This is a genomic window from Algoriphagus antarcticus (genome assembly GCF_002150685.1).
Lineage (GTDB): Bacteria > Bacteroidota > Bacteroidia > Cytophagales > Cyclobacteriaceae > Algoriphagus > Algoriphagus antarcticus.
This window is the reverse complement of sequence record NZ_MSSW01000012.1, coordinates 1-57,671: the sequence shown is the minus strand read 5'-3', so window position 1 is coordinate 57,671 and position 57,671 is coordinate 1. Positions and strand designations below refer to the sequence as shown.

Annotated in this window: 38 protein-coding genes (1 of these 38 running past the window's edge); 29 read left to right on the top strand and 9 right to left on the bottom strand. The window is 40.0% G+C overall.

Annotation, left to right across the window (positions count from 1 at the left end; all coding sequences use genetic code 11):
• A protein-coding gene (locus tag BVH04_RS07340; protein WP_086540830.1) for a toll/interleukin-1 receptor domain-containing protein crosses the window boundary here: on the bottom strand, nt 1-126 show its 5' portion. Its footprint begins 1,200 nt before the window's first position; only the first 126 of its 1,326 coding nucleotides appear in the window; its start codon is at nt 124-126; the stop codon falls past the left edge of the window.
• 310 nt (nt 127-436) lie between these two features.
• Here BVH04_RS07340 and BVH04_RS07335 point away from each other — a divergent pair, with 310 nt between their 5' ends.
• On the top strand, nt 437-1,834 hold the full coding sequence (locus BVH04_RS07335; protein ID WP_086540829.1) for a sulfatase family protein: 1,398 nt from the start codon (nt 437-439) through the stop codon (nt 1,832-1,834).
• 131 nt (nt 1,835-1,965) lie between these two features.
• Here the strand turns inward: BVH04_RS07335 and BVH04_RS07330 are convergent, their stop codons facing one another.
• Both BVH04_RS07330 and BVH04_RS07325 read right to left on the bottom strand, forming a co-directional pair.
• Nucleotides 1,966-3,099, bottom strand: a complete 1,134-nt coding sequence (locus BVH04_RS07330) for an FG-GAP repeat domain-containing protein (RefSeq protein ID WP_086540828.1) — start codon at nt 3,097-3,099, stop codon at nt 1,966-1,968.
• 132 nt (nt 3,100-3,231) lie between these two features.
• Nucleotides 3,232-6,381 (bottom strand): PVC-type heme-binding CxxCH protein, encoded by a 3,150-nt coding sequence (locus BVH04_RS07325; RefSeq protein ID WP_086540827.1) that lies wholly within the window; start codon nt 6,379-6,381, stop codon nt 3,232-3,234.
• Nucleotides 6,382-6,700: 319 nt separating this feature from the next.
• On the opposite strand from BVH04_RS07325, the gene BVH04_RS07320 reads away from it, so the two are divergent.
• The 13 genes from BVH04_RS07320 (at nt 6,701) to BVH04_RS07260 (ending at nt 29,901) form a co-directional block, all read left to right on the top strand.
• On the top strand, nt 6,701-9,778 hold the full coding sequence (locus tag BVH04_RS07320; protein ID WP_086540826.1) for a SusC/RagA family TonB-linked outer membrane protein: 3,078 nt from the start codon (nt 6,701-6,703) through the stop codon (nt 9,776-9,778).
• Between the two features lie 21 nt (nt 9,779-9,799).
• Nucleotides 9,800-11,305 (top strand): RagB/SusD family nutrient uptake outer membrane protein, encoded by a 1,506-nt coding sequence (locus tag BVH04_RS07315; protein ID WP_086540825.1) that lies wholly within the window; start codon nt 9,800-9,802, stop codon nt 11,303-11,305.
• A gap of 56 nt (nt 11,306-11,361) precedes the next feature.
• Complete coding sequence (locus tag BVH04_RS07310; protein WP_240510864.1) at nt 11,362-12,132, top strand: 3-keto-disaccharide hydrolase; 771 nt, start codon at nt 11,362-11,364, stop codon at nt 12,130-12,132.
• A 23-nt stretch (nt 12,133-12,155) separates the two neighbouring features.
• Entirely contained in the window at nt 12,156-14,936 is a 2,781-nt protein-coding gene (locus BVH04_RS07305; RefSeq protein ID WP_086540823.1) for a PQQ-dependent sugar dehydrogenase, read from the top strand.
• Between the two features lie 224 nt (nt 14,937-15,160).
• On the top strand, nt 15,161-18,262 hold the full coding sequence (locus tag BVH04_RS07300; RefSeq protein ID WP_086540822.1) for a SusC/RagA family TonB-linked outer membrane protein: 3,102 nt from the start codon (nt 15,161-15,163) through the stop codon (nt 18,260-18,262).
• 45 nt (nt 18,263-18,307) lie between these two features.
• Nucleotides 18,308-19,816, top strand: coding sequence for a RagB/SusD family nutrient uptake outer membrane protein (locus tag BVH04_RS07295; RefSeq protein WP_086540821.1), 1,509 nt, complete (start codon nt 18,308-18,310; stop codon nt 19,814-19,816).
• A 197-nt stretch (nt 19,817-20,013) separates the two neighbouring features.
• Entirely contained in the window at nt 20,014-22,707 is a 2,694-nt protein-coding gene (locus BVH04_RS07290) for a c-type cytochrome (protein ID WP_086540820.1), read from the top strand.
• Nucleotides 22,704-23,507 (top strand): 3-keto-disaccharide hydrolase, encoded by an 804-nt coding sequence (locus BVH04_RS07285; RefSeq protein WP_086540819.1) that lies wholly within the window; start codon nt 22,704-22,706, stop codon nt 23,505-23,507. The genes BVH04_RS07290 and BVH04_RS07285 overlap by 4 nt, the downstream gene beginning before the upstream one ends.
• Before the next feature lie 347 nt (nt 23,508-23,854).
• Nucleotides 23,855-24,532: a hypothetical protein gene (locus tag BVH04_RS07280; protein ID WP_086540818.1), complete on the top strand. Its 678-nt coding sequence runs from the start codon at nt 23,855-23,857 to the stop codon at nt 24,530-24,532.
• Between the two features lie 523 nt (nt 24,533-25,055).
• On the top strand, nt 25,056-26,114 hold the full coding sequence (locus BVH04_RS07275; RefSeq protein ID WP_086540817.1) for an aldose 1-epimerase family protein: 1,059 nt from the start codon (nt 25,056-25,058) through the stop codon (nt 26,112-26,114).
• Nucleotides 26,115-26,243: 129 nt separating this feature from the next.
• The gene (locus BVH04_RS07270) at nt 26,244-27,455 is read left to right on the top strand and encodes a cupin domain-containing protein (RefSeq protein WP_086540816.1); all 1,212 of its coding nucleotides are present in this window, start codon (nt 26,244-26,246) and stop codon (nt 27,453-27,455) included.
• Nucleotides 27,456-27,594: 139 nt separating this feature from the next.
• Entirely contained in the window at nt 27,595-28,617 is a 1,023-nt protein-coding gene (locus BVH04_RS07265; RefSeq protein WP_086540815.1) for a sugar phosphate isomerase/epimerase family protein, read from the top strand.
• Between the two features lie 117 nt (nt 28,618-28,734).
• Complete coding sequence (locus BVH04_RS07260; RefSeq protein WP_086540814.1) at nt 28,735-29,901, top strand: Gfo/Idh/MocA family protein; 1,167 nt, start codon at nt 28,735-28,737, stop codon at nt 29,899-29,901.
• A gap of 941 nt (nt 29,902-30,842) precedes the next feature.
• Here BVH04_RS07260 and BVH04_RS07255 read toward each other — a convergent pair.
• Nucleotides 30,843-31,748 carry a sugar phosphate isomerase/epimerase family protein gene (locus BVH04_RS07255; protein ID WP_086540813.1) on the bottom strand — a complete coding sequence of 302 codons (906 nt, stop codon included), beginning with the start codon at nt 31,746-31,748 and terminating at the stop codon, nt 30,843-30,845.
• A 130-nt stretch (nt 31,749-31,878) separates the two neighbouring features.
• Between BVH04_RS07255 and BVH04_RS07250 the strand changes: the two genes are divergently transcribed.
• From BVH04_RS07250 to BVH04_RS07235, 4 genes are read left to right on the top strand one after another with little or no spacing between them, the layout of a single operon-like run.
• Nucleotides 31,879-32,601, top strand: a complete 723-nt coding sequence (locus BVH04_RS07250; RefSeq protein ID WP_140160541.1) for a hypothetical protein — start codon at nt 31,879-31,881, stop codon at nt 32,599-32,601.
• Nucleotides 32,598-35,333, top strand: coding sequence for a TonB-dependent receptor (locus BVH04_RS07245; RefSeq protein ID WP_086540811.1), 2,736 nt, complete (start codon nt 32,598-32,600; stop codon nt 35,331-35,333). The genes BVH04_RS07250 and BVH04_RS07245 overlap by 4 nt, the downstream gene beginning before the upstream one ends.
• Entirely contained in the window at nt 35,333-36,487 is a 1,155-nt protein-coding gene (locus BVH04_RS07240) for a DUF4249 domain-containing protein (RefSeq protein WP_086540810.1), read from the top strand. Before BVH04_RS07245 ends, BVH04_RS07240 begins: the two co-directional genes overlap by 1 nt.
• 1 nt (nt 36,488) lies before the next feature.
• Nucleotides 36,489-38,105 (top strand): hypothetical protein, encoded by a 1,617-nt coding sequence (locus tag BVH04_RS07235; protein ID WP_086540809.1) that lies wholly within the window; start codon nt 36,489-36,491, stop codon nt 38,103-38,105.
• 206 nt (nt 38,106-38,311) lie between these two features.
• Here the strand turns inward: BVH04_RS07235 and BVH04_RS07230 are convergent, their stop codons facing one another.
• The 5 genes from BVH04_RS07230 to tilS all read right to left on the bottom strand — a co-directional run bounded on the left by BVH04_RS07230 (nt 38,312) and on the right by tilS (nt 45,764).
• Nucleotides 38,312-39,967, bottom strand: coding sequence for a mechanosensitive ion channel family protein (locus BVH04_RS07230; protein WP_086540808.1), 1,656 nt, complete (start codon nt 39,965-39,967; stop codon nt 38,312-38,314).
• A gap of 69 nt (nt 39,968-40,036) precedes the next feature.
• On the bottom strand, nt 40,037-42,742 hold the full coding sequence (locus BVH04_RS07225; protein ID WP_086540807.1) for a hypothetical protein: 2,706 nt from the start codon (nt 42,740-42,742) through the stop codon (nt 40,037-40,039).
• A 100-nt stretch (nt 42,743-42,842) separates the two neighbouring features.
• The gene (mdh, locus tag BVH04_RS07220; protein WP_086540806.1) at nt 42,843-43,778 is read right to left on the bottom strand and encodes a malate dehydrogenase; all 936 of its coding nucleotides are present in this window, start codon (nt 43,776-43,778) and stop codon (nt 42,843-42,845) included.
• A gap of 147 nt (nt 43,779-43,925) precedes the next feature.
• Nucleotides 43,926-44,441: a Crp/Fnr family transcriptional regulator gene (locus tag BVH04_RS07215; RefSeq protein ID WP_086540805.1), complete on the bottom strand. Its 516-nt coding sequence runs from the start codon at nt 44,439-44,441 to the stop codon at nt 43,926-43,928.
• 3 nt (nt 44,442-44,444) lie between these two features.
• On the bottom strand, nt 44,445-45,764 hold the full coding sequence (gene tilS / locus BVH04_RS07210; protein WP_086540804.1) for a tRNA lysidine(34) synthetase TilS: 1,320 nt from the start codon (nt 45,762-45,764) through the stop codon (nt 44,445-44,447).
• Nucleotides 45,765-45,812: 48 nt separating this feature from the next.
• Between tilS and BVH04_RS07205 the strand changes: the two genes are divergently transcribed.
• The 11 genes from BVH04_RS07205 (at nt 45,813) to BVH04_RS07155 (ending at nt 57,608) form a co-directional block, all read left to right on the top strand.
• Nucleotides 45,813-47,459 carry an OstA-like protein gene (locus tag BVH04_RS07205; RefSeq protein WP_086540803.1) on the top strand — a complete coding sequence of 549 codons (1,647 nt, stop codon included), beginning with the start codon at nt 45,813-45,815 and terminating at the stop codon, nt 47,457-47,459.
• 169 nt (nt 47,460-47,628) lie between these two features.
• The gene (locus BVH04_RS07200; RefSeq protein WP_086540802.1) at nt 47,629-48,345 is read left to right on the top strand and encodes a T9SS type A sorting domain-containing protein; all 717 of its coding nucleotides are present in this window, start codon (nt 47,629-47,631) and stop codon (nt 48,343-48,345) included.
• A gap of 67 nt (nt 48,346-48,412) precedes the next feature.
• Nucleotides 48,413-49,321, top strand: a complete 909-nt coding sequence (locus BVH04_RS07195) for an outer membrane protein assembly factor BamD (RefSeq protein WP_169714380.1) — start codon at nt 48,413-48,415, stop codon at nt 49,319-49,321.
• Between the two features lie 20 nt (nt 49,322-49,341).
• Nucleotides 49,342-49,656: a DNA-directed RNA polymerase subunit omega gene (locus BVH04_RS07190; protein WP_086540801.1), complete on the top strand. Its 315-nt coding sequence runs from the start codon at nt 49,342-49,344 to the stop codon at nt 49,654-49,656.
• 4 nt (nt 49,657-49,660) lie between these two features.
• Nucleotides 49,661-50,869, top strand: a complete 1,209-nt coding sequence (coaBC, locus tag BVH04_RS07185; RefSeq protein WP_086540800.1) for a bifunctional phosphopantothenoylcysteine decarboxylase/phosphopantothenate--cysteine ligase CoaBC — start codon at nt 49,661-49,663, stop codon at nt 50,867-50,869.
• A 28-nt stretch (nt 50,870-50,897) separates the two neighbouring features.
• The gene (porD, locus tag BVH04_RS07180; protein ID WP_086540799.1) at nt 50,898-51,800 is read left to right on the top strand and encodes a type IX secretion system protein PorD; all 903 of its coding nucleotides are present in this window, start codon (nt 50,898-50,900) and stop codon (nt 51,798-51,800) included.
• Between the two features lie 39 nt (nt 51,801-51,839).
• Nucleotides 51,840-53,492 carry a DNA repair protein RecN gene (gene recN / locus BVH04_RS07175; protein WP_086540798.1) on the top strand — a complete coding sequence of 551 codons (1,653 nt, stop codon included), beginning with the start codon at nt 51,840-51,842 and terminating at the stop codon, nt 53,490-53,492.
• Between the two features lie 86 nt (nt 53,493-53,578).
• Nucleotides 53,579-54,394 carry an enoyl-ACP reductase FabI gene (locus BVH04_RS07170; protein ID WP_086540832.1) on the top strand — a complete coding sequence of 272 codons (816 nt, stop codon included), beginning with the start codon at nt 53,579-53,581 and terminating at the stop codon, nt 54,392-54,394.
• A 132-nt stretch (nt 54,395-54,526) separates the two neighbouring features.
• Nucleotides 54,527-56,116, top strand: coding sequence for an amidohydrolase family protein (locus BVH04_RS07165; protein WP_086540797.1), 1,590 nt, complete (start codon nt 54,527-54,529; stop codon nt 56,114-56,116).
• A gap of 79 nt (nt 56,117-56,195) precedes the next feature.
• Nucleotides 56,196-56,996 carry an alpha/beta fold hydrolase gene (locus BVH04_RS07160; protein ID WP_086540796.1) on the top strand — a complete coding sequence of 267 codons (801 nt, stop codon included), beginning with the start codon at nt 56,196-56,198 and terminating at the stop codon, nt 56,994-56,996.
• Between the two features lie 159 nt (nt 56,997-57,155).
• Complete coding sequence (locus BVH04_RS07155; protein WP_086540795.1) at nt 57,156-57,608, top strand: MarR family winged helix-turn-helix transcriptional regulator; 453 nt, start codon at nt 57,156-57,158, stop codon at nt 57,606-57,608.
• Nucleotides 57,609-57,671: the final 63 nt, after the last annotated feature.

Genomic DNA, 57,671 nt, shown 5'->3' with positions numbered 1-57,671 from the left:
AAGGAATTTAGCTAGTTTACTGTTGATACTCTCTCCGTTTTCATACAAGAGTTCAGGACCTAGTATGACCAGGCATTTATCTTCTGCAATTCGCTTAACAATACGGGATATGGTTTCTTTTTCCATTTAAAAATTTAATTGATGATCGACGGGTTTTCACTGGAAGAATTATGAATTGAAATAAAAAAAATACTCGTTCAATTTCGAAAATAGCAAAAGGAGATCTTTTTTAAATTTATGGTTTCTCAAATAAATAGACCTTTTTTCAATCCTACTTTAGTGAATATAAGTCAATTAGGCGGTTCTTACAATAGGACTGAAATGAAGTTTAGAAAAAGATTAGGTAATAATCTTTAGAGAGAAAGAATCAAATGAAAAAGGATATAAGGACTCCACAGGATACCTTCGTTGTACTTTTCTGACTATTTTGGAAACTATGAAGAATAACCTGCCCTCTCAAAAATTGCTTTTTTGCCTTTTGTTTCTTTTAAGTTCTACTGCTTTTGCACAGCAGAAAAAACCCAATATCCTCTTTATCCTCACGGATGATCAACGCTGGGATGCATTGGGCTATGCTGGAAATGATATCATACAAACACCGGAAATGGATAAGTTGGCCGAGCAGGGGATTTATTTCGAAAATGCTTTTGTCACCACACCGATTTGCGCGGCGAGTAGAGCGAGTATTCTCACTGGACTCTATGAGCGGACGCATGGCTACACTTTTGGACAGGATCAATTGTTGGAGACATACGCTGCAGAATCCTATCCTTTGCAACTGAAAAAAGCTGGCTACCATACTGGGTTCTTCGGGAAATTTGGGATTAAGTACCCTGAGCTAAGTGCCTTATTTGATGAGGTGGATAGCTATGATCGGGATGTTTCCTATCCTGATCGACGCGGTTATTTTTACAAAACTATAGATGGAGACTCGGTTCATTTGACAGAATATACTTCTTATCAGGCGCAGGAATTTATCAAAAATGCGCCTACTGATCATCCATTTTCTCTTTCACTGAGTTTCAGCGCACCGCATGCACATGATCCCGCTAAGGACCAGTTTTTCTGGACGGACGCTGTGGATGATTTGTATCAGGATGTGAAGATTCCCGGGCCTATTTTAGGACAGAAAAAGTACTTTGACGCGCAGCCTGAATATGTGAAGACTAGCGAAAGCCGTACACGTTGGTTTTGGAGATACGATACTCCTGAGCATTACCAGCAAAGTATGAAAGGCTATTATCGCATGATTTCGGAAGTGGATATGCAGATCGGTAAAATCAGGGCGCTTTTGGAAGAAAAGGGTATTGCTGATAATACAGTTATCATATTTATGGGTGATAATGGCTATTTCTATGGCGAGCGTCAGCTTGCGGGAAAATGGCTGATGTACGACAATTCCTTGCGGGTGCCGATGATCATTTACGATCCGAGAAATCCAGGACATCGGGATATTTCTGACTTTGCGCTGAACATCGATATTGCGCCTACAATACTGGAATTCGCAGGAGTTTCTGCTCCAGATTTGTGGCAAGGTGAAAGTTTAGCTGGTTATGTGAAAGGGGAGAATCCTGCTATCGCAAGAAAGGAATTTGTAGCAGAGCATCTCTGGAAAGTTAAGATTATTCCAGCAAGTGAAGGATTTCGAACTGAAGATTGGAAGTATTTCCGCTATCAGGAAGACTTAGCACATGAGGAGTTGTACTATCTGAAAAAGGATCCTTTGGAGAAAAAGAATCTGGCATACAAAAAGAAATATCAAGATATATTGAGCGAAATGCGGGATCGATTTGAGAAGAAAGCGGCGGAGTTAGTAGGGGATAAGGTGGATTGAGGATTTTATGTGGTGGTCTAATTTTGAGAAGAGTCTTTGCTCGAAATAGGTTCCGGTCTGAGCAAAAGCACTACGAAGCAGGCTAATTGCGGCTTCGAGCCTCCCGTACAGCATTATGGAGCAGGAGTCCTCTAATTATTAGGTCTGCCCAAATTCTCAAAAACCACCAACCCGTCTTTTCCTGCCACTACTATATCTTTCCAGCCATCATCGTTCAGGTCAGCAACAGAAAAGTAAAGCCCGCTGCCTTTGCCTTCGCCAAGTGGACCGTAGCTGATTACATTTTTGGTGAAGGATTCCCCATTCCATTTGAAATAGTAGAGACCAGCATAATCTTTTCCTCCAGGGTCTTTGCCGTTATGAGCTCGGTAGCGTTTTCCAGTGACCAATTCATTCTGTCCGTCATTGTCGATGTCCACCCATTCCATCGTATGATATTGCGATTGGTAGGGATCTATTTCATGCTTCACAAAGCTTATTTGGTTGCCTTCTTTTTTCTGTTCCATCCAAAACAACCCAAATTCATGTGCCTGTCCGACTATCAGATCTGCTAATCCGTCTGAATTCACATCTGTGACTATCATCGGAATGCTTGTATCACCTAAGTTGAAATCAGGGTGCAAAATCCATTTCCCTGTTTTCAGGTCACTTGGAGCTTCCAGCCATCCTTCGGAAATCACCAAGTCACCACGGCCATCTCCATTGATATCACCGAAGCCCAATCCATGCCCATGAATATCTGCTACTGGAAATTTCTCAAATTGATTTGACCCAGTCTTTTTGTAATAGGCTAGTGCTTTTCGAGGAGTATTTGGCACAATTTCCAAAATGCCATCTCCGTCAATGTCAAATCCTCTCGTAGTTTCAATATTTCCTGTTTTAGCGATTTCGTGGGTTTTCCATTCGCTGCCATCTCCTGGGTTTTCTTTCCACACCAAGGTGCCTTCAAACCAGCCTCCAGTCACAAAATCCATTTTCCCATCTTCATTCACATCCATGGGAATGGTCGAGAAATCCTCGTAATATTCGCCGAAGCGTTTGACTTGCCCGATGAGAAATCGATCCAAAAATGCTGGCCCTTTGTACCAAAAACTACCTGAAACCAAATCGAGTGTTCCGTCATTGTCCACATCAAAAACTCCCACAGATTCTGTGCTTTCATAAGCGATTACCAGCTTTTTGAACTTGACGGTAGTTTCCTGCGCAGCAGCGAATAATGGAAGAGATAGTAAAAGAAAAGGCAAAGACTGCTTAAGGATATTCATAGAATTGAAATTTTAACTGGTTAAATCAGAGTGAAAAAATTGGGTCACAAGGAACTCAAACCCTAGGACCCAATTTTCTTTATCCGACACCCGACACCCGACACCCGACACCCGACATCCGACATCCACCAACTACTTCTCCATCGGATGAGCTTTCAGCAGATCTGCAGGCTGGTAGAATCCCTTATGATCTTTGACTTCCGCTCTTACTTTTTTCACCAAATCAGGCGAAATAGACGAAGCTTGATTGCCAAAAGAGTTTCTTACATAGGTTAAGACAGCTGCAACTTCAGTATCGTTAAGCATTCCCTCAAAGGGTGTCATGGGAACTTGCCCAGGATATTCTCTGCCTAAAACTGTAATCGGTCCCATCATGCCTTTCAAGACTATTTTGATCAGGCGTTCTTCACTTCCAGTGACCCAAGGGGTACCTGCAAGTGGAGGGAACTGTGAAGCGGATAAGCCTTGACCATCATGCTGATGACAGGTGCTGCAGTAGCCTTCTCTAGCATAAATTTCTTTACCAAGTACAAAAAGTTCTCTATCCGAACCTGTCAAGGAGGACTTGATATCTTCTACTTTTTTGTCTTCCACTGATAAGCCTGAAAGATGAGCCACGGCAGTTTCATAAGCAGGAGTGATCCACTTGTCCATCTCGCTACCTTCAGCTGCCGAAAGAACCTCCAAGCCTTCCTCACGTGGCATCCAAGATGCCGCCACGATTGCTTCAAGTCTAACGCGACCATTTTCATCTTTTACTGCCTCTGTCATCAGCTCTTTCTGATTGGAAACCTGATGGCCGGTGTATCGAAGTACCCGTACTGCAGCAGCTCTTGCTCTATAATCTTTTGCTTTTAGCAATTGCTCAAGTAAGTCCTGGTTTACTTTATTGATTCCCCAGCTCACCCAAAGTGCTTCCAGGAGATTGTGCTCGTATTTAGAATCGTTCTTGTCCAACTTACTTGCCCAGTCAGCCACTGCCTCTGAAACTTCGGCTTGGTCTCTTCCCCGCAATTCTCTACGAGTTCTGTATCGCGATCTGTATTCAGGGAGTTTTAGATTTTCTAGTAGTGCAGGAATGCTTGCCCCATCGATTTTAGCTGGAGTGACCAAAGGTCTAGAAGGATAGGTGATTCTGTAGATCCTCCCGTGCTGGTGATCTCTAAGTGGGTCACGTGCATTATGCTGCATGTGACCGATTAGGATATTGTGCCAATCGACCACGTAAAGAGAACCGTCAGGAGCGATTTCCATATCTACCGGACGGAAATTTCTGTCAGTGGAGGTAAGTAAATCCTGTCTCCATTTGGTAGAAAAGCCAATTTCCTCATCGATCATCTGATGCTGCTTGGTTCCCAAAAACCCGATGGTGTTATTGATGATCATATCACCCTGCACATCATCCGGGAAATGTCTGCTGGAGATAAATTCAAGACCGGAAGTTGGGCGCACCATTTGATCTTTTTGGATCAGGTTTGCTCCTTTATTCGTGGCATTGCCATAGCGTGGAAGTACTGAAGCAGGCATCATGTAGTTAACATTAGGGCCAGAAGTCTCTGCATAGAAGTTTTGTCCCCATTCGTCAAAAGCAATTCCCCAAGGGTTCGGAATACTTACCTGAGCCACTCGCTCCAGCTTATGTCTGCTTGGAGTGTATCGGTAAAAACCACCATTTGTCGCACGAACAGGGCCATAAGATGTTTCCACATTCGTATGCAAGAAAACTCCCTCTGCCATGTAGATCGCACCGGACTCATCTGTGGTAAAAGCAGAAATCGCATGGTGAGTATCGTGATCGTCAAAGCCGCTTAGCAAGATTTCTTTGCGATCAGCTTTGTCGTCATTATTATCATCCTTTAATATGATAAGGTTGTTTCCCTGGGAAACGTAGACGCCTTCAGCTGCCAGTTCGAAGCCAACAGGAATATGCAGATCATCTGCAAATACAGTTTCCTTATCGGCTTTGCCATCATTATCTGTGTCTTCGTAGATCAAAAGCTTATCAGCGGGTCTTGAATCACCCGGCTTGTAATGAGGATAACTCGGCATGGTCGCCACCCAAAGTCTGCCTTTATTGTCAAAGGAAAGTTGAACAGGATTTGCAAGATTTGGCCATTCTTCTTCTGAAGCGAAAAGCTCGATTTTGTATCCTGGAGCTACTTTTAGTTTGGCGAGAGCGGCTTCACCATAGAGATATTCAAGACTTCCATTGGCTGCAGGATTGTAATTTGTCTCTACTTCTGGGAGCTTTTCAGTATCTGCATCGGCAGCTGCAAGATCTTTCTTTTCACCTTTATTTGCCATCCAGATCGCGGTATCTCTGATCGCAGTCATCTGGCGGATTTTTTCTAATTCAAAAGGATAATTGTCTGGACCAAAAGGATCGTATCTTCTCCCAAACACGTGAACGCCATTCGGGATTTTGTAGTCATTTCTCCAAAACCAATTTTTCTCCTGTACAGCTTCATGTACTAGTTCACGATTTGCTTCATTTTTGATTTTTTGCTCACCAAAAATTTCATCTGCCAAAAGCACCGCTAATTTTTTGTAGCCAGCTTCGTTCAGCTGTGAGCCATCGATTGTCAAATCTTCTTCCGTCTCCAAATACCATTGCTTGCTGGGAGTAAAAGCATCGACAAATATTACCTTGTTGTTTTCAGCAATCTCTTGCATGGCGACTGTGTAGAGATTCAAGCTTTCATTTTCAGTCTTCCCATCTGGGACATCGATTTTTTCTGATAAGTCTTCAAAAGCGATAGGAGAGACGATTGCCAATTTCGGGGAAAGCGTGTCATGATATTGCTGACGGAGTGTATGCTTTATAAAAGCGTCCAATTCTGCCTTATAGTTTTCAATGCCATCTACTCCCTGAAAAGATTCATTAGAGCCAAAAAATGCTATAATGATGTCAGTTTGAAGTCTGGTGAGCCATTCGTCAGGCTTTTCAAAATGACCTATGCTTCCTGAAGGAGTGGCGAACTCATCCTGGAAATCCCCAGCTCCTGGGAATGCCCACGGATCATTCGTCCCCGATCGAGGTCTAAAACCAGGTGTGTCTCCAGGGTCTGCAAGGTTTCTTATGAATAAATTCTTGTCAGGATTTCTGAGTTGCATCTCTGTCTCAAAACTTCCATAATCCATCATTCTAGAGCCCAAATTGTTTCCGATCAGGGCGATTCTAGTATTGGGTTGTAATATGAAAGTTTCTTTCTGAGTACATTGAAAAGTAAGGAGTCCCAATAAGATAAGGACAAAGAGGTTTTGGGGAGATTTATTAAGCATTTTTTGGGTATGAACTAGTGATAGCTAATATTAGGGATAAACGGCGGGATTATCAATTGAAGATTGGTATACAATGCTTTCTTGAATGATTAGGAGATCAATTGCCTAGGGTGAATTAATGCGTTCAAAGGAAATTTTTGTTGTACACTATATAGTTTATTTAAATGATTTAAATTTTATATCTATCCTGTAGTGTCCTGTTTTTAAATTTATAAAATAAATATTTAAGTATGTGATATTCAGGATGGTGCAGGATAGAACAAATCATCTTTAATGGTTAATTGGATAAGTTTTAAAATTACTACTTAAACCCATTCCAATGCTAAATAATTATCAATCATTTCTAAAAACCCGATTTGTAGGTTTTTTATTGGCGGTCTTTATTGTATCTGTGTCTTCATCGTTTTCACAGTCGATTACAGTAAAAGGTACTGTGGTATCCGAGGAGGACAACGAGCCCGTTCCAGGAGCATTAATTTCTGTCAAAGGTACACAGAAAGGGACTGTGACGGATATTGATGGTTCGTTTGAAATCCAAGCTTCTGTAGGCGAAACTTTAGTAGTGAGCTTTATTGGATTTACTACCAATGAGGTGGTAGTTACATCTGAAAGTACAAATATTCAGGTTGCGCTTGCATATTCCACCTCAGACTTGTCAGAAGTAGTTGTAGTGGGTTACGGTAGTCAAACTACCAGAGACATCTCTTCTGCCGTAGAAAGTATCAGTTTTGAAGACCTTACAAAAGCTCCAGTTCCTCAAATAGGTCAAATGCTCCAGGGAAAAATTCTTGGCGTTCGAGTCAATCAAACTACAGGTAGACCTGGTGAAGGCATGAGATTCCAAATTAGAGGATCGGCTTCAATCAGTGCAGGATCGGAACCATTATATGTGATTGATGGTATGCCAGTTTCTGGTGGATTGAATAATTTAAATCCAGCCGAAATTGAAACAATAAGTGTTTTAAAGGATGCTGCTGCTACTGCTTTATATGGGTCAAGAGGTGCAAATGGTGTTGTTTTGATTCAAACAAAATTAGCTAGAGCAGGTAAAATGCAAATCGAATTTGATTCATTTATTGGATTTGATAGAGTGCCTGAAAACCGAAATTTAAAAATGATGGACGCTGTTCAATATGCTCAATTTCAAAAAGAAACAGCAGAGTTGAATAAGAGGCCTGTAAATCCAATGTTTCAAGACCCTGCCTCATATGCTGATTCTGGCACAAATTGGATGGATGAGATTTCAAGAATTGGAACGATACAAAGTTATAATCTGACGCTCAGAGGCGGGTCAAAAAAATTTAGCTCTGCGGTGACTGCTGGATATTTTAATCAAGAAGGTGTTGTAGTTGGGACAGGATATGAAAGGTATTCTTTAAGATTTAACACTGGTTTTCAAGCTAGTGATAAACTAAAGATTAGTTTCAATTTAGCTCCTACGTATGCTACTAATACTAATTTTAGTTCAGATGGAAATCCATATGGTGCTGCAGGTGGTAATATTGTTTCATCTGCGCTTATTACAACGCCTTTGGTTGGTCCATATGACGAAGATGGTAATTTAAGGTTAACTGCATCTGATCCGTCCTCATTTGGAAATCCTAACTGGTTAAGGGTTGCTAAAGAGCGCGTTTATGAAGATCAAAATCTTTCAATACTTTCTAATTCAATTATTGAATATGAGATAATCAAAGGGTTGAAGGCTAAGGTCAGTGCTAATATTGAATTGAATGAAAATAAAATTTTTCAATTTAATCCATCGACAGCAGGAAGGTTATTTCTTCCACCACCAGTTATTCCATTTGGATCTGAGCGAAATACTAGTCTAAAAAATTGGTTAATTGAAAATACAATAGACTATAATAAAGAGGTAAATGGACATAAATTTGATGTATTGATAGGGTTTACATCCCAGAAATCTAGATTTGAAAACACCTTTATTAATGCCACAAATTATCCCGATGATAAAATCCAAGCAGTAAGTGCTGCAAGTCAAATAGCTGTTACTAATGATGTCCAAGAGTGGTCATTACTTTCATACCTTGCGAGAGTAAACTACAACTATAAAAATAAATACTTATTATCTGGGGCAATTAGGAGAGATGGCTCATCTCGATTTGGACCACAAAACAGATGGGGTAATTTTCCATCCTTATCTTTAGGTTGGGTTGTTTCTGAAGAAGATTTTTGGAATATAGAGGCAATTTCTTTTTTTAAAATAAGATCAAGTTATGGTGTTGTTGGTAATTTCAATATTGGCAATTATGCTTTTAGAAGTTCACTTACTCCCTCAAATTATGTTTTTGGAAATAGTTTTAGACAAGGTCGTGGTGTTAGTAACATAGGAGATCCAGCACTTGGATGGGAAAGAAACAAGCAATTCAATATTGGTACTGATTTGACATTGTTTAATGATAAAGTTCAAATTACCTATAATTACTATACAAGAATATCTAGTGATTTATTATACAATGTAGATATTCCATTATCATCAGGGTTCAATTCACTTCAGACCAATGTAGGAGAATTGAAATTTTGGGGTCACGAAATAGGTATAAATTCATTTTTAATAAATAATGATAGATTTTCGTGGAACTCTAATTTTAATATTTCATTTGATAGAAATGAAACAGTTAGTCTAAGTACGGCAGGTGGAGTGTTTTTTCATGGCCTTTCTGGTTATGGTTTCTTTAGTCATAGAACTCAAGTGGGAAGACCATTGGGTCAATTCTATGGAGCTGTTCAAGACGGAGTTTATATAAATCAACAAGATTTTGATAGTTCTCCAAAACACAGTTCATCTCAAGTTGGGACTATAAAATTCGAAGATTTGAACGGGGATGGGGTGATTACATTTCCTGGAGATTATACAGAAATAGGTAATCCATGGCCAAAATATACTCTAGGTTTTACAAATGATTTTTCATTCAGTAATTTTAATTTATCTATAGTGCTTGTTGGTTCATATGGAAATCAAATTTTAACACATTATGATAACTGGGTTACTAATTTAGATGGTGTATTCAACGTATTAGAAGAGGTAAAGGATAGATGGAAATCACCTGAAAATCCTGGGAAAGGGTTGTATGGAAGTACTCAGGCAGGAACAACCTTCTTGGAAAGAGATAGATGGCATTCTCGTTTTATAAAGGATGGGAGTTATATATCTGTAAGGACAATTTCATTAAGCTATAATTTTCCAATGGAAAATAACAAATTTATAGATAATTTACGGGTTTATAGTAGTGTTCAAAACGCTTTTCTATTTACTAATTATCCAGGCACAAACCCAGAAGTTAATACTCGAAATTCAGGGAGCGGTATAAACCCTGGAGTTGATGAAAATTCTTACCCGATACCTAGAACCATAAGTGTAGGCTTTAATGTTACTTTCTAATCTAATTTAAACTGAGACATCATGAAAAATAATATAATCATAGCAACGGTATTTCTTTTATTAGTAAGTTCTTGTAATGACTTTTTAGATATTAAGCCAGAGACTTCTGTGACAACTGATCAGTTCTTTGATACGAAAGACGAATTTGATCAGGCCTTAATAGGAGCATACCAACCTTTGCAAAGTATTTACAATATGGACTGGGTATTATCAGAGCTTGTCTCAGATAACACTTATTTTGTTTTTAATATAGCTAATAGAGGTCCAAAACCTATGGAAGATTTTGCGACTTTTACTTTAGAAACAAATAATGTTCATCTGTTAAATCAATGGACTTGGTATTATCAAATTATATCTAGAGCGAACCAAATTTTAGCCAAAATTGACGATGCTGGTTTTCTTCCAGCCGATAAAGATAAGATTAAGGGGCAAGCTATGTTTCTAAGAGGTTTTGCGTATTTCGAATTGGTTAAAAAATTTGGTGGAGTTCCATTGTTTCTTGAGGTTCCTGATTCCTATTCTGGAGCATTTTTAGCAAGATCCAGCCCTGATGAAGTATATATCCGAATTATTTCTGATTTAAATAGTGCAAAGGATTTATTGCCCACAAAGAAAAATCAAATTCTAGGTAAGGCGAATTTAGGTGCTACTTATACATTATTAGGCAATGTTTATCTTACTCAAAAAAAATGGAAGGAAGCTGAAAATATTTTAAGAGAAGTTTTGAAAATGGAATATTCCCTTTTGCCTAATTATGCAGATTTATTTAAGCCTTCAAATAAAGGCAATGTTGAATCGATATTTGAAATTTCCTATTTAGATGGAACTGCTTTCAATGTGGGAAGTACCTTTCTATATTCTTTTTTACCTACATTATCTAATCCCTCTATTATTACAGGTGTTAGCCCGGCAGCTCAAAATTTTGGAAATTTTAATATCCCAGCTCCTGAATTATTGGAGGCATATGAAAATAAGGAAAAGGATATAAGATTTTCTGCGTCTATTGGTTTTCATACAGGTCCCTCTCCTGTCCCTGGTGTTTTTTATAATAATTTTCCTTATATTAAAAAGTATTTACAGCCACATGCTCGATATGGTGAAACTAATAGCAATTTTCCAATTTTTAGATTTGCAGATGTCCTATTAATGCTTGCTGAAAGTTTGAACGAGCAAGGAAGGGGTGGTGAGGCAGTCGAATATTTAAATTTAGTTAGATCTAGAGCAGGTTTAGATAATATTTTATATATTTCTCAGCCTGATCTTAAGGAGGCTATATTAAAAGAACGAAGAATTGAATTAGCTTTTGAAAATAAAAGATGGCAAGACTTAATAAGATCAGGTAAGGTAGTTAGTACAATGAATGAATTTGGACAGAAGGTTATTAGTAATCCTAGTAATTATTATTACCCTCAAAATACGGAACCTTTATCGGGCTCCTTTAAAGTAAGCGAATTTAATTTAATATATCCTATTCCTGTAAGGGAAATAATCGTTAACCCAGATCTTATCCAAAATCCAGGTTATTAAGTTGTAACTCTAAAAATTAATTAGTTTAAGGTTGTATATCAATTAATTGTATATCTATGAAATATTTTATAAAAAATTGCCTATTTCTAATTGCTATAATAATGTTCCACGCATTGGTTTCATGTAATTCTGTAAAAGTACCTTCGTCCAATGAGGGTTATGAAAATATTTTTGATGGGAAATCTTTATCGGGTTGGGAGGGAGATCCGACTTATTGGAGAGTTGAAAATGGTAATCTTGTAGGTGAAGTTACGCCAGCCACGATATTGGATCGTAACTCCTTTATTATTTGGAAAAATGGAATAACAAAAGATTTCGAGTTCAAAGCAGACTATAGAATTTCTGAAGATGGAAATAGTGGAATTAATTACAGGAGTCAAATTGTTGATGGGGTATCTTATGCGCTAGTTGGATATCAATGTGATATTGATGGAAAAAATTGGTTTACTGGTATGAATTATGAAGAAAGGAAAAGGACTACCCTTGCTAATCCTGGTAAAGTGGTAGTTCTCGAGGACCTACCGATTGAGCCTTCAAAGTTGAGTGACTTTATTAAAAATAATCAGTGGTTACCTAGTAAAGATGTCGGGAATACTGGGGATATTAGTGTTTTTAAATCACAGATAAAAACAAACGATTGGAATAGCGTTCATATTATTGTAAAAGGTAACCGGTTGCAGCACTTTATTAACGGAAATTTAATGAGTGATGTTACTGATAAAGACCAAGTTAATGGAAGTAATGAAGGCTTATTAGGTGTACAAGTTCATGTGGGTCCACCTATGAAAATTGAGTATAGAAATATGATGATTAAACATACTAATTAGAATACTTTTACATTATTTTAATTATGAGATATATATATAATGATTTAATTGCAATCATAAGTGGAGCCTGTCTTCTTTTTTTCGCCTGTGATAGCCCAAAACAAATAAAACCTGATGACAGTCGCTTCACTAAGATGTTATTAGTAGATAATTTAGATGAGCCTATGCAATTTGAGATTCTAGATGATGATAGAGTGTTATTTGTAGAAAGAAAGGGTAAAATTAAATTGTATGATCCGAAAGATAATAAAACAAAAATAATTGCTGATCTCGATGTTAGTGTTGGATATTATTCTGAGTTAGGTGATCAGATTTCTCCAACTGGAGAAGATGGTTTATTTGGCGCAATTTTAGATCCCAACTTTGATTCTAATCGGTGGATTTATGTGTTTTATTCTCCAGCAGGGGGTAAACATAGAAGTATTGTATCTAGGTTCGAGTGGAAACAAGATTCTTTGGATATGAATTCTGAAATAGTTTTATTAGAAATACCTAATCAGCGGCTTTCTTGTTGTCATCTTGGAGGAGGTTTATTATTTGATTCCGATGGAAACCTTTTTATTACTACAGGTGATAATACTGCTAATGATCCGAGAGGTTATAATCCTATTGATGCTCGAGCAGAAAGGAGTAATTTTGACGCTCAGAGATCTTCAAGCAATACTAATGATTTGAGAGGTAAAATTCTTCGTATCCGTCCGGAATCTGATGGTACTTATTCAATTCCAGAAGGTAATTTATTTCCCAAAGGCACTTTAAATACTAGGCCTGAAATATATACAATGGGAAATAGAAACCCTTGGAGGCTTAGTTTAGATAGTAAAACTGGCTGGCTTTTTTGGGGTGAAGTTGGTCCTAATGGAGTGCTTGATTCTACTGGATTTGGTCCTAGATCATATGATGAATTTAACATCGCAAAAAAAGCAGGGAATTTTGGATGGCCTTATTTTATTGGACCTAATTTGAATTACTGGAATTTTGATTATTTAACAAATACTACTGGAGAAGCTTTTAACTCTAAAAGTCCTTTAAATCTATCAGCTAATAATACTGGAATTAAAGATCTTCCGAAGCCTGAAGCGGCTCTGATTTGGTATCCTCAAACAAAATCAGACGAATTTCCTTTGATGGGTAGTGGCAGTAATAGTGCTGCAGGAGGACCAATCTATAGGAATAATGATTTTAAAAATGCTTCAAGGGCATTTCCTTTATATTATGAAGGTAAATGGTTTATAACTGATTGGACTAGGGGATGGATAATGGTTGTTACACTTGATGTAAATGGTAATTTTGAATCTATGGAACAATTTCTTCCTAAATTGAAATTGAATGGTCCAATTGACATGAAATTTGGCCCTAATGGAGATTTATACGTATTGGAATATGGAAGAGGACCTTATAGATTAAATCCAGAAGCAAGTCTTAGCCGGATTGAATACAATTCAGGTAACCGAAGTCCTATAGTAAAAATTTCATCTGATAAATTAGCTGGTGCTGATCCATTAACGATTAATTTGTCTTCAAGTGGAACAATTGATTTGGATAATGATGATCTCAAATTTGAATGGATTATTGAACTAAATGATCGAGAGATTCAAACATTTTTTGATGCCAATTCACAAATAACATTAAAGGAGCCTGGTACATATTTGGTAAATCTTAAAGTTTCAGACTCTCAAGGTGCTGAAGCAAATGATTCCATTGAAATAGTTGTTGGTAATGACTCTCCCGAAGTAGGTTTTGATTTGGGAAATAAAAATAAAAGTTTTTACTTTTATGGTGATACTCTTTTATATAATGTAGAAGTTTTGGATAATGAAGATGGAAGCCTCAAAAATAACGAAATAAAAGCCGATCAAGTTTCTGTGAATATTGAGTATAGTAGCTATGAAGAGGAAGGTTTGAATGATTTGTTAGTTCAGCTCAAACAATTTGATGCAATGATTCCTTTGCAATCCGTCGTGGCTACTAATGTTATGAATAAAAGTGATTGCATATCTTGTCATATTGAAAACGAAAACTTAATTGGTCCATCATATATTGAAATATCAAAAAGATACACAATAGGGGAAAGAAGATATTTGATTGATAAAATCCTGAAAGGTGGAAGTGGTGCGTGGAATTCAAAAATGGCTATGCCAGCCCATCCAGAAATTAATGAATTGCAAGCTGGACTGTTAGTGGATTACATACTAGGCCTGAAGAGTAAAGACATTGTAAAACATTTTGCTAATAGTGATGCCTATATTATTCCAAATCCTAATGATAAAATATTTGATAATAAAAAAATATTTGGATCTCTTTCACATGTCAAGCTTATTTTTAGAGCTTCCTATTTAGATAATGGTTCAAGTAATGCGCCACAATTAATTGGATCAGATATAGTCGTCTTGCGAAATCCACTAATTCCCATAATTAATTTTGATGTATTTAGCGAAGTGGAAATTAATCATCAAATATTTGTAAGTAGATCAAGTGTGATTCCAAAAAAGTCCGGTTCCTTTATAGCTTTGAAGCAAATCGATTTAGCTGGAATTAATGAGGTTAAACTTGATTTATCAATCTTATCTGAATCTAAAGAAATTAATTTTGGAATTATAGAGATTAGATTGAACTCTTCTGATGGAAAATTAATTGGTGATTTGCGATTGGAAAGAAATGGTAATAATAGTTTATTAAAAAATAATAACATAAAAATTTTAAATATAGAAGGATTTCATGATTTATATGTTGTATTTAAGAAAAGCACTGACCTATCGAAAATTAGCAATATAGAATTAAGGAGTTTGCATTTTATAAAATAATTTTGATATTTATTAAATAAAATATTCAATAATAGTTCAGAAATTTAAGTATGTAGCTAAGACTTTTGCTCAAACATCGAGTTAAGCGATAATAAAGGATCATTTGTGGATTAACTTCATGAATATGCAAGATTAGAAAGATATTCAGGATGGTGCAGGATAGAATAGGTTTTTTAGAATGGTTAATTGGGTGAGTTTTTATTTCAATACTTAAACCCAATCCTATGCTAAACTATTATCAAACTTGTTTAAAAACCCGATTTGTGGGGTTTTTATTAGCGTTGTTTATCGTATCTGTGTCAGCATCCTTTGCACAGTCGATAACTATAAGTGGTACTGTGGTCTCCGAAGGAGATAATGAACCAGTGCCAGGGGCCTTAGTTTCAGTCAAAGGCACACAGAAAGGAACTGTGACAGATATCGACGGGACTTTTCAGATCCAAGCTTCCGTAGGCGAAACCCTAGTAGTGAGCTTTATTGGATTTACTACTAATGAAGTTGTGGTCTCATCTAATAGCGCCGATTTACAGATAACTCTCGCTTACTCTACCTCTGATTTATCTGAAGTAGTTGTGGTGGGTTACGGTAGTCAGATCAAGAGGGAAGTGACTGGTGCTATTCAAACTGTAAACGAAAAGGAATTAAAGGATCTTCCAGTATCTTCCGTAGCCCAGAAACTTCAGGGTCGACTGGCTGGAGTTCAAATCAATCAGACTACCGGTAAGCCCGGTCAAGGGATGAATGTTCGAATTAGAGGCCAGCTTTCTGTATCTGGTGGTAGTTCGCCTTTGTACGTAGTCGATGGATTTCCAATTACAGGCGATATCAATGCGATAAATCCTGATGAAATCCAAGAAATTACAGTCTTGAAAGATGCTGCATCCACTTCCTTGTATGGATCTCGTGCTGCTAACGGAGTAGTCTTGATTACCACCAAAAAAGGAACCAAAGGTCAAACCAATGTAAACCTTAATGTTTTTACTGGTTGGCAAACAGTCCCAGAGCAAGGTAGATTAGAAATGCTCAATGCAGAGGAATTTGCCCAGTTTAAGAAGGACTACTATTCCGATGCGGGCCAAGCTGTTCCTGAAATTTTTCAGAACCCTGCCGATTTTCGTGATCAAGATAATGACTGGTATGGTGCGATGCTGGAGACAGCACCAATTACTTCTTACAATTTGACTATTACTTCTAACAAAGAAAAAGTTAATACTGCTATTATCGCCGGATTTTTCGATCAAGAAGGCGTGGTCAGAAACACTGATTACGAGCGATTTTCACTTCGAATGAATACTGACTACGCTGTTTCAGATAAAGTTAATATCGGAGTAAATGTAGCTCCAAGCTACGTTGTGGACAACACCCCGCAAACTGACGGTTCTCGTGGAACTGGTATTTTATTCAATGCACTTCATACCTGGCCAGTAATGCCGATTTATCAAGAAAATGGCGAATTGACTTCGTTCAATCGTTTCCCCGCGAACACCGGAAATATCTTTGCCTATCCAAACTGGCTCAGGTCAGCTAATGAAATCACGAATGAGACCAAACTTTTAAATGTTCTGGCAAATACTTATTTAGAGTGGAAGCCAATCAAGGGACTATCCTTGAAGACGACCTTTAATGCAGAATTAAGAAATTCTAATTACTTTTTCTTCAATCCATCTACTGCTACTAACCAAATCAACGTAGCGATCCCGGCAGTTGCAGTTTCGATTCGTGATGAATTTCAGGACCTATCCTGGTTAAATGAAAATATTGCTACTTATGGTAAAAGCATAGGTGATCACAATTTTGAAGCATTGGTAGGTTTCTCTAACCAGCGCTTCCGAAGTGACCGTACTAGAATTCAGGCAGATACTTATGCTGATGATCGTCTTCCGACTATTCAGGGGGCTATCAATGTCAATCGAAACGGATCTATTTCAGCGGTTCAAGAATGGGCTCTTACTTCAGTTTTTTCTCGTCTAACTTATAATTACAAGAGCAAGTATCTCTTCACGGCTTCGATAAGAGGTGATGGATCATCCAGATTTGGAGCTAATAACAGGTGGGGAGTTTTCCCTTCCACTTCTGTAGGATGGGTTCTTTCTGATGAAGGTTTTCTAGTCGATAATCCTGGCATTTCATTTACTAAAATCAGGGCCAGTTACGGGGTGACTGGAAATAACAATATTGGTAACTATACGCAGTATGCCTTGGTCAATAATACAATCAATGCAGCTTTTGGAAATACTGTTTTCCCTGGAGCCGGGATTACCTCCTTGAACAATTCAAACTTAGGTTGGGAAACAACCACGCAGTTCGATATAGGATTAGACCTCGGATTATGGGATGATCGACTCACATTCGTATATGATTATTATACTAAAAATACTACAAACCTACTTTATGCAGTACAGATTCCGCAAGAATCGGGATTCACAAACTTCAATGACAACATCGGAGAGATCAAGTTCTGGGGACATGAGTTTTCGCTAACATCAGTAAATACTACAGGTGCTTTCAGATGGACTACAAATGCTAATATTTCTTTTAATAGAAATGAAGTGATTGAATTGGCGGATGGTATTGATCGGGTTTATGGTCAATTTCACATTACTCAGGTAGGTCAGCCTTTTGGTCAATTCTATGGTTTGAATAAATTGGGGAATTACGCCAATGCAGAAGATTTAGCCAATTCACCTAAGATCCCTGGTAGATCTACAGTGGGAAGTATCAAATTGGAAGATGTCAATGGTGATGGAGTAATTACTTTCGGAGGAGATAAGGATGATCGAACTATCATCGGCAATCCATTTCCGGATTTTACGTACGGCATTATCAACAACTTTACCTGGAAAAACTGGGATGCAAGTATTACCGCTTCCGGTTCGCAGGGGAATGAACTTTACATGAGACACCTTTTCTCTACCGCCAATCTTGACGGAGTATTCAATATGGTTTCTAGAGTCAAAGATCGATTTAGATCACCTGAGAATCCCGGCGACGGAATATTCGGTACTACAGTAGGTGGTGGAAACGTAACAGGAATTGAGCGTGATTGGCCAAACAGTAATTTCGTGTGGGATGCTTCCTATTTCACTATTCGAAATATTACAGTAGGCTATACATTCAATAACTTACCAAAAGCATTTAAATCAGCCAGAATCTACGGTTCTGCTCAGAATGTATGGGTATTTACTGACTATTGGGGAGGATCAAATCCAGAAGTCAGTATGCAGGATAATGGTCAGGGAGACGGAGGTAACCTCAGCCCAGGAATAGATTTGGCAGGATATCCTGTTCCACGTACGATCTCTTTCGGTGTCAATGTTACTTTCTAATCGTAAGGATTCCACCTCATTTATTCAACTAAAAAGATAAAAAAAATGAAAAAATATATCCTAGCCATTTTAGTGACAGCTTTAGCACTAACAGGCTGTGAAGACTTTCTTACGGTAGTACCAGAGACTCAACTGAGTTCGGCTACCTTTTTCAAAAATCAAACTGACTTTGAGCAAGCCGTAAATGCAGCCTATGTACCGTTGCGGAGTATCATTAATGATCGTGCATGGTTGCTTTCGGAGATGCACTCTGATAACACCTATTATGCAAGAAATGTGCTCTTCGGTGCGACCGATAACCAGGAAGACTTGGCTGATTTCTCAGTTCCTGAATCCAACGGTACTACGGCTAATACTCACGTATTGAATCAATGGAGACAGGATTACCTGATAATTGCACGAACCAATCAAATTCTTAGCTTGATCGATGACGTTGACTTTGATGCCGCTGCAAAGGCAAATGTGAGAGGCCAGGCCCTTTTCCTACGTGCATATGCCTATTTTGAATTAGTAAGGTATTTCGGAAGTGTGCCGCTTCATTTAACTCCCGTTGCCACGAGAGAAGAAGCTGCGTTGCCATTGGCAACGGAAGCTGAGATATACACTCAGATTGAGAAAGATTTGGTGGAATCTGTTCCTTTGTTGCTAAAAAAGGCTACTCAAGTGCCTGGAAGAGCTACAGAAGGATCCGCTCGGACACTATTGGCGAATGTCTATATTCACCAAAAGAAATGGGCTGAAGCAGAGCAGATTTTAACTCCTGTATTGTCTCAAGGGTACCAGTTGATGGGAAGTTATGAAATGGCTTTCCCGGGAAATACGGCAAATAAAAACAACGCAGAGTCAGTTTTTGAAGTGCAGTTTCTAGAAGGTGCAGCAGGTCTTAATGGTAATTTTATCTATCAATTTATGCCGAGACCGATCAGTGCTGCTGAATTGCTGCCAATTATGGGAACAAGCAATCCTCAGAATATTGATGGAGAAGGGAACAACATACCTACTCCAGATATTATTGCGGCCTATGAAGAGGGCGATCTCCGAGAAGCAGCATCCATTGGATATGTGACTCTTGCGGGAAGTTTCAGAGATGATAAGACTTATCCTTATATAAAGAAACATGCCAAATTGCACTCCCAACACAATAATACCGGTACTAATTGGGCTGTCTATCGTTATGCAGAGGTCCTGTTGTTTATGGCAGAAGCTCTAAATGAACAAGGGAAAACAGGAGAAGCTATAACGTTTCTAAATCAGGTAAGACAGCGCGCAGGACTAGCAGCCACCGCAGCAGCTGGTCAAACAGAAGTTGGTGAAGCGATTTTCAAGGAGAGAAGAGTTGAGCTTGCTTTCGAAAACAAGCGTTGGTTTGATATTGTACGAACCGATCGAATTCAAGAGATAATTGTTCCTTACGGTCAGCGGGTCATTGCAAATCCATTGGATTATTACTATCCGCCAATCGCGGGAGCAGTTCCAAGAAGTAATGCATTTACCAACATCAAAAAGTTTTATGCCTATCCCGCATCAGAATCAGACTTGAGTCCTTATTTCTAAAAAATTCAAATTAAGAATAACCCAGCATCTAGACAGGATTTCGTTCTATGTTGTTGGGTTATTTTTTTACGGCTCTAGTTAATTCTACAACTATTTTAAGGTGAGAATAACTAGTAAATTTCATGAATGGTTTCTGAATAGAGAAATTATTCACCAACTTAAAATTCTAAATATTGCTATCCATTAACATTTACCCTATGACACTCAAACATTCAATAAGGAATTTGTTTCTCTTATCAGCTGTGGTGCTTTTCTCTGTATCATGCGCCAAGAATAAAGAGGAAGAAAGCTCCCAAAGACAGCTCACCGGCAACCCGAAATTAGACAAACTCAAACTCCCTGATGGGTTTGTAGCGGAGCATCTGCTAAGTCCTGGAGAAAAGGACGAGGGATCATGGGTTGCAATGACCTTTGATGACAAAAATCGACTGATCACTGCAGATCAATATGGCTTTCTCTACAGATTGGAAATCCCGGAAATAGGGAGTGATTCTGTTGCGCCGAAAGTGGAAAAACTCATCATCGGAAACGTAGCCGAACCTCAGGTGGGGATGGGGTATGCTCAAGGTCTGCTCTATGCATTCAATAGTATTTACGTGATGGTAAATCACAATGGTAATGAGACCTTCGAAGAAAGTACAGGACTTTATCGTATTCAGGATTTGGATGGGGATGATCAATATGAGTCAGTGACTAAAATCAAAGGATTTACCGGCCAGCCAGGAGAGCATGGGCCTCACAGTATCAAGCTCTCCCCAGATGGTCAGTCGCTTTACATAGTAGCTGGAAATCATACGGATGTGCCTGAAATGGATTCTTACAGACTACCAAATGTTTGGCAAGAAGATAATCTTTTTCCTGAAATCAAAGATCCCAGAGGTCATGCTAATGATAGAATGGCTCCCGGAGGATGGGTGGCAAATATAGATCCTGAAGGAAAGAACTGGGAGTTGATATCAGCAGGATATAGAAATCCATTTGACATTGCTTTCAACGAGGTTGGTGATCTGTTTACTTATGATTCAGATATGGAATGGGACTTTGGGATGCCTTGGTATAGACCTACTCGAATCTGTCATGTAACTAGCGGAAGCGAGTATGGCTGGAGAACTGGTAACCAAAAATGGTCTCCAAATTACCCGGACAACTTGCCTGCAGTTCTGAATATCGGACAGGGCTCTCCTACCAATGTCATGTTTGGCACTGGTGCAAAATTCCCTGCTAAATACAGAAATTCCCTATTTGCATTTGATTGGAGTTTTGGAATTATTTATTCCATGACTTTGACGCCAAAAGGTGGAACTTATGAAGCAAAAGCAGAAGAATTTATTTCTGGTTCTCCTTTGCCTTTGACAGACGGTACGATTGGCCCAGACGGCGCGATGTATTTTATGACTGGTGGTAGAAGATTGGAGTCGGATCTATACAGAGTTTACTACGAGGGTGACATTGAAGGGAATGAGGGGTCGTTGACTCTAGCGGATCTTCCGTCAGAAGCGAAAACCCGCCGTGAACTTGAAGCCTTACATGTGGATGGAGCACCTGCTTCAGGACTTGACCTGGCATGGTCAAATCTTAACAACGCAGATAGATTTGTTCAATATGCAGCAAGAATCGCTGTAGAACACCAGCCAGTTAATTCTTGGAAAGCAAAAGCTTTGGCGGAGAAAGACCCCGTGGTTTTGACTCAAGCGATGATAGCATTGGCAAGGCATTCTGATAAAGGAGCTGGAGCACCGATGATTCAGGCTTTGATGGGAATTGATTACAGTTCTTTGAAAGAAAAAGAAAAGCAAGATTTGCTGAGAGCTTTTGAGTTGATTATAGCTAGACAGGGTGAGCCTACGGGTTCTTTGAAATCTGATCTAGTCGCTTATTTGGATCCTAATTTCCCTGCTAATAACAATAATCTTGATCGTGCTTTGGCAGTGCTTCTTGTGTATTTGGATGCTCCTGATGCGGTAGAAAAGACTTTGGCACTTCTTGAAAAAGCTAAAGATGATCCTGAATACCAGAAGACTTTTACCTCTTCTTCTGATTTGATTATGAGAAATCCTCAGTATGGATTGGATATCGCAAACATGCTTGCGAATGTGCCTCCTGCTCAGCAAACTTATCTGGCTACAGTGCTAGGTGGGGCTACGACAGGGTGGACTCCTGAGCTTCATGAGAAATATTTCACTTGGATTCAGGATGCTTTCAAATACAAAGGCGGCCGTAGTTATGTTGGATTCATTGATAGAGCTAGAAAAATGGCACTTACGCATGTCGCTGCGAACGAATTCGATAAATACGATGAGCTATCAGGAGCTGCGATGCTGACAGGCAACGGAAATGACTTGGTAAATTCGGACGTTCAGCCAGAAGGTCCTGGTAAGAGGTGGACTGTAGAAGAGGCTGAACCATTGATGGCAGATTTGGGAGGAAGAGATTTGGCAAGAGGCAAAGCAATGTATGCTGCCTCTCAGTGTCTTTCATGCCATACACTTGGTGGCGCAGGTGGAAATATAGGCCCGGATTTATCTCAATTGGGTACCCGATTCTCACCAAAAGATATTTTGGAAGCTACGATCAATCCAAGTGAGGTGATTTCTGAGCAATATGTAGCAAGTGTTTTTGAGCTAAAAGATGGCAGTTCTGTAATGGGAAGATTAATCAATGAAGATGAAACGAGCTACTCAGTTTCTCAAAATCCTTTCTCTCCAGAGGTGTTACGAAAAGTTGAAAAAAGCAATGTGGCTACTGTTAAGGATTCGAAAATATCCATCATGATGCCTGGAATGATCAACAGACTAAATGATGAAGAACTCAAAGATTTGATGGCTTACTTGATTTCAGGTGGTAATTCAAATCACGAAGTGTATCAAACTAAAGCCCAAGCCGAAGAATGAAAAATCTATTAATATCTAAATGGTTAAGAATTGAGGCACTTAGTTTAGGGGCGATGATGGTGATAGGCTTTGTGAATTGCCAGCAACCAGCTGAGAATACGTCTACTTCTATAGTGACTATGACCGAGACTGAAGCTAGTTTTAAATCCATTTTTGATGGAAAAACACTAGATGGCTGGGAAGGAAACCCGGTGTATTGGTCTGTTAAAGATGGAGCAATTACGGGTACAATTACTCCTGAGACACTTCTGAAAGCCAATACTTTCCTGATTTGGCAAGGTGGACAACCTGGAGATTTTGAGCTGAAAGCTGAGTTTAAAATCTCTGAAGGGGGAAACTCCGGAATAAATTACCGAAGTGAAATGGTAGAAGATGTTCCATTTGCACTCAAAGGCTATCAGGCAGATATTGATGGGAAAAACAACTATACAGGACAAAACTACGAAGAGCGTAAACGTACTACGCTAGCTTACAGAGGTCAAGAAACCAAGATAACTTCTCAGCCAGATGGAGTAGGAGTGAGAGAGTATGTGGAGAAAAATGCTTGGAAGGGCCTTAATGTAGAAAAGGAAATCGGCGATAGGGCCGAACTAGGTGCTAAGATTAAGTCAGGTGAATGGAATAGTATTCACATTGTGGCTAAAGGCAATGTCTTAAAGCATTATGTGAATGGGCAGTTGATGTCTGAGGTGCATGATGAAGATCCCAAAAACAGGATGGAGTCAGGGTATCTTGGTGTACAGGTGCATGTAGGACCTCCAATGACTGTTATGTATAAGGATGTTATGCTGAAGCAGTAGAATAGGATTTCTGATAAAAATTTAAAATGGCCCTAGTTGAAAAACTTGGGCCATTTTTATTTTGGTAGATTAGTTCAAGTCTTCAGACTTGGACTCACAATAAAGCAGTCTCCAGACTGCTTTAATCAATGGTAAAGGTAAAATGTAGTTTTCTAACGCAATTCTAGAACACTTTCTGTTTACTTAACCTCAGTGCTATGTTTTGAAAGGCAGCCTGAAGACTACAATGTCTTAGGTCCAAGTCAGGGAACTTTGAACCAGACTGATCCTAGAATTATCTTTAGATTTTTTATTGCTAATAGGAACTCAATTCCATTCTCATACCTTCTTCACCTAAACCACAAATTATGAATTACCATATCATCATCAATAATGTAAAAACAGTAGATGAACTGCCAGGAAGTTGGAGCAATCAGGATCTAATCGAACTACTTGATCGTTTCGGTTTCCCAGATGCCTCAAAATCCAACCCGGCTGAGTTGAGAGAGCTACTTTCGATGGCTATATCTGACTTCGAACCGGCTGAGGCGGCAGCGATTATGCTTGAATATAGACTCTCGGACAAACTCAATGAAGGTCAGATTGATCAAATGTCTCATGACATGCTCTTGGATAAAATTTCTGAAGAATACCCTGTAATCGGTTTACATCACCAGCTTTTTAATATCAACCAGTTATTACACAAGGCCTACAACGGGAAATTTCCAAGTGCCAAAGCCACCATTACGGAGTTTGTCATGAGCAGTGAGGATCCAAATGCGGAAGCGATCACGAAGGAGGTCGTTCTAAAGGCTTTCCAGCATACGTTAAATGACAGCAACCTGATCAAAAGACTGTTTTCAGATCACCTGGAGGGCAAAGTTAAATTTGAAGAGGCAGATTCGATTATTTGGGATTTGAGCGACAAAGGTGATAACCAGTACCAACTGATCACCTCCGAATACTGGATGGCTCGAGACGAGTTTGTTGAGGCGGAGCTTGATGCAGAAGTTATTCTTTTTGAAGAAGATGAGAACGAGGATTGAAATATAATAGTAGTGTCATAGTCCCCGCCTGATTTAGTTCAAGTTTTAAGAATGCTGTGTTGTTGTTCTGTCATTGCGAAGCGTGAGGAACGAACAACGAAGCAGTCTGATTTTATGTGAAAGATTGCTTCGTTCCCTAAAGCTCGGGACAGGCTATACCTCTGCAATGACGAGGTTGATTAGTCCAAGTCTTCAGACTTGGACTTTTTAAATTGCAGTCTTCAGACGTCTAAAACTGAAGGTAGAGAGAAAATGTGTCACCTCTGATCCTATTCTACAGCATTATCTTTTAGCCTAGTTCATCGAGATTTTCTAAAAACAGCAGTCTGAAGACTGCAAAGTCATAGGTCCAAGTCATGAGACTTGAACCCATTTCCTACTTAAGCCATATTTTTTACTAACGGCATATTTCTCCCTCATAAGTTGCATAACTTATTCCCGTGCTTTCATGTCTTACCCATATAGGGCAGGACAGTGCCGGAAGGCCTTTTTAATAGATTACAGATCAGTCTCAAACCTAAGAATGAACCTCTCAGATCCATCCAATTGGAAAGATAAATTATCCAATTTCCGCCAGCTCGGAGGAATAGAAACTTCCATTCTTGACAATGGAGCGGGTCGCGGCACTTGCATCGCTTGGATTAATACCGGAACTGGTCTTCGATTCAAAGTAGTTTTGGATCGGGGAATGGATATTTTGGATGCTTTTCATAATGAGCACAGCTTGTCTTGGATTAGTAATGCAGGCCATGTGTCTTCTCAGCCTTTTTCCAATCAGGGAATAGATTGGTTGAGGACTTTCGGTGGAGGACTGCTGACTACTTGCGGGATTTCCTCTATGGGTCCACCAAATGAAGATGAGACTGGAAAGCGCGGATTGCATGGGAACTACAGCAATACGTCAGCAGAACTGATTTCCATCAAGCAGCCGGATATTTATTCAGGAAATTTGGGTTTCGAAATAGTAGGTGTAATTCGAGAGACGACGACTTTTGGGCCAAGTCTGGAGCTGAAAAGAACCATATCAGGATCCATCGGGACTGCCGAAATCAATATCAAAGATGAGGTAAGCAATCGTGGAAATTCACCTGCGCCTCATATGGTGTTATATCACATTAATTGTGGTTGGCCACTTATAGATGAAGGAACGAGGATAGTGTGGAAAGGAGAAATTCAAAAAAGAGAATCAGACGATTCTATGTCAGATTTTAATAAAATAAACAAATTCACCAAGTGTGCGGGGCCAATGGATGAGCATGCAGCTTTTGGTGAGGATGTGGCATTCATTGATCCAAAAGCGGATGATACTGATCAGGTCACTTGCGGATACATGAATGATGAATTGGAACTTGGCTTAAGTATTTCATTTTCCAAAAAACAAATGCCATGGCTGATCAATTGGCAGCACTGGGGCAAAAATGAATATGTGACAGCCTTAGAACCTGCCACAAACCCGCCGATTGGTCAAACCGCCGCCCGTGAAAATGGGACCTTGATTTTATTGAAGCCGGGAGAAAGCAGGAGGTATGAAATCAAACTGAAAGTATTAAAAGGAGAAAAAGTAAAGGAATTTAGAATGTAAAATGTAAAATTAGGAATGACGAATATCAAAGATGAAGGAGCTTATAGAATTTTCAAATCTTCATATCTTTCAATATTTTAATTCAATCTCAAATAACGAATCTCAAATCTCAAATAATTAAATAAACCCATGAGTTTAGCAAAAAAGGCTCTCGAACAGGGAGAAGGAATACTTAGATTAACACCGACCTGGGTGCCTCGCTCGTTTTGTGTGCCAGGCAGAAGAATCAAACTTCATCCAGATGATTACTATTGTTTAGGAGGTGAGCGTGGAGGTATCGACGAACGTTGGTTCTCATCTACTACTCCTGCTCAAAATGGTCCCTTGACCAGTAAGAATGAAGGTCTCAGTCATATAGCTCTTGAAGAGGGCGGTAAGACAGAACTTTTTCTTTTGAAAGATGCGATCGATGAATTAGGAGGAGAAATTGTCGGTGGCCGTCTATGGGACAAATACAAGTCCTGGCCTATGTACTCCAAGTTTTTTGACAACATGGGGCCACTTCCGCATCACATTCACCCAAGTGATGAATTTGGCAAACTTACAGGCCAAAACGGGAAGCCAGAAGCTTATTATTATCCTCCGCAACTGAACAATCATGGGGGTGATTTTCCATATACGTTCTTCGGCATCGCTCCAGGTACAACTAAAGAGCAGATCAAGGAATGTCTGATGAACTTCAATAAGGGAGACAATAAGATTACTAACTATTCTCAAGCCTTCAGACTTCAGCCGGGTACTGGTTGGGATGTTCCTCCGGGAATGCTTCATGCTCCGGGGTCTTTGTGTACTTATGAGCCGCAGAAAGCATCTGACATTTTTGCGATGTATCAGTCTTTGGTAAATGAAGCAATTATCCCGGATGAGTTACTTTGGAATGCTACTCCGAAAGATAGAGTAGGAGACTATGACCTATTGGTAGAAATGATAGACTGGGAATTGAACGTCAATCCTAATCTCCTAGAGACCCGCTATATGGAGCCAATTCCAGTAGGGAATGAAGAGGAAATGCATGCTGCCGGATATCATGACAGCTGGATTTGCTATCGTTCACATGATTATAGCGCCAAGGAATTAACGATCTATCCAGGTCAGACAGTGTCTATCAAGGATTCTGCTGCGTATGGTATGATTATGATGCAGGGGTATGGTAAAATGAACGATTGGGATATAGAAACTCCTGCCCTTATTCGCTTTGGCCAGTTGACTCATGACGAGTATTTTGTCAGTGAAAAAGCTGCCCAAGCTGGTGTGAAAATCACAAACCTTTCTAAAACTGATCCCATTGTTATGCTGAAGCACTTCGGCCCAGATAATCCGGATCTGAAAGTTTGGGAGTGATGAGTGTTTCAATATTCAGTGCGCAGTGAACAGTCCACAAACTAGAAAATAATAAATGATGAATATCGAATACTGAAGTACGTGATTCGGACTTCGGTCTTCGGTCTTCAAACTTTAATAACCAATAACCCCAAATACCATGAGTCAAAATAATTTTCCCAAACTACATAATGCAACCTGGCCAGGAATAGTGGGCAAAGGACCAGATTCTGAACCTGTAATTCCCTTCGATTCCCTTCTGAAGATGACAGCAGCAGCTGAAGTTGATGGTGTGAAATTTGACGGGCTTGATTTAGGTTTGCTTGAGCCACATTTCACACTTGACGATCCTGATGAAACCAAGATTCTAGCAGAAAAACTCCAGCAACATAACCTTGTCGCAGGCTCTTTAGTAGCTCCAATTTGGGCGGGTTCTGCAATGGGAACTGCTGATCAGCGCAAGACTTTTGTCGACATGGTTCGCAAGGCATGCGAATTCGGAAAGCAACTCAACGATCTTGGTGTTCGCCACTATGGTGTCGTCAGAATTGATTCCGCAGCCGGCGTAGAAGACTGGGCAAAGGATCCCGCAGGAAATACTAAAATCATTGCCGAAACATTCCGCGAAGCTTGTGATGTAGCTGCCGGCTACGGTGAAAAATTAGCCACGGAAGGTGAGATTTGCTGGGGAGCTATGCACAGCTGGAAACACATGGTAGAATTACTAGAAATGGTAGATAGACCTAATATTGGTTTCCAGGCAGATATGTCTCATACTTTCCTTTACACGATGGGATATAATGCTCCAGAGCATAGAATTCTGCCAAAAGATGCAGATCTCAATGACCGTGAGGCTGTCAAAGCTGCTTTGAAAACAGTGACCGATGCGCTTAGACCTTGGACGATTGATTTCCACGTAGCTCAAAATGACGGATCAGTCTTTGGCTCTGGTTCGCATGATAAGACTGGTAGACATTGCCAAGCAACAGACCCAAATGGAGTTCTGGACATTGCCCATGATGCTGGCTACTGGCTTCGTGATGAAAAAGGTGAGTTGACCAAAGCTTTCAAGCACATCTGCTGGGATGGATGTATGTTCCCAAATGACGTCATGAACAATCAACAAACCTGGAATGATATCCTTGCTGCGTTAGTGAAAGTGCGGAATGCACATGGGTGGTAGAAAAGATTTGAGATTTGATATTTGAAATTCAAAACTCGAACCTTTCAATTATATCTGAATATTTTGTCATGAGACAATTTCAAATTTTAAATCCTTTTAATTTCAAATTATAGAAACATGAAAGATAAAAAACATATACGAATAGGTCTAATCGGGACTGGTCTGATGGGCCGAATACATACCAATGGATACAAAAGAGTTCCAGACTTTTTCCCAGAGTACGAGTACGTTCCTGTTTTACAGGCTTGCTGCTCTAGAAGAGAAGAAAAAGCCAAAGCTTTTGCAGAACAGTGGGGCTATAAATCTGTAGAAACCGATTGGCGAGAGCTGCTAAAGCGCGACGATATAGATGCAGTGGATATTTGTACACCAAATGACATGCATGCTGAGATTGCAATAGCTGCAGCAGCCGCTGGTAAAATGATCCTCTGTGAAAAACCACTTGCCAGAACTGTCATGGAAGCCCAAGGAATGGTGGAAGCAGTGGAGAAAGCTGGTGTTAAAAACACAGTTTGGTATAACTATAGACGAATACCAGCCGTGACTTTGGCAAAGCAAATCGTAGCTTCCGGTAAACTTGGAAAGGTATTTCATTACCGCGCAAACTTCCTTCAGGATTGGACAATCAGTCCTGATTTGCCACAAGGCGGAGATGCACTTTGGAGACTGGATGCTGATGCTGCAGGTTCAGGTGTGACGGGCGATTTGCTGGCGCATTGCATAGATACAGCCATGTGGCTGAATGGGGGGATCAAAGATGTCTCTGCCATGACTGAAACTTTTATTAAGGAGCGAGTTCACCAAGGAACTGGTGAAAAGAAAAAGGTAACTATTGACGATGCCTGCATATTCCATTGTCACTTTGAGAACGGTTCGCTGGGCTTATTCGAGGCAACTCGCTATGCACGAGGTCACAAAGCACTTTATACATTTGAAATCAACGGAGAGAATGCTTCCATTCGTTGGGATTTGCATGATTTGACTCGTTTGGAATACTTTGACCATGACGATGAAAGTCAGGTTCGTGGTTGGAGATCTATACACGTGACGGATGGAGATCATCCTTACATGGATAGGTGGTGGATTCCTGGCACTTCCATTGGCTATGAGCATTCTTTCATTCACCAGGTAGCTGATTTCTTTAAGAGCCTAGAAACAGGGGAAGCTTGTCATCCAACTTTTCGTGATGCATTTGAAACGCAGAAAGTTTGCGAAGCGGTAATAGACTCAGCAAATGAGAGAGCTTGGAAGGATACTGGAGTGGATTGGATAGAGAAAGTATAGGGCTCCAACCAAATGAGAGTATCATTCCCATTAAAATAATTAGTCAAGAAAAGCTGTTTTACGAAGCAGCTTTTCTTGTTTTCAAGCAGATCGAAAATTATGAGACAGTTTTTTCTTGATCTTAGAAACTATATTATACCACTATGAAAAAGAAGTATGGGGAAGAGTTTGCCTTTAGCAATCATCGCTTTTACATGTCAATCTACTTTCTCTCAGCTATAATTTTTGTTATGGTCATGATTGGTGGGATACAATTAAACTTGGGTATCCCACTCAATATCCTACAGAAACGATCAAAATCTTATCTCCATTGATTTTCTCTGTTTTATTCTTGATTAGTTACAGTTCTGTATTCAAGAGAATATATTCTTATTTCATCAAACCTGAAGATGAAATCCGAGAGTTGGAAGGTTTAGAACACAAAAAGATGCAGCTACGATACTTCTTTTAATTCTCGTGCCTATAGCTTTAATATTTTTGATATTGCCAACAATTTTTTAAGGGGGGAATGACTTGAATATTTTTTTTGTATATCCGCTTTTCTGCAAGTGAAGAGACAAAAACATCATAGAATTGGGTGAACTCAAGCAATTACGCTACCTCTTCCGATAACTATCGGGACGTCATCGGCCTGCCTCGCTGTGGCGGTTCTCCCGTCTGCTAAATCAAAGAAAATATGGACACTGTCATCATTACGGATTATCATTTTATTTTTTGCGATTATACGGAATCTTGCCAGTTGAAAATTTATAGGATCAAAAATTTAAAGAAACATTAAATTCTGGTTTACTCCGGTCTTCGGTCATCGGTCTTCCAACCCCTTGGCCAAAGAAAATTCGCTTACTGGCAGAAAAGCTTAGATCCAGATTATTTTTAAAGTAAAAACCCTTTCAAATTCAACTTGAAAGGGCTTTTGAATAGCGTCAATTTTTTGCTAGAGTTTAAAAGAACTGCTTCATTTTTTTCAACCCGGTATTCGCAACTTCCTGCGCATCCTGAGCCCAGTAGGTTTCATTAAAAAGCTCCAGCGACATGAATTTGGTACCACCCATTGCCTTCAGCGTTGCGGCGATTTCCTTCAAAGGCGCTATTCCATCTCCAGGAAATACTCTGTCACTGTCTTTTTGTTCTAGTCTTGGTTTTGTTGTGAAGTCATTCATGTGAAAAACTTCGATGGCATTTCCATTGATCAATTTAAGTCCTTCAAATCCGGATCCTCCTCTAAACAAGTGATAGATATCAGGAAGGATGCGGGCGTCCGAGTCGTTTGCGGCAGAAGCAGTCGCCAAAGCTTGTCCTATGTGATGGAAGGGAGCAAAAGATCCCCAAAATTCCAATTGAGGCATTACTCCTGTTTTCCTTCCCAGCGCTATCAACTTAGCGTATTTCTCGCCAGCAGCCAGCAAATCTATCGGGTCTGTGGCTCCAATGGCTGGTGCGGCGACTCGCTTACAACCGATTTCTGCCAGCATATTCATTTCCTTTTCCATTTGCTCAAACCCAGCATTGCTTTTCGCTGCATCCTGAGCCATCCAAGGTGCAAATCCAATTGCATTGACAGGGATTATTTTTGCGTCATTAAACAGCTTTTTAAGAGAGGCTAAGGATTTACCGGTTTTGAGATAGGCTTCCATCTCAGCGATCCAAAGTTCTATTCCATCATATCCAGCCTTGGATGCAACTTCGATGATTTGGGGTAAATCAAGTTTTTGGCCGCGAAGCGTGCTGGTATTTAAGGAAAATTGTATCGTTGTTTCCTTTTTCTTCGTCGTAGAAGCAAAGACCGGAGCCAGAGGAAGTACGGTTGCTCCGAGGGCAATAGATTTGAGTAGGTTTCTTCTTTTCATTTTAGGTTTCTTTTTTTAATCTTAGGTTTATTGAAAAATTAAGGTCTTAATCCATTTAAATACTATATTTGCCGTTCAAATTATTCCATGTAAAAGAGAGTCTAATCTGATCTAGTATAGGGTCGAACATATGCTAAAAATAAACTTTTTTACACCTTTTCTTCTGTTTTTTATAATGACTGCCAACTCATTTGGGCAGTCGCAGACTTATTTGTCCCTGTATAAAGAGCAGTTGCCATACTTCCAAGAACTCATCACGGGGGGGCGATATCAGGAGCCACCCATGAACTATGATGGAGATCCGTACTATTTGGACAGAAAATTTGGAGAAGGGACGTTGTCCATTAATAAGATAAGCTATACCGAGGTGCCTCTCTTGTATGATGAGAATGTTGATGTAGTCATCACATTCCACCCTATTTACCGTCAAAAGATTTTAATCAAGTCCGAGAAGATTGAAGAATTTCGACTCAAGGATTGTGGTTTGTTTAGGCGATTTCTTGGTAACGATTCTTATGCCTATAATAGAAATGGATTTTACCATGTGCTAAAAGACGGCGAGGTCAAAGTCCTCATAAAGCATTACAAGTTTGAAGATCCAACAAATGAGGTGGGGAGATATACCCATAGATTTGTAGAGAAAAAAGATTACTTCTATTGGTACGAGGATGAATTTGTCCTTATCAGAAAGAAAAAACAAGCAATTAAAAGTCTGGGATTGAATAAGAAAGAAGTGAAAAAATACTTCAGGGGTAAGTCTCTGTATTTCTCCATGGATAAGGAAAAATACATTCTAGAATTGGCTGCCCTAAGGGAAAGTAAGGCTGAAACTTTTAACGGTTTTGTCGAATGAAAAGAATTCTACTGTTGATTTTAGTCGTTTGCTTTTTTGGTGATTTGAAGGCTCAGACAACTACCCCTAAGCTATCTGGAATGTATTTGGGACTCTCCTTTGAAAGATTCACTGCCAGGATAGAAGCTGAAACTGACTTTAAATTTTATTATAAAAAGGAAGACGTACGAAATATTCAAGTCAACCTACAGGCAAATGATTCGGATATCAAGATGATTTTGAATCAAGTTATTGAAGAGACTGACTTGACTTATTCTATAGATAATTCTAATCGTATTTGGGTAAGCAAAGGCCAAAGAATACAAATTGAATTTCCAGATGATTATTTCCAAGTACAGGATAGGCAGGATAATCTGGCAAACGCTGGAGATTCCCTAAGCGCTTTTGACAAGAACAAACGCTTTGTAATAGGGAAGTCTGTGGACAACCCTCAATCTAAAACAGCTATTTTAAGTGGCTTAGTGACGAGCATAGAGTCAGGAAAGCCTATGAATGGAGCTATAGTTTTGGAAAAAATCAATTATAACCAAATAGCTACGGATCAAAATGGTACGTATCAACTGACTCTTCCCAAAGGGAGACACACCATTTGGGTGCAAAACATTGGCGGCTATCAAGAGCAGCGTCAGATAGAGCTGAAAGGAGATGGAGTACTCAACATGAGTGTTGAAGAGACGATACTTTCACTTGATGAAGTGGTGGTTAGCTCAGGAGCATTGTCCAATGTGAACAAACTCGACATGGGCGTACAGTCTATAACTATAGCTGAGGTGAAGAGGCTTCCCTCAGTGATGGGCGAAGTGGACGTACTAAAAGGTATCTTGATAATGCCAGGGGTGAATACTGTCGGTGAAGCCACATCCGGATTTAATGTGCGTGGCGGTGCGGCGGATCAAAATTTGATCTTGTATGGTAATTCTACGATTTTCAATCCTACTCACGCATTCGGCTTTTTCTCAGCATTCAATGCCGACATTGTAAACGGAGTAGAGCTTTACAAAGGATCCATCCCGGTGAATTATGGAGGAAGACTCTCTTCAGTATTGAAAGTGGATCCTAAGTTTGGCAGGTCTGACAAAATTGGAGGCTCCGGAGGACTAGGAATCCTCACGAGTAGGCTCAGTTTGGATGGGCCTATAGGTAAGAAAACAACCTTTATGGTGGGGGGAAGGACGACTTACTCCGATTGGGCATTGGATCTATTGGATGACGAGGCAGATTTGAATGATAGTAAAATCACTTTCTATGACATCAATGCGAATATCCAGCATAATATCAATGAGAAAAACACATTAGAACTGACAGCTTACCTAAGTCAGGATGATTTTCGGTTTGATCCAGATACTACCTATTCCTATCAAAATCTAAATGTAGCGCTGGGATTGAAGCACTTTTTCAATGACGCACTGGAAGGAAGGTTTTCAGTAGGGAGCGATAATTATGAATTTGGAATCATAGGGCAAGAGAATCCCTTAAACTCATTCAATTTTGGCTTCAATGTTAATCAGCTATTTTTTAAGGCGGATTTTGAATACAGAAAGAATGAGAATCATATCATGAACTTTGGTATTCATGGCATTCAGTACTCTTTGAATCCAGGAAGTAATAAGCCTTACGGCCCTGAATCCATAGTGATAGACAAAGAGCTGGATGAGGAAAATGCGCGAGAGATTTCGGTTTATTTCGGAGATGAATATACTATTTCTGAAAAGCTTTCTGTGAGCTATGGAGGTAGATATATGCTTTATCAACTGCTGGGGCCAATGACAGTGAATCAATACGTGCCGGGAGCGCCCATTACTGATAGTAATGTAATCGGCGAGGAAACATTTGATAACAGCAATACCGTAAAAACGTATCATGGACCAGAATTCAGGGTGTCTGCCAGATACACGCTGGATAACAAGTCATCTGTGAAAGCTGGTTTTAATACCATGAGACAAAACATCCACCTATTATCAAATACCGCCTCTATTGCTCCTACAGACTCTTGGAAGCTGAGTGACATGTATATCAGACCACAGACTGGAGGGCAGGCTTCGTTGGGTTATTATCGAAATCTCGCAAAAAATAGACTCGAATTTTCTACGGAGGTTTACTATCGATACATGGCCAATTTGCTGGATTATCGCTCCGGAGCCAATATTATTCTCAATGAAAATATAGAGCAGGACGTATTGAATTCGGATGGGAAAGCCTACGGTTTGGAGCTGTTGTTGAAGAAAAGTACGGGATCGCTCAAAGGATCTTTGGCTTACACTTATTCTCGCTCTTTAATGAAGACCTCTGATGATCCAAGCATAGAGAAAATCAACAACGGAAAATACTATTCCAGCAATTTTGATCAGCCTCATCACTTGGTGCTTACTGCCAATTATGAGTTGAGCAAGCGTGTAAACACTTCTCTGAATCTTAATTACAGTACCGGAAGGCCGATTACTTTGCCGATCTCTAAGTTTGACTATGCCGGTTCGGAACGCGTTTATTTCTCTGAGCGAAATGCGTATAGAATCCCTGATTATTTCAGAATTGATTTCTCAATAAATCTAGAGGGAAGCCATAAGATTAAGAAACTGGCACATTCGTCTTGGTCACTTGGAGTTTACAATCTGTTGGGTAGAAGTAATCCATATTCAGTGTATTACACTCCAGTAAATGGACAACTGAAAGGTTATCAATTGTCTATTTTTGCTCAGCCTATTCCATTTATTACATACAATTTCCGTTTCTGATGAATAGACTTGTCACAATTATATTTTTCTGTATCCTATTCATCACTGGATGTAGAGAGCCTTTCAATCCGGAAATTGAACCTGCAGATCTATCAGTATTGGTGGTGGAAGGGTATTTGGATACAGATGGGTTGCCAAGTAGGTTGAAACTCAGTTATACCAGGAATATTCAAACGGACGATTCGTTTTCACCAAGTTACCCAGGTGCGGTGGTATACCTGATGTCAGAGTCAGGAGAAGAATTTCCATTAGCTGATTTGGGGAATGGGGAGTTTGAATTTGCTTATGATATAGCTGAAGAGGATAAGTACAGGCTTTATATTTCAACTAATGATGGAAAAAGCTACACTTCAGAATTGCTTAAGCCAATCCTTACTCCTGAAATTATCGATGTTGGCTTTGTGAAAAACGAGCTAGGAGCAGAGATATATTTGACTACCAAAGGAGATGAAAATGCAGATGACTTCCTATGGACATATGAGGAAACCTATGCATTCCGACCAAAAATCTCATCTACTTATAGATATGATACAGAGCGAGAAGAAGTCGTTATTAGAGGAGTAGATGAGCGAACTAGTTTGTGCTATAGAGGAGGAGTAAGTGCCGATTTGATTTTGGAAACTTCCTCCAGATTTGAAGATCAGTTTGTGTTTAGACAGTCCATCACTCAGATTTTGCAAAATGATGAGAGGCTATCTTTACGCTATAGTATTCTTATTTCTCAGAAAGCGCTGGATAAAAAGGCTTCTGAGTTTTGGGAAATTCTGCGCAAAAACACGAATGACCTTGGTTCGATATTCAGCCCATTACCTTCCAACATCGGAGGAAATGTCAACAATGATCAAAACCCAGATGCTCCTGTAGTCGGTTATGTGAGTTTGGGGACAGTCAAGCAACGAAGATTATTTGTGGATGCGAGGGAGGTGATTCCATGGAGGGCTGAAGTGCCAGCTTATTTTAGCTGTTTTATTGAGCCGGACACTGTTCTGATGGAAAAGTACAGTCAATTATTTGCTAGCGGAAGTTTTGTGCCTGTAGTTCCCATTATTCCCGAAGGAACATTTAATCCAATAGGCTATCAAGGAGCTGCAAGACGTTGTACGGATTGTACATTGAGAGGAACAAATGTGAAACCTGATTTTTGGGAGGATTAATATGAGCTTAACGCATAAATTTTTCGCATCTATCTTCCTAATCCTTAGCTTTTCTCAGGTGACAATCGGTCAGATTCTAAGTGGTGAGACAGTTGATTTTTCTATTCCCAAGACAATTTATTTTGGAGGAGAGCGGGTTTGGATAGCCAGTCAGGCTTATCATGACAATTCTCCCGCCGAGTCCAAGATCATCTATGCGGAACTTGTTAATCGATATAATGAATCAGTTGCTATTGCTAAGATGCCTCTGGAGGATGGAAAAAGCTTCAACTTTCTACAGCTCCCAACTAATCTGCCATCAGACAACTACCTGCTTCGGGTATTTACAAGAGTAAGCCCATACCAAAATTTAGAAAATGGCTTAGTTCAGCAATTCATTACGGTCTTTAATAGAAATGTCCCCCCAACTGTAGTTGCGCAGCGAAAGAGTGTTGCTCTAGCTCAAGGTTCGAATGGGATAAATCTGTCTCAGGACGTGAATATGCCTGGATCCAAATTAACTATAGAGCTACCTATGGGAAGTAAAATAAGTGAAGTAAGTGTAGCGTCTGAAAATCCATTTTTGACTGATCAATTAATGATTTCCTCAGCGAGAGCTTACGATACTATAGATGAGCATAGCTTAATTCCTGAGCTTTTCGGACATGTAATTGAGGCCAAAGTAGAGGAGGTTGCTGGTGATACGAAGCAGCTGTACTACCTGTCACTACACGGTGAAAAGTCTGCCCTCTTTACAGATCGGCCTGATTCTGATGGCAGCATGTTCTTTGATGCGGGTGGAATGAAAAACTGGAAATATTTGGTTGCACAGGCTGATAAAAATGAAAGCTTATTAGATTTTGGGATTATTTCGCCAGCACCTATTACTCATTTCAAAAGCAATTTTGTTTTTCCCGAACTTGAAATAAGTCCAGCTGATCAGAATTTTCTTAAAGAATTGCTAAAGGGAGGGCAAGTCGAAGGATACTATGTAAATGAGTTTGACGCTACTTTATTTCCGGTTGTCACAGGGTTTGTAGAAGATAGGACGTACTTACTTGATGATTACACACGCTTTGAAACGGTTGAGACGGTGGTCAAAGAATATGTGCAGGAAGTTTCAGTAAAATCAATCAAGAAGAAAAAGGAGTTTCGAGCGCTTGATGAAGTTCTAGATACTGGTTTTGACTCAAACCCACTCATGCTGATTGATGCACTGCCTATTTTTGATTCGGATTTGCTTGCAGCTTTCGACCCTACTAAGTTTGAAAAACTTGATGTATTGACCCGAACTTTTTTCTTAAATGAAGAGAAGTTTCCAGGAGTGATGAGCTTCAGTTCGTATAAGAATGACTTTGGAGGATTTCCTATTCCTTCCAATGGCATCTACCTCGACTATGAAGGAATTCAACCTAAAGTAGTGTCTGCTGAATCACTCTTTGATGCACCTCGCCAAGATCAGAATATCATGGATTGGAGAACTATATTATTTTGGTCTGAAATACCTGACACTTCTCCGCTTAGAAATTCTATTGAAATCACAGTGCCTGATCTCAAAGGGAAGTATCAGATTACTGTGAAAACTATAACTCAGCAAGGAGAATTTAAAGGCTACACCAGAACTTTTGAAGTGAAGTGATTTTTTCTTGACAGTCGATTAACCACGAAGTTCGAAGAGGGCACAGTTTATGATTTTGCCTTTTAGTGAAAAAAGAGATGAAAAGTCCAAGATATAATAGCCCTACCTTCGAGGGCTGGGAATAAGAGGATTTGTCCAATTAATAAAGCTCTGCAAGAGCGAAATTCATTGCTGGGTAGGATTTTCTAGCTCTCGTGAATGGTTCTTTATTCGGCTTTACGTTTCAACTCTCGTTGGACAAACTCACTCACTTTTGCTTCGTAACCTCCGGTATATTCTGGAACGAGCGTCTTTTTCTCAGGGAAAGATTCCATATGCAACGTCTGAGTAGGAAATGCAAAGCGCACGCCGATAGAATTGGCCAGCTTGACAATCTGTACCAATATTTCATGCCTGGATTGCAGTTCTTCTCCCCAAGTAGGGACTTCGAAGAAAATGTAAAACATAATGTCCTGGCTGAAAGAAGATAGGTTATTGAAATAGATATGATATCCGTCCTTTCGGGTATTTGGGTGAGCTAGTACGATTTCTCGAAGTCCATTTACGAACTCATCGATCAATGCTGGAGGAGTGTCGTAGGTGATTGTCAGCGTGGTATAGAATCTTCTGTATTGACGTAGCCCATGATTGTCCAGAATTGCATCAGCGATTTTACCATTTGGTACATACATCAGGGAATTTCTAAAAGTCCGAATTCGTGTAGATCTAAAACCCACTTCTTCTACAGTCCCGTCTATTTCTCCTGAAGTGATCCAATCACCAACCTGAAAAGGCTTGTCGATGAAAATCATCACTGAGCCGAAGAAGTTTTTGATCGTATCCTGAGCAGCCAAGGCGATAGCTACACCACCTATAGAAAGACCTGTCAGGAATGGAATAATATCCAAGTTGAGTCCATCCCGGAGGATAAACAATGTCCCTACGATGATCACAAATGCTTTGAGCGTCTTGCGCATCAAAGGCACCAATTGATCATCTAGAGTAGATTCTGTTTTGTTTGCCAGTCTGGTAAAGTATGCAGCTACCACGTCTGCCAATTTGTAGAAAATGATGGTAATCAGGAATGGCTTAAGCGTTCTAAGCACGATCAATACCCATGACCATATCTCAATAGGCAGCTGAAGAACACGGATAAAAAGTGATAGTAAAACTACTATCAAGTAGAAACTTATCACTCGTGCCACGGGAAGGATGTAATCTTCTCCAACTTTGGCATAGCCATACCTCTTGAAGACATAAAGCATTAATTTGTCCACCACTAAAGTGAAAATCCAATGCGAGAGAAAGAGCAGTAAAAGAAGGATAAATAAGCCCACGAGTTGCCATAGTTGCAGTCCCAGGTATTCCTGATTTCCAATCTTAGGAAGGATGTTTAGCAGCTTTGCCGTGCCATAAGGATAGGTTTCTGAGTGTAGCTCGTCTATTTGGCTGACACTAAAGGCGGAATATTTCCAGTTTTCGCCAGTCTTTTGCAGGAAGATGCCAGGGAGCTTTTGCTTGTCGAAATAATAGATATTCTCGTCAGCTGCAGAGGTGCTGTCAGAATAATTTTGTTCGTTTGGGATTTCGTTGGTTCGGATTAAAATCCCTTTTCCCTCAAAAATCTGCTTCAATTTTACAGCCAGTCGCTGGCCATTTTTGTCCTTATAATCAGAAAGATCAAGCGTCTTAGCTGCATTTTCCGGCTGATAATGTCCGTCCTCTAGATTGTAGAAAAAGGAAAGCGTAGTGTGGTAAGGAGAACTCAGATTGACCGAATTGCCAACTTTGTAAATATCCTGATTGTCTGAAATCAGCTGTGCAAAAGAGTGTGTGCTAATCCAAATAAGTAGGGATAATAGCAGGAGGTACTTTTTCAGCATTGGTTGAATTGGTGATTTTTTTGCAAGTTAGCCAATCATAAGGCGAAGCCCAAGGGAATCCTGATATGCCTAATCTGCCAACTGGAATTCTGTGAGGGTAGAGCCACTTACTGTTCTGATCAAATACTGACCCAAGGATGACTGATACGTGATTTGGATTGGACCAGTGCTTTCCAGCGGCATGGTGGTTTGCAGATTTCCTTTTAGGTCATACAAATAGCAAAACTCCTGATTGAGATCTGTTATCGCGAATAATTGCCTATCTGAGCCGAAGTCAAAATATTGATAGACCAGATTTTCATCTGAAACCCGCATGCTGAAAAGTGGTTTTTCATTTCTATCGAGCACACTTACTTCATTAAACTGACGCGAGATGAAGACAAAATCGTTTTGTTTTTGATCTGCTACCAACAGGAATTCACTGTCACGGTCATTTTTGATCAATTGATTTCTGTATCCGATTTCTCCGTTGAAATTCGAATGAATCACCTCACCGTTTTTGGTAATCCCAACAAGCAGTGTGGATCGGGATTTTGGATCTCTCCAAGCGATCAAACCAGAATTGAAGGAGTCTGCGAGCTTGACGGAAGAACCAGATTGACTTTCTCCTCTTCTGTTGAAAAGCTGAAGTTTTCCGTTTTCCGTCAAGGCCACCATGAAATCACCTTTTCCGGGAACACGGTAATGTGTCGGAGCTCCGATAGTTTTGGCTCCTATTCGATTCGGATCCCAACCTTCCAGTTTTTCTCCAGTCTTATCAAGTAAGAATAAATTACCTCCTTCAGTACTAATAAAATACCGATAGTCTTTTGAATTGCTGTAATCAACGAGATTGAAATGAGTGATCTTTTCTCCGCTTATACTGATTGGATAGGAAGGAAGCGGATCACCCAATCTGTCGATTCCGTAGATTTTGTCTGCGGTCGCTACTAGCAACTGAAGCTTTCCATTTTTGTAGTAATCAATTTGGAAAGCATCCGATACAATCGGGCCTGTAAGCTGCTCTGAGAAAACTTCCTGACCTGCGGAATTGATCAGGTGGAGGACATTGTTTTGGTCTTGTACAAGCAAATCCTCCGTATTGTCTTGATAATTAATGATAGATTTTGGCCCATAAATCAATCGTTCATCAAAGGAGATTCTGTTGCTTGGCTGCAAAGAGATAGGGTCGGTAGTTTCGATCTTTGGAATGGATTCACCGTCATACGGGAAGCTCAATGTCGCCTCAGTTCTATCTTGGAGCTGATTTATTTTAAATGAAATCCATGGGAAGGATTGGAACGCTTCAGAGTATTTCTGAAGGAAAGAGCTCCAGGATGGATTGGCTTTTTTAGTCCAGGAATCCCAAATGTGATCCGTCAAATACAATCTACTGAAACCCGAGGTCGGACTCAAGTCCTTCTTAGCTTCAGGTGCTCTGGAGGATTTGCCCCAAGTACTTCCAGAACTGATGTCGTCCAAGACCAGCTTCATGGCTTGCTGGGAATTGGCTAGGATCAACACGTCATTCTCTGAGGTGATGAAAGTCTGCCCAAACCCCGGGAATTTCCCTGCGAATAAATGGGCTGGGAAATCTTCTTCGGAAAGGAATAGTATTTCGTGCCCCGAATAGAAATCAGAACCTTCATCACTTTCACTTTCTTGAAATTCTTTGAGTTGCTGGATTGCTAAATCGGCATCTCTAGTTCTTGCCAATAGCGCTAGATTTTTATCTACTCCGCCTGCATTTTCCAGATCAAGCAAATATAATTCTCCAGTGAAGCTATCCAAGAAACCTTTGTCTAGGAGCTTGCGCTGTATGTCACCGCTGAAAGTCGCTCTAGCTGTAAACGCACGATTAGCTATTTTTTGCGTCTCATATATGCTTTCTAAATTAATCTGCGTGAGCGCAAGGGTACGATTAGAAACCACATCTTCGATAGCAGCAAGGTTAGCTTGAATGGAAGGTGTGAAATTCACCTCCTCATCATAGATCACCGGGCCTTTGAAAACCATCTGATTTTCTTCCAGATATATATCCATGGCCACCACTCCAGGCATGATTTCCAATGCAGCAATGGTACTGCTCTCTCTTTGTCCACCGATTCCCTTCAACAAGCTACCCAATCCTTTGCCCGCAAGTAAAAGCCTTCCTTGCGCATCTGAGTTATATGGAATTGACTTCACTAAGGAGTAAAAGCTTTGCTGATCTTCATTTACATAGAAGCGGATGGCCTCCTCCACCAAGAAGGAAGAGGAAGAAATCACAGCCAGATCGCCCAGTAAAGAAATACTCCAAAGCCTGTTGTTGTCCGGATCGTAATATTCCAACACGTCCTTGTCTGAATATTGTCTGGGTTGGAATCGTGATCCAGATGGAATACGAGACTTAATTTCGTCAATGAAATCTGTCGCGGTTGATGGTTTGAGATTTACTGTAAAAAGTAATTCGAAAGTCTCAATACCGGTGGGATGAAGACTGATAGTTGCTTGTTGGCCGTTAATGGATTTGGCGATTTCTCCGGAACCTCCGTTTAGACTGTCCAGCGTAATGAGCTGATCAGATAATCGCTGAAATGCGGGGAGTGCTTTTAAAATTTCCCAGACCGGGTCATTGACTAAAGTATTCCATTGCTCAGCACCCTCATACGTTTCAAAGACGAAAACAGCATTTTGGCTAATTACTTCAAGACTATTGACTTGGCGGGATGAAAAGTAGGATTTGTAGATCCAAAAGCCTCCTCCGGCGAAGAGAATGGTAATAAAAAGTATAAGTAAGCTTTTCCAGATCTTCACAGGCTCAAGGATGATTCAGATGGCATATTACAAAAATCAGACCTAAGAAACTCTCACAAATGCAAGAGAATCTCAGGTCTGATATATAAAACTGCTAGGATTACTTACCCAGCTTGTTCAAAACTTCCATTACTTCTTTCACATGACCTCTAGAAGTCTCGAGAAGTGCTTTTTCTTCAGCATTTAGGTCTAGTTCCAATACTTTCTCTACACCATTTTTGCCAAGAATTACCGGTACACCTAGATAGCAATCGTCGATTCCATATTCACCTTCTAGTTTGATACAAACAGGGAATACCCTTCTTTGATTTTTCAAGATAGCTTCTACCATTTGCGCAGCTGCAGCACCTGGTGCATACCATGCAGAAGTACCCATTAGCTTCACTAGCTCACCACCGCCGAACTTAGTTCTTTCGATGATTGCATCGAGCTTGTCTTGTGCTACCAATTCAGTGACCGGAATACCAGCTACTGTAGTGTAACGAGGAAGAGGAACCATGGTATCACCATGACCACCCATAAGGATAGCCTGAATATCTTTCGGAGACACGTTCAATTCTTCTGCAAGGAAGGCTCTGTAGCGAGCAGTATCCAAGATACCCGCCATGCCTATTACTTTATTTCTCGAAATACCAGCAGTGATATGCGCTTGGTAAGTCATTACATCAAGTGGGTTAGAAACCACAATGATGATTGCGTTTGGAGAGTGCTTGATTACATTCTCAGTCACTGACTTCACGATACCGGCGTTGGTTTCGATCAAATCGTCACGAGTCATGCCTGGCTTACGAGGAAGGCCTGAGGTGATTACTACTACATCTGAATTAGCAGTTTTGCTATAATCATTTGTGCTTCCTGTGGTACGGCTATCGTATTGATTGATAGGGGCTTTTTGGAAAATATCAAGTGCTTTACCTTCGGCTACACCTTCTTTGATATCAATTAAGACAATTTCCTCAGCGATTTCTCGATAAGCCAATACATCGGCACAAGTTGCGCCTACGTTACCAGCTCCTACTACGGTTACTTTGCTCATTAGATTTATAGAGTTTAATATGAATATTTTGCGTTAAAAAGCGGGGCTAAGATATCAAACAATGCCTAGGATTCGAAACTGACTCCATAATACTTTGGAAGTAATTAAGGTTTTTTGACAAGTGCGAGCTAGCGGGTTTGAAGTGTGTTATTCAAACATCTGGCGGAGGCTGAAGAAGCCAAACGATTCCCGATAAGAGCGAAAAAGTCGTTGGTTGTTTTGATTATAGTATTCAGTGAGTGAGGTCATCATTTTTGCTTTGATCTTTGGGTTGCTGTCAAAAATCTCCTGCATGGCAAAGTGAGGAATTACAATTAATTCGGACTCGTCAGATACGATTAGCGCGGTGTAAGTTCTCTTTGCATTTTCAAGCAAAGAGTTTTCTCCGAATGCTTCACCTCTTTTGACTTCAAATATAGTTTCGAAATTGTCTTTAATGTCAATGGTGAGGCTGATGTCTCCGCTTTTGACTAAATAAAGTGCTTGACTTGGGTCTTTGCTGAAGAAAACTACTTCATCCTTCACATACTTTCGGTGATGCATCGCAGGGATAAATCGAGCCATTTCCTTCTCTTTCAAGCTCTCAAAAAACTTTATCTGTCCAAGAAAATGGAACATTTGCTCCTCCGCCTCAGTGTATGTTTTAGAAAATGGATTGCGCATTGCTTATCGTTTTTTTAGATAAAGTAACTTTCTTGTAGCTGCCGTTGATTTTGCCCAATCAGCGATTCTAAAACCAATAACCCAGGCTATTTGACCTTCGGAAAGTAATACTTTTACCGCATGTTTTTTCACCACAGGTACTTTCAAATCTATCAAAAAGTCAGAGATTTTCTTGGTATTTTTCATTCCGAGGGGAATAAATCGATCACCTTCTTGCCAGCTGCGGATTTCTAAAGGGAAACTCAAACGCTCTAGGTCGAGCATGGCATTTTGCCGGGTTTTATCTAGAGCCTCTTTGCCTTCCAGTTTGAGAATTTCATACTTCCCCTCAGGTAAAAGAAACTCTATATCACTTTCAGAAATCGAGATGGAGTCAAACTGACTGGGTATCGGTGCCAAAATCAGCCGGTCTCGGTCAAGATTGAGCAAATGGGAAGGGCTTTCAAATAATTTTCCAGAATCGCCAGATTGACAAGTTTCCAAAATATCTTGTGCCTGATCGGAATTGAAACCAAACGGGCGAAGCCAGAAGTAAAGAAGCGATGTTGCTCCAGCCTTCCTCAAAATATCAGTTAACGGAAGGATTTGTAGCCCATCCGAGTCCTGAATTTTTTCAATTTTCCAGCTTTCAAAAAGCACAGCAAAAGCTTTACCTGTGTCTTTCAGTCTAGCGAAACTGTTCAATAAATTTGACTTGGCATCATCAGCGGTAGAGTATAGTGCTGGTAAGCTGATGTGGCGGAGTTTATTTCTCTTATAGTCCGTCTTTTCATTGGAACTGTCCTCTCGCCATTCGATCTGATTTTCGAGTATATATGCTTTGATTTCCTCTCTTGCAAAAGGCAATAGTGGACGAATTAACCAGCCTCTACGCTCTGCCATTCCATAAATCCCTTCTATACCTGTACCTCGAAGAAGGTTAAGGAAAATAGTTTCGATCTGATCGTCCTCATGATGCGCCAAAATGATTCCAGCCAGATTTCGCTCTACTCTTAGTTTTTCAAACCAATCGTAGCGAATCTCTCTGGCTGCCATTTGCGTAGAGATATTTCTCTCTGATGCGAAGGCGTAAGTTTCGGCATGATGAACATGGAATGTTTTCCCAAAGGAATTCGCCCAATTTCTGAGAAAGTTTTCATCCCCGTCGCTTTCCTTTGCCCGTAATTGGAAATTGACATGGGCTATCTCAAAAGGGATTTCCGCTTTGGTAAGAAGATTGCCTAAGCACATACTGTCCATTCCGCCACTGCTTGCCAATAGGTAGGTTTTGGAGGGATCTAAAATAGATTTGTTCCGGATATGCCGGATAAAAGCTTCAACCATTGATCAAAAATATCATTTTCTGCTAATTTTGCCCACATTCGTGCAGCTATGACTACAACCTTATTTCGGATTTCATTTTTCTTAGTGGCTTTTTGCTCCTTTTCATTTTCGTCCCAAGCTCAGGGAAAATCCACGCTGGATATTAACAGGGCTGATGTTTTGATCGGGATCGGTGCAAAAGGCTTTGAGCGGTTGTTGGGCGACGTTGAGATGAAGCATAAGAATACATTGATTTTTTGTGACTCAGCACATTTTTTTAGAGAAGAAAATAAAGCAAGGCTATTCGGTAATGTAAGGATAGTGGATGAGGTAGATCCGGTAAAGACTACGAGTAGGTATGCAGAATACGATGGGAATACTCAGCTTGCCAAGCTTCGGAACAACGTCGTATTTACTAATGATAAAACCACGCTGAAAACGGAATACTTGGATTATGATCGTGCCGGCAATATTGCCTATTATTATAATGACGGGGAAGTAGTCGATTCAGTAAATGTGCTTACGAGCGAGCTCGGTACGTATGAGGTGAGTAATGAGAAAATCACTTTTAAGAATAACGTAGTGCTAGTCAATCCTGACTACACGATGAAAACCAATGATTTGATTTACCTCACTATTCCAAAGACTGCAGAGACAAAAGGATTGACCAATTTAATTTCAAAAGAAGGGAATACTCTCGATGCCCAGAACGGTAGTTTTTATGATACTCAGGCGAAAAAGTTTAGGTTTTACGATGGGGTGGTAGAGACAGAAACTAGCCGAATAAAAGCCCAAGAGTTGTTCTACAGTGAGCTGGATGCATATTACGAGGGGATAGAAGATGTGAGTATACTCAATAAAGAACGGCAAGTAGAGGTTTTCGGGGAAGTTGGGGAGTATTGGGAGGAGCGCAAATATAGCTTGGTACACGGGAATGCCTTAGTCAGAAGGTATTTTGAAAAAGACACCCTATATATGGCTTCTGACTCCTTGATCTCACAAGATGGTGAGGTGGATTCTATGAAATATTTACTGGCTTTCCGGTCTGTAAAGTTGGTAAAATCAGATTTGTCAGGAGTGGCAGATTCATTGGTTTATAATTTTTCTGACTCATCCATTCAGCTTTTCAAAGATCCTGTGATGTGGAACCAGAAAAGTCAGATTACTGCCGATAGCATGGTGTTTTACATAGCTAATGAGGAGCTGGATCGTGTGTTTATGAAGGACAAAGTATTTGTTATCACTCAGGATACGATAAGGAACTTCAACCAGATGAAAGGCAGGACGATGGTTGGCTATTTTGAAAATGGTCAAATGGACAAGATTGATATTGATGGAAATGGAGAGTCGCTTTACTTTGTGTTGCAAGCAGACACTATTTCCCAGGGAATTAATAAAACCCTGAGCGCGAATATTAAACTCAGATTTAAAGATGGCACTATTCAGCGCGTAACTTACGGTATAAAACCCGACGGGAAATTTACCCCTTTTCAACTCATCAATGAGGAGAATTCCAGACTCGAAGGTTTCAGTTGGAGGTTTGAAGAAAAACCCACCATGGAGGATATATATGCCTGGAGAAAACCCGAAGAAATCGACCCGAATGCAGAAAATTTATTTAATCTTCCAGAGGTAGAATTGATTTTACCAACAGATGAAGAAATCCTAAAATCACTAGAAAAACGCGGTTGGAAACCAGAAAAACAGAGTCCATAACCATTTTTGTGGTATGAGGACAGTGGGTAACGTGTTGAAGGCGAAAAAATTACATAAAGGTTAACAGATTTTAACCGCATTTTTCACAGATTACATAGCCATTGGCTTACTTTTGTCCGTATATTGAATATAGTTACAAATACTGAAAGCATATCGATTAAAACTCTACATGAAACGATCACTCATATTTTTTACGTGGCTTTGGCTGTTGGTTCCCGTTATAGCGGAAGCCCAACAAGTGCGTGTGCTGAGTGATGGTATTGAATTTAGAGGGGATTTGGGCTCTACCCAACGTAAAACAATAATCCTGCAAAACGAAACTAACCAAGTCAAAACATATCTTCTGAAAACTCTTCGTGGCAATATTGGCTCTTCTCAGAAAGTAAGACTTTGTATCGGAGATCAGTGCTACGATCCGAAAAAAGAGCTTGCGAAAATTAAATTGACCTTGGAACCTGGCGAATTGTTGACTGACTTGTATCTGGAATTTGATATGGGAATAGCTGAAACGAAAGGATCTTTTGATTTATCTTTTGTAAATGAGAGCAATTTAAGAGACCTTTTTGTCGTTGAAGCTAGGTATGAAGTAGATGATCCAGCAATAAAAGTAAATGAGTTTGATTATAAGGATATCGTGCTTAGTGACGTCTATCCAAACCCTAGTGTGAGAACAGCTCAGCTAGATTACAACTTCAAAAATCAGTCTGTTAAGGCAAGAATTGCAATAAACAGCTTCATTGGGAATCCCATAGCAGATTATGAACTTGATCCAGAAAGAAACTCCTTGGTAATAAATGTGTCTGATTTTAACCCTGGGATTTATTTCTACACCCTTTTCTTGGACAATAAGAATATTGTGACCAAGAAGCTCTTCGTCAAGAAGTAAGACTTGACTTCACAGCAATCATCCATTTGAATCCGAATAATTATCCCGTATATTTGCGGTCTTGAAAATGAAAATGCGCGTACAATCCATTCTACTATTAATCATTATACTTGCTGCAAGTTCCTGTGGTCCATTCAACAAGCTTGAGAAAAGCACAAACTGGGAGGAGCTTTATGCGGGTGCAAACAAATATTATCAGGAAGGAGAATATAATAAAGCTATTATCCTTTATGATAAGGTGTTACCTGTGATTAGAGGAAGTGAAAAGGCTGAGTTGGCGGATTATAATTATGCCAATTGTCATTTCAAGACTAAGAGATATATCGAGGCTGCTGGCTATTTCAGCAATTTCTACAGAACCTATAATAGAAGCCCATTGGCAGAAGAGGCGTTATTTATGAACGCTTATTCTCTTTACCTTGATGCTCCTGATGCTAATCTTGACCAGCAAAGTTCTCGAGAAGCAGTGGCTGCGATTCAGCAGTTTGTCACCAAGTTCCCTGCGTCAGCTAGCTATGAGCGGGCAATGGAAATGCTTGTTGATTTGCAAGGTAGATTTGAACAGAAAGCCTACATGGAGTCGTCTATGTACTATAGACTTAAAGACGGCTTGTATCCTGGTGATTTCTATCGAGCATGCATTATTAACTTTCAGAATTTCACAAAGGATTACCCTGAAAGCGAGCATAATGAAGAGCTTGCTTACAAACTTGTGGAAGTAAGTACTGGATATGCCGAGAATAGCGCATTCCTCAAAAAAGAGGAGAGGTTAAAAGATGCTTTAGGTTTTGCGACTACATTTTATCGCAAGTACCCAACCAGCCCTTATACTGGTAAAGTGAAAGAAATAGAAGAGCAAGCAAAAGAAGAGTTGGCTTCTCACGCTGTTCTTCAAAAAGAATATGCTGAACGATTAGCTGAGCAAAAAGCAAAAGCATTAGAGGTCAAACCTTTAGAAAAAGTAGAAATTAAATAGAACTATAATCAAATAAGAATATGGCAGTTAATCCATCCATCATTACTAGAGATCTTGATAAAATCGCTAATAAGACAGGAAATATTTATGAGTCTCTTCATGTAATAGGGCAGCGATCAAAGCAAATTTCTAACACCTTGAAGGAAGAGTTGAATATCAAGCTTTCTGAGTTTGCTTCTACTGTTGATAATTTGGAAGAGGTATTTGAAAACAAGGAGCAAATTGAAATCTCCAAGTTTTACGAAAGAATGCCTAAGCCTAGCGCTTTAGCGTTGGAGGAATTCATGGAAGATAAAATATATCACAGACTTCCAGAGGAACCAGCAGGCGAATAATTTTATGAGCCTCAGGGGTAAGAAAATTATATTAGGTGTGACGGGTAGCATTTCTGCTTACAAGTCCGCGATTCTTACTCGTTTACTAATCAAAGCGGGAGCAGAAGTGCAAATCATTATGAGCACTTCTGCTTTTGACTTTATTACTCCGCTCACCTTAGCTACACTTTCCAAGAGACCTGTTTTAAGCCAATTTCAGAAGGACGAAACGGGAGTTTGGAATAATCATGTGGAGCTAGGGCTTTGGGCTGATTTATTTTTGGTTGCACCCATAAGTGCTAATACTTTGGCGAAATTTGCCAACGGTATCTGTGACAATCTCCTTTCTGCTACCTATCTATCTGCCAGATGCCCTGTCATGGTAGCTCCGGCGATGGATCTGGACATGTATCAGCATCCTTCGGTACATTCAAATATTGAGAAATTAGAGTCCTTCGGAAATGCAATCCTTGATGCTGAATCAGGCGAGTTGGCGAGTGGACTATCTGGTCAAGGTCGGATGATGGAGCCAGAGCATATTCTTGCAAAAGTCGAGGAGTTTTTTGCGATCAAGACTGACTTCAATGGGAAGAAAGTAATGATCACCATGGGACCAACGCAAGAGGCACTAGATCCAGTGAGATACATTAGCAATCACTCCAGTGGTAAAATGGGGCTTGCTTTGGCAAATACTTTTCTTTCCAGAGGAGCAGAAGTCTTTGTGTTTTCGGGACCGATTTCTTTGAGAGTAAATAAAAATAGCTTTCATTGGCAGGATGTGAAATCAGCTAAAGAAATGTACATGGCTTCTTCCGAGATTCATGATCAAATGGACATATGCGTTTTTGCAGCTGCTGTGGCAGACTATGCTCCAGCGGAAATTTATCCTGAGAAAATTAAGAAAAGCGATTCTACACTTTCGATAGATTTGGTGAAAAATGTAGACATCGCAGCAAAGCTCGGAGCTAAGAAAAAGCATAACCAAGTACATATTGGCTTTGCTTTGGAAACAGAGAATGAAGCTGAAAATGCACGGAGGAAGCTTACCAAGAAGAATTTTGACATGATTGTACTTAATTCAATGAAAGAGTCTGGAGCAGGATTTCAACTGGATACAAATAAAGTGCATATTTTTCATGCCTCTGGATTAACGGTTGAATCCGACATTGCTCCAAAAAATCAAATTGCCAGTCTGATAGTAGATCAAATCAAAAATATCCCGGTTTGGATTTGAGCATAGATATATCCTTATTTTTAAGACTATGAAAAAAGGAATTTTCCTATTACTCCTCATTTGCTACCCACTCATTGGCTTTTCTCAGGAGCTGAATTTCACAGTCACCATCAACAGCGAGCGAGCCAGAATCCAGAATACAGATGTGTTTAGCCAGATGAAGACCAGCTTTGAGCAATTTCTCAACGGTAGATCCTGGACTACTGATGAATTTCGTCCTGAAGAACGAATAAAAGGAAATCTTCTCATCACGATCAATGACGTTCCACAGGTTGGAACCTATACTGCCACTGTGCAGATACAGACTGTTAGACCTGTTTATGGTACAAATTATGAAAGCCTGGTTTTTAATTTTGCCGATAGGAACTGGAGTTTTGATTACATAGAATCTCAGCCATTGGAGTTCAATAGGTTTACATTTTTGAACAATATCAGCTCTTTATTGGCATTCTATGCACATATCGCATTAGGCTTGGATTATGATACGTTCGAAAATCGTGGAGGTGATGAATTCTTTGCGGCAGCAAATGATATAGTAAATAACGCACAGCAATCAGGCAGACCTGGTTGGGTGCAAAGTTCCTCTGATCGTAGAAACCGCTATGCCTTAACTAATGATATTTATACATCTTCGGTCTTTTCTGTCATTCGAGATGCCTATTATTTATATCACCGTCAAGGCCTTGATATTCTTCAGATTCGTCCTGATGAGGCATATGGTAATATGCTAGAAGCACTTCGGATTTTGGCTGAAGCCAATAGAACCCAGCCCAATGGAATATTTACCATTGCATTTATGGATGCAAAAAGCGACGAGATTGCGTCGGTTATGAAAAATGCTTCTCTTGAGATCCGGACGGAAATTGTGGAGCTGCTTTTGGAAGTTGACCCAAACAATGCAAGAAAGTACAATGAGCTGCTGAAAAGTTAAGCTCGATTTTTTAGTTTTGCCCAAACGAATTCTTTACCCATGCTCAAATCTCTTAGCATTTCCAATTATGCTCTGATTGACCAGCTGCACATGCAGCCAAGTCCAGGACTAAGTATGATAACCGGCGAAACTGGCGCCGGTAAATCCATTATGCTTGGTGCTGTAGGTTTGCTCTTAGGAAATAGATCTGATACTAAAGTATTGCTACATGATGATAAAAAGTGCGTCATCGAAGGAATGTTCGATATAGCTAATTATGGATTGAAAGAATTCTTTGATCAGGCTGAATTGGACTACGAACCTACCTGTATCATAAGAAGAGAGATCAGCCCGGCTGGAAAATCCCGTTCATTCGTGAATGACACCCCCGTCCTGTTGGACGCTTTGAAGACGCTGGGAGGCTTTTTGATGGATGTACATTCCCAGCACGATACATTGCAGCTGGGCGAGGGGAGCTATCAGCTGAGTTTGATTGATGCATTTGCTCAGACCCAGGAAGAATTTAAAAAATACAGAGCTGATTTCAAGTCCTTTCAAAAAGCAAATAGGACTTTCAATGAGCTAAGCAAAAAAGCTATTGAGCTACAAAAAGAAGCTGATTTCAATCAATTCCAATTAGAGGAATTGAGTGTTTTAGGCCTGAAAGAGAATGAACAAGCTGAACTGGAATCAATTCAGGAAGTCCTTGAGAATGCGGAGGAAATTAAACTAAAGATCAATGAGATGCTTAATCTTTTTCAGGATGAGCAGTTTGGGATCACGCAAGGAATGTCTCAAGTCCAGCACGGAATGCAATCTTTGGAGCGATTGGCTCATGTGTTTGCTTCCTTAAAAGAGCGGTTTCAAGCGGTAAATATTGAATTGAAAGATATTGAACAGACGCTGGGAGATGAAGATAGCAGGGTGGAAGTGGATTTTGAGCGCTTGGATGAAATCAGAGATAGACTGAGCAAAATTTATCAACTTCAGAAAAAGCACGGTGTAGCTTCTGTGGAAGAATTGATGGAGTTAGAAAGAGAGCTTGCGGATAAAGTTTTTCAGGTTCAGAATTTGGACGAAACCCTAGCAAAAGCTAAGCAAGAGCTTGAAGAGAGTAAGGAACAAGTGGCGAGTACGGGCAAAGCTCTAAGTAAAAAAAGACAAGGAAGCTTCAAGGATTTCCAAAGCTCACTTGAAAGCTTACTTGCTGGACTTGGTATGGAGAATTCCAAAGTCGTCATGGAGCATAAATCCATCGAACCATCCTCGAATGGAATGGATGAGATAGAATTGCTCTTTTCTGCGAATAAAGGATCTGCACCACAGCCGTTGAAAAAAGTGGCCTCTGGCGGTGAATTTTCCAGGTTACTCTTTGCAATCAAATACCTGATGGCAGATAAAATGGCGATGCCTACCTTGATCTTTGATGAGATTGATTCGGGGATTTCTGGTGAAGTAGCCTTGAAGATGGTAGGGATGATGCAGGAGATTTCTAAGAAGCATCAGGTTATTTGCATTACGCATTTGCCTCAGGTAGCTGGGCAGGGAGATATTCATTATTTTGTTTACAAGGATAATTCTTCAGAGAAAACAGTAAGTAAAATTAAACTTCTTGAAAAAGAAGAACGTGTGCTGGAGCTTGCCAAAATGATTTCAGGCGCTTCACCATCTTCCTCGGCTATAGAAAGTGCCAAGGAGTTATTACGTCGGTAATTCGTGCATTCCATCAATTTCGGGGCTTGAATGATTATTTTTTCCTATTTTTGGGCAATATTTTTGAAAATAACCCCCCTAGCTATATGCCAGATAATTTGCTAAAAGGAAAACTGGGAATCATTACCGGTGCTCTTGATGAGAACTCAATTGCGTGGAAAACAGCGCTCAAAGCTAAAGAGCAAGGAGCAAAATTTGTGTTGACCAATGCGCCAATTGCTATGAGAATGGGTGCTATCAATGACCTTGCAAAGGAATGTGACGCCATCGTGATTCCTGCGGATGCTACGAGCACGGAAGATATCGAAAAGCTCTACGCTGAAGCAAAAGAGTATCTTGGAGGAAACTTTGATTTTCTTTTGCATTCCATCGGAATGTCTCCGAACATCAGGAAGGGAAGATCTTATGGTGATCTGAACTATGACTGGGCGATGAAGTCATATGATGTGTCGGCTGTCTCTTTTCACAAGATGATGCAAGTAGCTGAAAAACAAGATGTCATGAATGAGTGGGGATCGATTGTAGGTCTATCTTACATTGCCGCTCAGAAAGTATTTCCTTTTTATACAGATATGGCTGACGCCAAAGCTTTGCTTGAGAGCATCGCACGTGGATATGGCTATAGATTTGGAAAGTTGAAGAAAGTAAGGGTAAATACAATCTCTCAATCACCTACTAAAACCACAGCTGGAACTGGAATTGGCGGATTTGATTCGTTTTACAATTTCGCTGAATCACTTTCTCCTCTGGGAAATGCATCAGCGGAAGCTTGTGCAGAATATATCGTAACCATGTTCTCCGACTATACTAGATTAGTAACAATGCAAAACCTTTTTCATGATGGCGGATATTCTTTCACTGGAATTTCTGAAGATATCATGGAAAAGTTCAAGGATTTATAAACACCACCAACAATCCTTATTAAAGCCCTTTGGAATTCCCTTAGGGCTTTTTTGTGTTTGCTGTTCATCTATTTTTGATTTTTTGTTGTGACTTTTTAGCTTAACTTATTGGTCTTAATAAGATCGTCACCTATGAAAAAAAGAATTTTACTCCTTGCTATTTTTAGCTTTTATCTTTCTCTTCCATCTTTTTCCCAAATAGAATCTGCTCCAGACCGTGACGAGGGAGATGGGCAATATGGACGATTGATTTTGAGAGGAGTGATCCTGATTGACGGTACAGGAGCACCACCTGTGGGGCCAGTGGATATTGTGGTAGAGAAGGATAGAATAGCTCAAATTCAGGTAGTCGGCTATCCTGGAATGCCAATCAACGAAAATCGTCGACCAAAAGCAGGTCCGGATGATAAGGTTTATGAATTGGAAGGCCACTATTTGCTCCCGGGTTTTATAGACTCCCACGGACATATCGGTGGGCAAGGACAGGGAACGCCTGCGGAATATGTATTTAAGCTATGGATGGCACATGGTATCACCACTATTCGAGATCCATCTGCGGGGAATGGATTGGACTGGGTGCTGGATCAGAAGAAAAGATCAGCGGCAAATGAAATTACCGCACCAAGGATATTGGCCTATACCAGTTTCGGTCAAGGGGCAAAAGCTCCAATAACCACAGCAGAGCAAGCAAAAGCATGGGTAACTCAAAATGCCATTAATGGAGCTGATGGGATCAAATTTTTTGGAGCTAATCCAGAAGTGATGGAAGCTGCGATATCAGAAAATAAGAGAATTGGTCTTCGCTCTGCTATGCATCATCAGCAATTGGATGTAGCTCGTTGGAATGTGATGAATTCTGCAAAAGCGGGTTTGACTTCCATGGAGCATTGGTACGGTTTGCCTGAGGCGCTGTTCGAAAACCGTACGATTCAGGATTTTAGATTGGATTATAATTACCAAAATGAGCAGCATCGCTTTGGTGAGGCGGGCAAACTATGGAAGCAAGCGGCCATACCCGGTTCAGATCATTGGAATAAAGTGATGGATGAATTGCTGGCACTTGATTTCACTTTGGATCCTACATTTAATATCTATGAGGCCAATCGCGATATGATGCGGGCACGTACAGCCGAGTGGCATGATGTCTATACTCTTCCATCACTTTGGAGGTTCTATGCACCAAGTCGGCAGTCTCACGGTTCATACTGGTTTGACTGGACTACAGAGGAGGAAGTTCAGTGGAAAGAAAACTATCGCCTTTGGATGACTTTTGTAAATGAATACAAAAACAAAGGGGGAAGAGTAACAGCGGGATCTGATTCAGGCTTTATCTATCAGCTCTATGGGTTTGCATACATACGTGAACTGGAACTGCTCCGAGAGGCGGGTTTTCATCCTCTCGAAGTTCTTCGTTCTGCGACACTTTATGGAGCAGAGTTGCTAGGTATGGAAAAGGAGATCGGTTCGGTGGAAGTTGGGAAATTGGCGGATTTTGTAATTCTAGAGGAGAATCCATTGCAGAATCTAAAAGTTCTCTATGGAACGGGTGCGATCAGAATTGATGAAAATAATAAACCAACACGAGTGGGTGGCGTAAAATACACAGTGAAGGACGGAATAGTCTATGATGCCAAAAAGCTTTTGGAAGATGTGAAAGCGATAGTGGATAAGCAAAAAGCAGAGGAAGGATATACCATCACCCAGCCAGGTTTAGATTGGTAAACAAAAATTGAATTTTGAATAAAGTGGTCTCTGCCAGTTCAATTTTGTATTGGCAGATGACTCAAAAACAACTAATAGAATGCCCCAAATCAATGTAAACGGAGTTGATATTTTCTATACGGAACAAGGAAATGGGGAGGAAACGATTGTCTTTTCACATGGCTTGCTCTGGAGTCATAAGATGTTCGGTGCTCAAATAGAATTTCTTCAAACTCGGTTTCGCGTGATTGCTTATGACCATAGAGGACAAGGCCAAAGTGAAGTCTCGGGGCCTTTTGATATGGATACGCTTTCCGAAGATGCAGCGGAATTGATCAAAGAATTGTGCGATGGGCCAGTGCATTTTGCGGGGCTCTCTATGGGAGGATTTATAGGGATGAGGCTTGCATCTAGATTTCCTGAATTGATAAAAAGTCTTATTCTGATGGAAACTTCTGCTAATGCGGAACCTGTAGAAAACATACCTAAATACAAAACCCTCAATGGAATTGTGAAATGGGTGGGAATAATCCCGCCTGTGGCAAGCAAGGTGATGAAAATTATGTTTGCTGAAAGCTGGCTAATTGACCCACTAAATTCTGAGAAAATTGACTTTTGGAAGTCTGAATTGAAAGCAAATAAAAGAAATGTCACAGGAGCTGTCGATGGTGTGATATATAGGAAAGGAATTGAAAATGAGCTTGGAGGAATCACTTGCCCTACTATGGTGATAGTGGGGGATGAGGACGTAGCGACTACTCCACTAAAAGCAAAGTTCATCCAGATGAGCATACGCAAGGCAAAATTGCATAGAATACCAGGTGCCGGACACAGTAGTTGTATCGAGAAACCCAAAGAGATCAATCGGTTGATAGGAGATTGGTTGATTGAGAGAGGTTGATATTTTTTTAAATGATGACTTGTCAATTTTTGTAATTGGAATTTATTTGACTTTTAGAGACTCTTTCAAGGGACAAATATCTTTTTTCAATAAAGTTTTTTAAATCGGAAACCTTTCCTTCAATTTAAATGTATATACATTAAATACAATAACAAGGAAATGGGGAAAATCGAAGATGCGATCCAGCAAAAGGAATTTAAGGATCCGTTCAACAAGTTGGTGGTAAATATTCTTTACACGCAGAGTTATTTGGCAACTGCTCAAAATAGCCTTTTCAAGCCTTATGCTATTTCACCTGAGCAATACAATGTATTGAGAATTTTGAAAGGCCAGGCAGGTATTCCTACGACAGTTTCTTCTATTCAAGATCGAATGCTAAATAAGATGTCTAACGCAAGTCGGTTGGTCGAAAAGCTTAAAAGTAAGGAGCTTGTCATTCGTACAGAATGTCCCAATGATAGAAGACAGGTTGATATCTTAATCACTCAGAAAGGTCTGGATCTGCTTCAGGATCTACGACCTCAAGTGGAAGAGGCAAATAGGGATTTTATCAATTTGAATCTTGAAGAAATAGAGACTCTGAATGATCTATTAGATAAGATGAGAGGCTAAAAATTTTTAAAAATATATATGTATATACATTTAATAGTAATACAATATGTATGCTTTTTTTCC

Coding starts and splice junctions, on each gene's coding strand:
- BVH04_RS07335 (WP_086540829.1), top strand. CDS start 437: ATGAAGAATAACCTGCCCTCTCAAAAATTGCTTTTTTGCCTTTTGTTT.
- BVH04_RS07330 (WP_086540828.1), bottom strand. CDS start 3,099: ATGAATATCCTTAAGCAGTCTTTGCCTTTTCTTTTACTATCTCTTCCA.
- BVH04_RS07325 (WP_086540827.1), bottom strand. CDS start 6,381: ATGCTTAATAAATCTCCCCAAAACCTCTTTGTCCTTATCTTATTGGGA.
- BVH04_RS07320 (WP_086540826.1), top strand. CDS start 6,701: ATGCTAAATAATTATCAATCATTTCTAAAAACCCGATTTGTAGGTTTT.
- BVH04_RS07315 (WP_086540825.1), top strand. CDS start 9,800: ATGAAAAATAATATAATCATAGCAACGGTATTTCTTTTATTAGTAAGT.
- BVH04_RS07310 (WP_240510864.1), top strand. CDS start 11,362: ATGAAATATTTTATAAAAAATTGCCTATTTCTAATTGCTATAATAATG.
- BVH04_RS07305 (WP_086540823.1), top strand. CDS start 12,156: ATGAGATATATATATAATGATTTAATTGCAATCATAAGTGGAGCCTGT.
- BVH04_RS07300 (WP_086540822.1), top strand. CDS start 15,161: ATGCTAAACTATTATCAAACTTGTTTAAAAACCCGATTTGTGGGGTTT.
- BVH04_RS07295 (WP_086540821.1), top strand. CDS start 18,308: ATGAAAAAATATATCCTAGCCATTTTAGTGACAGCTTTAGCACTAACA.
- BVH04_RS07290 (WP_086540820.1), top strand. CDS start 20,014: ATGACACTCAAACATTCAATAAGGAATTTGTTTCTCTTATCAGCTGTG.
- BVH04_RS07285 (WP_086540819.1), top strand. CDS start 22,704: ATGAAAAATCTATTAATATCTAAATGGTTAAGAATTGAGGCACTTAGT.
- BVH04_RS07280 (WP_086540818.1), top strand. CDS start 23,855: ATGAATTACCATATCATCATCAATAATGTAAAAACAGTAGATGAACTG.
- BVH04_RS07275 (WP_086540817.1), top strand. CDS start 25,056: ATGAACCTCTCAGATCCATCCAATTGGAAAGATAAATTATCCAATTTC.
- BVH04_RS07270 (WP_086540816.1), top strand. CDS start 26,244: ATGAGTTTAGCAAAAAAGGCTCTCGAACAGGGAGAAGGAATACTTAGA.
- BVH04_RS07265 (WP_086540815.1), top strand. CDS start 27,595: ATGAGTCAAAATAATTTTCCCAAACTACATAATGCAACCTGGCCAGGA.
- BVH04_RS07260 (WP_086540814.1), top strand. CDS start 28,735: ATGAAAGATAAAAAACATATACGAATAGGTCTAATCGGGACTGGTCTG.
- BVH04_RS07255 (WP_086540813.1), bottom strand. CDS start 31,748: ATGAAAAGAAGAAACCTACTCAAATCTATTGCCCTCGGAGCAACCGTA.
- BVH04_RS07250 (WP_140160541.1), top strand. CDS start 31,879: ATGCTAAAAATAAACTTTTTTACACCTTTTCTTCTGTTTTTTATAATG.
- BVH04_RS07245 (WP_086540811.1), top strand. CDS start 32,598: ATGAAAAGAATTCTACTGTTGATTTTAGTCGTTTGCTTTTTTGGTGAT.
- BVH04_RS07240 (WP_086540810.1), top strand. CDS start 35,333: ATGAATAGACTTGTCACAATTATATTTTTCTGTATCCTATTCATCACT.
- BVH04_RS07235 (WP_086540809.1), top strand. CDS start 36,489: ATGAGCTTAACGCATAAATTTTTCGCATCTATCTTCCTAATCCTTAGC.
- BVH04_RS07230 (WP_086540808.1), bottom strand. CDS start 39,967: ATGCTGAAAAAGTACCTCCTGCTATTATCCCTACTTATTTGGATTAGC.
- mdh (WP_086540806.1), bottom strand. CDS start 43,778: ATGAGCAAAGTAACCGTAGTAGGAGCTGGTAACGTAGGCGCAACTTGT.
- BVH04_RS07215 (WP_086540805.1), bottom strand. CDS start 44,441: ATGCGCAATCCATTTTCTAAAACATACACTGAGGCGGAGGAGCAAATG.
- tilS (WP_086540804.1), bottom strand. CDS start 45,764: ATGGTTGAAGCTTTTATCCGGCATATCCGGAACAAATCTATTTTAGAT.
- BVH04_RS07205 (WP_086540803.1), top strand. CDS start 45,813: ATGACTACAACCTTATTTCGGATTTCATTTTTCTTAGTGGCTTTTTGC.
- BVH04_RS07200 (WP_086540802.1), top strand. CDS start 47,629: ATGAAACGATCACTCATATTTTTTACGTGGCTTTGGCTGTTGGTTCCC.
- BVH04_RS07195 (WP_169714380.1), top strand. CDS start 48,413: ATGAAAATGCGCGTACAATCCATTCTACTATTAATCATTATACTTGCT.
- BVH04_RS07190 (WP_086540801.1), top strand. CDS start 49,342: ATGGCAGTTAATCCATCCATCATTACTAGAGATCTTGATAAAATCGCT.
- coaBC (WP_086540800.1), top strand. CDS start 49,661: ATGAGCCTCAGGGGTAAGAAAATTATATTAGGTGTGACGGGTAGCATT.
- porD (WP_086540799.1), top strand. CDS start 50,898: ATGAAAAAAGGAATTTTCCTATTACTCCTCATTTGCTACCCACTCATT.
- recN (WP_086540798.1), top strand. CDS start 51,840: ATGCTCAAATCTCTTAGCATTTCCAATTATGCTCTGATTGACCAGCTG.
- BVH04_RS07170 (WP_086540832.1), top strand. CDS start 53,579: ATGCCAGATAATTTGCTAAAAGGAAAACTGGGAATCATTACCGGTGCT.
- BVH04_RS07165 (WP_086540797.1), top strand. CDS start 54,527: ATGAAAAAAAGAATTTTACTCCTTGCTATTTTTAGCTTTTATCTTTCT.
- BVH04_RS07160 (WP_086540796.1), top strand. CDS start 56,196: ATGCCCCAAATCAATGTAAACGGAGTTGATATTTTCTATACGGAACAA.
- BVH04_RS07155 (WP_086540795.1), top strand. CDS start 57,156: ATGGGGAAAATCGAAGATGCGATCCAGCAAAAGGAATTTAAGGATCCG.